The following is a 48,786-nucleotide window of genomic DNA, read 5'->3' as shown; positions in this document are numbered from 1 at the left end:
GGCCGAAAGGGTCGACAACGGGGCGCGAATCGGCCCTCGAATGACCCGAATCACGCCGCAGTTGCCGCCATCTGAAAACTCGCGCATCTGCACTCGTCGCAACGAGCGTTGTGCAGACCTTCCCTAGGCAACGGAGCACCAGACACCATGAACCACGACCATAACGAAGCCCATGTGCCTTCTTTCTGGCGGCGCCCGGCCGGCATGGCGCTGGCAACGGCTGCCTTGATCGCGGGCTTCTACCTGCTGCGAGAGCACTGGGGCCATGTTATGGGCTTCTGGCCCTATCTGTTGTTGCTGGCCTGCCCACTGATGCACCTGATGCATGGAAATGGTCATGGAGGACATGATCGGCACCCGCAGGCACCCGGTCGCGCACAGGACGACAAGCAGTAGGCCCATGGACATGAGCACACACCAGCACCACAGCAGCCACACCCCACCGACCGTGCCCGCGTCGCCCACCGACCTCAAGGACCCGGTGTGCGGCATGAAGGTCACGCCGCAGTCGGCACACACGCTGAAACACGAGGGGCGACCCTACTACTTCTGCAGTGCCAAGTGCCAGGGCAAGTTCGCGGCGAACCCGCTGCAGTACCTCGTGTCCACGGCACCAGCGGACTCTGCGCCAGCCACCGCCGGCACCGTCTACACCTGCCCGATGCACCCAGAGATTCGCCAGGACCATCCGGGCAACTGTCCCATATGCGGCATGACGCTGGAGCCCTTGCTGCCGGAAATCGAAGACGACGACAACCCGGAGTTGCGCGATTTTCAGCGCCGCTTCTGGTGGACGCTGCCACTGACCGCCGGGGTGTTTGTGCTCGCCATGTTTGGCCACCGCCTCCAGTGGATGGACATGTCCGCGCAGAGCTGGGTCGAGCTCCTCTTGTCCATTCCCATCGTGCTGTGGGCGGGTTGGCCGTTCTTTTCTCGTGGCTGGCAGTCGGTGATGCATCGCAGTCCCAACATGTGGACCTTGATCGGTCTTGGCACGGGGGCCGCGTTTGTCTACAGCGTGGTCGCGACGGTCGCGCCACAGGTGTTCCCGGATTCGTTCATTTCCATGGGCCGCGTCGCCGTGTACTTCGAGGCGGCCGCCGTGATCATTTCGCTCACGCTGTTGGGCCAGGTGCTCGAACTCAAGGCCCGGTCGCAGACCTCGACGGCCATCAAGTCGCTGCTCGGATTGGCTCCCAAGACGGCCCGCCGCATCCGCGCCGACGGCACCGAAGAGGACGTGCCGCTGAACCATGTGCATGTGGGTGACGTGCTGCGCGTGCGCCCCGGCGAAAAAGTGCCGGTGGACGGCGAGGTGACCGAAGGCGGCAGTGCGGTCGATGAATCCATGCTCACGGGCGAGCCGATGCCGGTGGCCAAACGGGTGGGCGACAAGGTGATTGGTGCCACGCTCAACACCAGCGGCGCGCTGGTGATGCGCAGTGAGCGCGTGGGCGCGGCCACCATGCTGTCGCAGATCGTGCAGATGGTGGCCCAGGCACAACGCTCCCGGGCACCGATGCAGCGCATGGCCGACGTGGTGGCGGGCTACTTCGTCGTCACGGTGGTGGGCATTGCCTTGCTGACATTCTTCGGCTGGGGGCTGTTCGGCCCCGAGCCGCGCTGGGTGTTCGGCCTGATCAACGCGGTGGCGGTGCTGATCATTGCCTGTCCCTGCGCCCTGGGTCTGGCCACTCCCATGTCCATCATGGTCGCGACCGGTCGGGGCGCCACGCATGGCGTGCTGTTCCGGGATGCCGCGGCGATCGAGAACATGCGCAAGATCGACACCCTGATCATCGACAAGACAGGCACATTGACCGAAGGTCGCCCGACGTTCGATCGCGCCATTCCCGCGACCGGTTTTGACGCCGACGAGGTGCTGCGCCTGGCCGCCAGCCTGGACCAGGGCAGCGAGCACCCGCTGGCCGAAACCATCGTGCGTGCCGCCCGCGAACGCGGCATGGTGCTGGACAAACCCGAGAACTTCGAGTCCGGCACGGGCATCGGCGTGCGTGGCCAGGTGGCTGGGCGCCAGCTGGCGCTGGGCAACACCGCGCTGATGGAGCAGATGGGTGTCTCGGTCGCGGCGATGGTGCCGCAGGCCGAGGCTCTGCGCGCAGAAGGTGCCAGCGTGATGCACTTGGCGATGGATGGCCAGTTGATGGGCCTGCTGGCGGTGTCCGATCCGGTCAAGGCGAGCACGCCCGAGGCCTTGGCAACCCTCAATGCATCGGGGCTGCGCATCGTGATGGCCACCGGTGACGGCCTGACCACGGCCCAGGCAGTGGCCACCCGCTTGGGCATTGACGAGGTGTATGGCGAGGTCAAGCCGGCCGACAAGCTGCTGCTGGTCGAGCGCTTGCAGAAGGAAGGTCGGGTGGTGGCGATGGCCGGTGACGGCATCAACGATGCGCCGGCACTGGCCAAGGCCGATGTGGGCGTGGCCATGGGAACCGGGACCGACGTGGCGATGAACAGCGCGCAGGTGACGCTGGTCAAGGGCGATCTGCGCGGGATCGCGATCGCGCGGGCGCTGTCCGAAGCGACCGTGGGCAACATGAAGCAGAACCTGGTGTTTGCCTTTTTGTACAACGCGCTGGGCATCCCGATTGCTGCTGGCGTGTTGTACCCGTTGACGGGTTGGCTGCTGTCGCCCTTGATTGCTGCGCTGGCCATGAGCCTGAGCTCGGTATCGGTGATCGGCAATGCGCTGCGGTTGCGTAACCGATAGCGGACGGACTCACTGCACAAGAGGGCATGCGTCATGGACATCCTTGCGCACGGACTGTGGGTGGGCCTGGGCGCCGCGGCCTGGCACCGGCACCGGCCGCTGGACCGCCGCACCGTCGGGCTGGCGGTGGGCCTGGCGGTGTTGCCCGATCTGGTCCAGCTTGCGCCGCTGGTCGCACTGACGCTGTCGTCGTCTGAGGGCTGGCGTGTGCTGCTGGCCTATGCCAATGCGCTGCCCGGGTACGAGCCCCCAATGTCGCCGCTGCTCGCCGGCCTGACCCACCACCTGCATTGCGTGATGCATAGCGCGCTGGTGGCGGGGGCCGTCACAGGGGTACTCTGGCTTTGGCTGGGCAGCTTCTGGTTGCCGCTGTTGGGTTGGTGGTCCCACGTGCTGATCGACGTGTTCACCCATTCGGCCGATTTTTATCCATCCCCGGTTTTCTATCCGGTGACCTACTGGGGGTTTGATGGCGTCGCGTGGAACAACACGTGGTTCATGGTGATGAACTATCTGGCCATGGTGATCGTTTTTGCATTGATCTTCCGTCGCAAGTAAAAAAGCCACCCAAGACAGGGTGGCCGTCTTCACGCGAGTGACGCCATCAGTTTTGATGACCCTTGCGCGCCAGGTAGTCGAGGCGAGCGACTTCGTTGCCCACCGTGCTGATCTTCTGACCATCCACCGATTGAACGACCTCTCCCTTGGCGAGGAATGAGGTCCGTCCGAACTGGTTGGCTTTGGCCATGTTCCCGTCTTTGAATACGTACAGCGTCTCACCATTGACCAGCGGGATGGTCTGCTTGACCTCGGATTGAGCCGCATCCATGGCAAAAGCCGGGAGGGTTGCGGCGAGTGAAAGGACGAGGACGTTGAACTTGCGAATCATGGTTGCTCCTGAAAGTTTCACGTTGATCGGGTGATGCAACGAGGTACCGTGTACAGGTGCAATGTAGTGACGGGCGGGTGACCGCAGGCTTGCCTTCCGATGACAGTTTTGATTGCTATTTGTCTGCGAACCTGCCGCCCCTGGTGATTGATGTGGCTGCTGAACTGGTCAGCGCGGCTGGAACGCAATGATCCCCATCCCCAACGCAGCCACTGCCGCACCGGTCACATCCCAGGCTGAAGGTCGGACACCATCGACTGCCCACAACCACGCGATGGCTGCACCGATGTACACCCCGCCGTAGGCCGCGTATACCCGCCCCGAGGCCGCATCGTGCAAGGTCAACAGCCACGCGAACAGCGCCAGACTGGCCGCCGCAGGGAGCAGCAGCCAGATTGAACCGCCCTGGCGAAGCCACAGCCAGGGCAGATAACAGCCCACGATCTCGGCCATGGCGGTGGCGACGTACAGCAAAAAAGGGGTATTCGTAAAAGCGGGTGGGCGCCAACAATGGGCTGATGTATGTCACGCCAGCCAGAAGTCGTAAAACAGTGTTGCAAACATTGTCGCTTCACTGTACAGTTACGCTATCGAAAATCGTAAAGTCTTGTTGTTCGGGAGGTGACTGTAATGACTTCTAGAGATGTTGAATCGGCACTCCTTGCCCGATGCTCTGCCGTCGCTCGGGAAGCCACGCAAGCGGCTCAAGATCAGCGAGAGGCTAACGTGTTTCAGTTGGCGGCAATGGTTGTTCAGTCGCAGTTTCCAGCCGAGTCGAAGTGCTTGACGCAAGCGAGCGAAAGGTACTTCGCTTCACATCCGAACGAGCGACTGGCCTCGGCTGAGGTCGTCAGGCGAGGTTGGGTGATGAGCTTGCCACGTTTGCGAGACATGCTTTCGCGTCAACTGCAATGGGGCTGAGGCGATGCCAGCAAGTCCTGTATTCCATACGCGAACCGCACTTGCCGAAGGACTGCGAGAGTTATTCAAGCAGCTTGAAGAGAGGCTCTCGCTCCGCAGCCCAGTGAATGTCTATTTGGCTGGGGGCATGGCCGTCCATCTCTATACGTCAGATCGTGTCACAACGGATGTTGATGCCGAGTTCGGTGCCCGTGTATTCATCCCTAACGATTTGATCGTCGATGTTACGTTGGAGGATGGGACTCGCGAGGCTGTCCATTTTGACACCAATTACAACTCGACCTTTGCTCTGATGCACGAGGACTATACCGACGATGCTATCCCCTTGGATATGGGGATAGAGCATATTCGGCTTTACGTCCTCTCCCCCCTTGATTTGGCTGTCAGCAAGATTGCCCGGTTTGCCGACAATGACAAGGATGATATTGCTGCTTTGGTTCGGCTCGGCCTGACGAGTGCCGACGAGATCGAGCAACGCGCCACAAGTGCTTTGGCAGGCTATATCGGCGGTCAGGCCATGCTGAAATTGAATCTGCGGGATGCTGTCGTATTGGCTCGCGAGGTCGAAAGCGAGCGGATCGCGGCCCTGCGATTGGCAGAACTGCCTCGTCTGGAAAAGCGTGCAGGAGCGGCACTCACCTTCTGGCAGTACGCCACCGAAGCCATCAAGACACATGGCCACGATGGCGTGAACTGGGCCGATGTCGAGCGAAAGGCCATCGTCGAAAGCATCGCGGAGCATGGGCAAGAACCTTCGGAAGTTGCGGACGTGATCTGCCAGCACAGTCCGGGTGCTGTGTCGAAGGCAAAGCAAGACGATGTGCGTGCCTTGGTTGACAGGTTTGCACCTGAACTCCAAGCGCAATATGCCAAGGCGCGAGGCGAGAAAGGGTGCGAGCCATGAAGTTCCCCGGAGCCAAACGCCGCCCTCCTTTCGTGACGTTGCCACGACACAAGCGCAGCCACGAGGTCATTCGCCTCAAGGGCAAGATGCGCCGCGATGCAGCCGAGTACGGTGGCCGGTTCACCAGCCGCCTCGTGCTGAATGAGCCGGGCCGCCCCGACCTGTACAACCAGTGGTTTGACTTCTACTTTCCGGGCACGGATCGGTTCACGATCTGGAACGCCAGTTTCGTGACCGCCCGCAAAGCATTCTGGGACAAGGCTCATGACCTCGCGCACACCCGCGTGGGCGCGATGCTGACACCGGAAGAGCGAGAAGAGAACTCCAATTGGGAGTTCGTACCAGCACAGCGCTCAAGCACCGGAAAAATCCTCACCTACAAACTGGCCGAGCGCGAAGAAATGCGCTTCGAGCAGTTTGGTGGTCTGACCTTTCATGAGCAGTGGCGCAAGCTGGAAGCAGAGATTGCGCGCAACGAGCCGCCCGTGATCCATGAATCCTTCAAACTCGACCGCAGCTACGTCTACGGCATCGGCTTGAAGATCGTGCTTGATGCGGATGCCATCAATCAGGCATCTATCGAGGCCGCCATTGATCGCTTCATCGAGCTTGGCGAAACCGATTGGGTATCGCCTGAACCCGTGCCTCGCGACCGTTTGCCTGTCGTGAGCGAGCACGAGGCATTGGCGACCGTCACCTTCCCAGCAGAGTAGATTGCAATGCCTGATATGAATAATTTGAATATGAATCTGAGCGCGGTAAGGCCACCCATCGCGTTTGCAGCGAAGAACGCACGCTTCGTCTCCAATTTCCCGCAAGGGTCGGATGAACTCTGGATGGCAGACTTGAAAGCGTGCCGCCACGATGTTCAGTGCGAGGTGTTCGAGGACATCCTATTTGTCGAGTCCAATGGCACGGCTTTCATCTATGGCATCGAATTCGAGGATGGATGCCCGAAGGGCTTGAAGCCGGAATTGGCGCTGAAACAGCAATCCTTCATTCAGTTTCTCCGTGACGAAACGCGCCGGGACAACGATGCCCTTGGGCTGGCCGCCCTGATTTTCACCGGCCATGAATACTCGACCGAAGGCAAGGCAACGGCTGCGTACATCGCTGCACGGAACACTTCGCTAGTAATGGGCGTCGGGTATCGCAACAACGACGGCAAATACGAGTTGATCGGGATTGATCCCGAAGAAGATAGCTGGCTTGAGTCAGCCCGTTCCATTCTCCCTTTTGACGAGCTTTGTCATCCGGGATAGGGCTAATGGGACTGTCCGTCGCGAAAGACGAGCTTTACTACATCTACGTCCTCCGGGTGGAGGGAAACGGCTGGTATGTAGGCTCGACACAGAGCTTCGAGCGCCGAATGCGCAGCCATTTCGGCAAGGGCGGTGCTGTGGCAACCAAAGAGCGCCGGGCGCTGGAGATTGAAGAGGTGTTTGAGCTTCGCGACTACCAGATTCGCACAGATTGCGCACACGAGCGGGCCGAGGTTCTGATCGCGCAACGCTATGCCCAGTTGTACGGCATGAATTCTGTGCGAGGCGCAAAGCATGGCAAAGGATGGAATGACCAGCCTTCGCCGGGCAACCTGCGCGACATTGAGCGTTACAACAAATTCGCGACCTCGATAGAGGGCGAACGTCTATTGGCCGCGTTGCGCCGCATAGACCCATTGACACTTCTGCCCGACAGGCTCAATGGAGCACTGACCGGCCTTGCTTCTACCCCTGCGCCCATTTCAACCACCTGACCCAATCATGCTCGGATACTGGATCGTCGTCTCAACGCAAACCCCCGAAGAACGGGACGCCATCATCGACCGCAAGAAGTCAGTGCTCGCGGAATGGGAAACCGGCGTTGGCGGCATTCGCTGGCTGGAAAAGCTGGTCGAGGAAGGCAAGGCCACCAAGCTGCGCGGTGACGGCTATCCGAACCGCTACACGTCCACGGCAAACATCGTGCTGCCGCTCATCACGGGTGACGCAATCAAGCCTGCTGACGACGGCATCTGGGTGTTCGGCATGGATGAGGGCGAAGAGTACACCCAGCCTCCCGGCTGGATGGGCAAGGTCAACCTGCGGCCCGAGCGCATCCGTACTTGCCCGACCGATGCGGCGCTGACCATTGACGCTTGGGATCAGTCGTAACTCCATTCAACAACCACAAGGGAAATTCATGAAGAAGAACATCGCCATCCTCGCCGCCCTCGGCACTGTTGCTCTGGCCGCCTGCGGCAGCAAGACCGACGCCAACGAAAAGAACTTCGGCGCGGCCATGAGCCAGTATTTCGACAAGAAGGGCGACCTGTGCCTGAACACCAAGCGCTGGCCGGTTGACCTGTCCGAGATGGACTTGCGCCTGCAAAAGACCATGCAAGCCGGGAGCGCCAACCAGATGGCCGCGCTCGAAGCCGCTGGCTTGGTCAAGGGCGAGGACACCGAGGTGGACATCATGGGGATCATGGGTAAGCCCACTGGAGCCAAGGCCAAGATAAAGCGCTACACCCTGACCGATGCGGCCAAGCCCTTCGCGCAAGAGAAGGAAGTCGCCTCCATCGGCCTAAACGGCAAGACCACCGAGAAGCAAACCGATCTGTGCTGGGGCAAGAAGGCACTGGACAAGATCGTGAAGTGGGAAGGCCCGATGAAGTTCGGCGACTATCAAGAGGCAGGCATCACCTACACCTACAAGGTCAACAACGTCGCCGACTGGGCCAAGAAGCCCGAGGTTCAAGCCGCTTTCCCGGTGGTGAAGAGCATCCTTGACGGTGCTGGCAGCAAGGAGTCCAAGCACGCAATCAAGCTGACCAGTCAAGGCTGGGAGGCAAAGGGGTTGGATTGAGATTCGGCCATGTTTGAAGGTCGTTTCGACTGTGACATACGTCTGCGTTCAGCCGCCGACTTTGGCGTGCTCTGCACTGCTGTGGCCGATGTCTTGGCCTTGTCGGCACCTGCACCAATTGAGGCTGAGACATTCTGGCTTCCGCGAGGCCAGAGTTGCAGCCGACAAGTGACATCGGCAGGGGTGCTTGCGGAGATCGAGTACGTCACAACGGATCGCATCCCTTGTGGCCGCGATCCAGTTCACGTCACCTTTACCGGCAAGCTGCATCGCGATGCGATAGATGCCTTTCTCGCCACCCTCGGAGCGGTCATAGAAGCCACAACTGGCGAGTTGAGGAACTATGAAACGGGCGACCCGGATGCAGAGTACGAATCCATCGTGTTCGGTGGCACGCCGGAGGGGCGTGAGGCGCTTCGGCTCGCGAAGGCTGTCGAAGCTGCCGAAAGTACCGCAGGCGTGGTGTTCAGTGACGACGAGCGGGCACGCATGTCTCGATTGATCCGAGACGCCCAACTCAGAACAAAGTCTCACTGATGAGGCGATAACTAATGCCCGCCAACATCCTGAACCTCCCGCAGTACCGCGTGCTGCGCGTGCAGGAAACCGACCACGACTACCATGTCACCGCCGAGCCGGTGGAAGTGACTGCTGCCTGCCCGCATTGCCAGTCCGACCGCCTGAACTCGTGGGGAACCCGCGAGCAGGTGTTCAAAGACCTGCCCATGCACGGCAAGCGCGTGGGCATTTACATCGACACCAAGCGGCTGCGTTGCCAAGCCTGCGGCAAGACCTTCTCGCAAGCACTGCCGCTGCTGGCCGAGAACCGGATGATGACCGACCGACTGGTGAAGTGGATCGGGCAGCAAGCACTGAAACGCACCTTCACCTCGCTGGCCGACGAAACCGGCGTGGTCGAAGGAACGATCCGCAACATCTTCCGCGACTACATCAACGAGCTTGAGCAGACCGTCCGCTTCGAGACGCCGAAATGGATGGGCATCGACGAAATCCACATCATCAACAAGCCGCGCTGCGTCGTCTCGAACATCCAGAACAACACCATCGTGGACATGCTCCACAACCGAAACAAGGACACGGTGGCGAAGTACCTGTTCAAGATGCCAAACCGGGACAAGGTGCAGTACGTGGCGATGGATATGTGGACGCCCTACCGCGATGCAGTGACTGCGGTGTTGCCGGACGCCACCATCGTCATCGACAAGTTTCACGTCGTCAGGATGGCGAACGACGCTATGGAGAAGGCCCGCAAAGGGCTGCGGGCTGAACTGACACTGAAACAGAAGCGCGGGCTGATGCACGACCGCTTTGTGCTCTTGAAGCGCGAGCGCGACCTGAACGACCAGGAACGGCTGCTCATGGACGGCTGGACAAAGAACTACCCAGCTTTGGGCGAAGCCTACCGGCTCAAAGAGGACTTCTACGGCATCTACGAGGCCGGGACGCCAGAGGAAGCCATGCGGCGCTACGAGGCGTGGTACAGGGCAATATCGACCGAGATCAGACCCTACTTCGCCGACCTGATCCGCGCCTTCACGAACTGGCAGCCCTTCATCCTCAACTACTTCGAGCACCCCGTCACCAATGCCTACACCGAGAGCCTGAACAGCCTGATCCGGGTGATGAACCGGCTGGGGCGCGGCTACTCGTTCGAGGCGCTACGGGCCAAGATTCTCTTCACAGAGGGCATCCATAGCCGAAAGCAGGCACGCCCCAAGTTCGAGAGAAAGCGTGCGTCGGAGCCTGTCGAGATGGGCAGAGCGTTGCCAGATGACGCGATGGGCTATGGACCGCCCGTGCTTGAGAAGGTGCGGGCAATGAAGCCTCCGAAGGAGGCTGACCAACACAAGGCACCACCGCCGCCCAAGAACTACGGAGCGGACATTTCAACACTCATCCGCATGATCGAGGCAGGAGAGCTTTGATCCCGTTTCAACCCACTTTTACGAATAGCCCAAAATATCTGATCGACAAACGCCTGAGGCCGAGGCATCTATTGTGGCCGCTCAGCAATATGCGCGTTTTAAAAGCTTGATGTTGTCAATAGCCGCTCTACTAAGGAAGGCGCAGCGTGATAACAGTTTTTCCTCTGAAGCTGATTATGCAATCCTTCAGAGGATTCTTAAAGATATAGGTCGTGATACAGCAGAGTTATTGCAGTCAAATGTACCTGCAGCTATTGTTGAAATAGCTGAGGTGATGAGTAAGCAGAGTGAAACCTCTCTTTTGAGTCAGTCAAGACGTTATTACGAATACGCCTTATCGTCTTTGTTCTATGATTTGGCCACTGTCGAGGTCGTGCTAGAGGGCTCTTCCTCAGGTTCTTTGCACGACCCTGGCATGCACAGACGCCTAGTGCTTCTTCGTTTGCTTCATGGGCTGTATTCGCTTGTCAAAGATATTGATGATTTGATTGTAGAGGCCAACTCCCATGAGAAGGTTATGGAAAGCCTCTCTGAGTTTGGTGTTAAGTTCCTGTTGCGAGCCTTGCAAGTTGCGCAAATTAATAGGGGTATATGGCTGGGCAATGACTTTCAGAATTTCCGAAGGGCAATTCTCGAGAATATTGATTTTGCTGGGTCGCTTGAATGCAAACCACTTGAAGTGGTTGATGAGCAATTTGGTGAAAATGGTGTTGGAGCAGGCGGTTTGTTCTTGGCGTTGCATGAATCTGGGCATGCGGAAAGCGTCTCCTATCTGATGCGTTTGCTCAAGAGGAAGGGGTACAACCCACTGTGTTTCATGGTTGGTGAGGAGGGGTGGAGAGATGCTGCCGAGTCGGCCTCTCGCGAATCTGTGCCAATTTTCTTTGTCAGTGACAGTGTCGAATCACGTATTCTCGAGGTTAAGAATTTTATTGATAAGAAAAGATCTGGTGATAAAGAAAAGAGTTGGACGAATGTTGTGATTGTTATTGATCAGGTCGATCAATTTTTAGCTGTTGCGTCAAATAAGTATCTGTCGATGGGTGATTCCTTTGATCTCTGGTGTGGCTTTTTCGCGATTAATCATTTTCTTGAGTCGTTGCGCAATGATAGGCGCGATTTGGAGGCTGTGAGAAGAGTTTCAAATGCAAAAATTGATAATGATGAGAATTTTAGATCAATTGAGCGTGCTGTAAATTATGCGAGAAGTTCTTTGCCCAAGTTTCAGGTCAAGAAAATGCCGGGAGGCGATCGTGGGGAGTTGGTCGTTGAGACCCTAAAAAAGGGGGGTATCAAGGCAGGCCTTGTTGTTGATGAGTCTGTCTCTTTGAAGTGTTGGTATTCGGCTTGCAATGATATCTTGTCGATATATTGTGGCGATGTTGAGGATGGGTTTTTGCGAACTCTTTGTGAGCGACTGTTGCATAAAGAATTTCGTCTTAACTCCTTTGAGAGGACTGTTGCAACACTGGCGGAACGCCCTCTCTTGGAGAGGCCTATCTATGACTATGCTCCCGTCGTGGGCGGTTTATATGATCAACCCATTGATTTTCATTTCAATGCGGATGTAAAGATTTTTGGTGTGGCTTATCTGGACTCAAGATTTGTTGTGAATAAGACTGGTTTGGTGGAGATGCTTGCAGCAAAGAATTCAGTGTATTCCTTGTTTTGAGGTTTTATCGAATTTGTCATCTAGTAGGGTGCAACCTTTGGTTGGTTCACCACGTCAGAATTGTTGTTGCCTCCATAGATTTGAAACAAACGTGGCAATGATGAGACGACGAGATGGCTCGGTACGGATAAGCTTTTAAAGAAAAGGTGCTGGCCAGGTTGCTGCCACCGAACACGGCCTCACTAGAGGAGGTTTCTTGCGAGGTGTGTGTGTGTCCATTGATACCCTGGAGCGCTAGAGGGCGCAGTCCCTGACCATGCCCGCTGGCCAGCGGGCATGGTCAGCGCCAGCTCGCCTCAATCCGTCGTCGCTGATTTAATCAAATGTGAGCGCCGACAAGGCTCTGGACTGAGCCGTTGAGTGTCCGATTGAGTAAGGTGTTGAATCACGGAAAAGCTGGGGGTGCGGCGTAATTCTTGGACTGGTTTCAGTTGATTAAGCCCAGACTTTCGCGGTACTCGATGGGGCTGAGGGAGCCCAGCGATATCTTGATCCGTTTTTCGTTGTACCAGAGGATGTACTCGTGTACCGCTCGGATGAACCCCTCGATGGTGGTCGACTTCCAATCCTGCGGGTAGAACATCTCATTCTTCAGGCGCCCAAAGAAGCCTTCGCAGGCCGCGTTGTCTGGTGAGCACCCCTTGCGCGACATCGACCGCGTCAGGTTCGCACTGTGCATCCGATCAAGCCAGCCCGGCCAGCGGTAATGGGCACCACGGTCGGAGTGAATGATCGGCTTGCTGTCGCACGATTGCACCGTGTCAATGGCCGCATCGAGCATTGTGTTCACCAACTCGGAGTCCGGTCGGGTACCAAGCGTCCAGCTCACCACCATGCCGTCGAAGCAGTCGATCACAGGCGAGAGGTAAACCTTTCCCGCCGGGATCTGGAACTCCGTAATGTCGGTGAGCCACTTCTCATTCGGTGTCGCCGCCTGGAAGTCACGATTGAGGAGGTTGTCTGGCGCAGGGCTGATCTCTCCGAGGTAGGACCCGTATCGACGCTTTTTGCGCGCGGGAACACTCAAGCCCTCCTGCTTCATCAGGCGCTGCACGACTTTTTCAGACAGGTGCAACTGGCGTCTGCCCAGCGCCGCACGCATGCGTCGGTAACCATAGCTGCGGTGGTTGCTCTGAAACACATCGGCAGCGGCAGCGCGGGCGTCAGCGTATTTGTCAGGCCTTCGCTGGCGGGCGCAGTGGTAGAAGTAGGAACTGCGAGCCAGGCCAAGTTCGCCAAGTAGCTCTGTGAGCGAGTAGGTGGGCTTCAGGGCGTCAACCAGCAGGGTCTTCTCCCGATTGCTCAGGAGCTGAGGGTTGACGCCCAAGCCTTTTTTTAACAGTTCATTGGCCTTCTTCAAGATGTCATGTTCGAGCTGAAGGCGGTGAATGCTCTGTTGAAGCGACTCGACTTGGCGCTGCAGTTCGGCAGCATCAGGTACTGGCGGTGAATTGTTTTGACGTTTCATGGATGCGGGTACCTCGCGGCCGAGCAACTGGTTTTTCCAGTTGTACAGCGTAGGCCGGCACACCTCCAGCTTCTGGGCAACTTCTTGTGCGCTGGTCTTGCGGGTGCAAAGCTCAATCACCGCTGCACTTTTAACCGCGTCGGGGTGCAGGATGTTCGGTGCCCGGCCCACCATACGGTAGCGAGCCTCGGGGTGCAGTTCATCAATCCACTTGGTCAGCAACGCCCGGGCGGGATATCCCAACGCCCGCATGGTCGAGGCAATGCAGCGATCGTGATCAAGGTAATGCTTCACCGCAGCTTGCTTCTGCTGATCGGAGTATTTCTGCCCTGATCGCGAGTACCCGACTCGCAGCTCTTGGCTTCGCTCGTACTCTCGGTAGTCGGCCTTGAAGAATCCCCGGAACCCGCATGAACACTGGTTTTCTGGGGTGTCTACCGATGGTCGTTTCTCCCAGTTTGATTTCCAATAGAGGCTGTTTTCTGGGAGTTCTGCCGTGATGTTTGCCTGCCCCGCCACCGACGATTTCTTTCGCTCGCGCATCGATCACATGATCGACCTGCGCCATCCGCTGGCGGTGCTGGCCTCACGCATGCCCTGGCAGGAGATCGAGGCACGCGTGGCTCAGGTGTTCTCCCGCAAAGGCCGCGCTGGCGCGGTCATGCCCGATCTGGATCTTTTCGGTGAGCAGGTTCAGCGTGTGTCCGTTGCCAGCAACGCCGGACGGCCTCGCGTGCCGCTGCGCACCATGATCGCGCTGCTGTACCTCAAGCACGCGTTCAACGAATCCGATGAGGGCGTGGTGGCCCGCTGGGCCGACACCCCGCGCTGGCAGTTCTTCTCGGGCTGCGCGTACTACGAAGACCGCCAGCCCTGCGACGCCACCACCCTGGTCAAGTTCCGTCAGTTGCTGGGCGAAGAAGGCGTGGAAGAGCTGCTGGCGCAGACCATCAACGTGGCCGTTGAACTCAAGCTGATCAAGCCGCAGGAGCTCTCTCGCGTGATCGTGGACAGCACGGTGCAGCACAAGGCCATTGCCCACCCCACCGACAGCCGCCTGCTGGAGACGGCCCGGATCAAACTGGTGGAGGCGGCCAAGGACGCCGGCATCCACTTGAAGCAGACCTTTGCCAAGGAGGGCAAAGAGCTGGGCCGCAAGGCTGGGCGCTACGCCCACGCCCGGCAGTTCAAGCGCATGCGCCGCGCCATCAAACGCCAGCGCACCATCGTCGGCCGCCTGCATCGTGAGATCGACCGCAAGGCCAGCGCCATCGGACAGGCCGTGCGCGAAGCGCTCGGCGAGACCTTGAACAAGGCCCGGCGCATCGTGGGCCAGAGTGGCCAGCGCAAGGCAGCCGACGGACAACCCAAGCTCTACGCCTGGCACGCGCCCGAGGTGGACTGCATCAGCAAAGGCAAGGCCAAGACGCCCTACGAGTTTGGCGTGAAGGTCGGCATTGCCAGCACGCTCAAAGGCAACCTGATCGTGGGGGCCCGGGCCTTCCATGGCAACCCGTACGACGGGCACACGCTGCGCGAACAGCTGGAGCAGGCCACGATCCTGATGCAGGACAGCGCAGGCAAACCAGTGACGGCGTTCGTGGATTTGGGTTACCGGGGTGTGGATGCAGAGAACCCGGATATGCACATCGTGCACCGGGGCAAGGCCAAACGGATCAGCGAGCAGGACCGAAGGCTGCTCAAACGGCGCCAGGCGATCGAACCCATCGGCCACCTCAAAGCCGATCACCGCATGGATCGCTGCCACCTCAAGGGCGAAACAGGCGACCGGCTGCACGCGGTGCTGTGCGCGGCTGGCTACAACATCAAGTGGCTGCTGCGCATGATCGCCAGGAAGGGGGTTACCTTCCTCACAACCATTTTGTTGTGCCTGCAGCAGGCCAGCACGCAGGGGCGTTCTTGGCTGGCCGCTGTGATGGGCATGCGCTCTTGGGCTGCTGATGGCCGATCAACCCTGGCCAACCGGCTGACCTTTGGTGCTGGCAGGCTCTCTCAGGCTTGAAATGAATATTTCAGGGCCGACTCGGTACCAGCCAATGAGGGAGTTCTTGGTCGGATAACCCAACTGGCAGATGGTGGCCCTGAGGCGCTTGCCAAGCTTGATGTAGAGCTTGACGGCTCGGATTCGGTCTTCGTAGGAATACATGAACTACCTCCAGGTAGTCCAAGTTTTTAGCCGCACCCCCACTGGCTCAGTTTTGCTCGTGATTCAACATGCCTGGGCGCATTGAGCAGCCGCCGTCACCGGCCAGGTAATCGTGATGGTGGCGCCGGTACGCTGCAGTTCGATACGAATGAACTCGCCCTCCGCGCCCGAGGCAGCCCCTGCCGTCTGAGCAACGCGAACATCGCTGACGCCCGTCGGAACAGGTAGGGCAACGAAGGCCGGCGGATGCTGCTTGACGTGTGTACCAGTCAAGCGCTCTTCGCGTAACCAGCGGTGCACCATGTTCGGGTGCAGGCCGTGACTCAAGGCTACACCGGCCACAGATGCACCCGGCCCACGGGTTTGAGCCAAAACCAGCGCCTTGAAATCAGCGCTGTACTCGCGCCGCAGCCGGCGCTGTCCATCGATCAATCGTTCCATCGTCCCCACGATCTCCTTCGTGGGGACGATCGTCGATTACCGTCATCGACTCAAGATGGGTTCACCGGACGCATACTGATGAATTTCCCGATGGGGATATTTTGGATCTTTACCCGTCACTAGAAAGAATAAATTTCCCTTTCGGGAAATGTCTCTTGCCAGGGGGCGGGTTGGTCACCATAATGACCCGATCAGGAAATTTTCATGGCATCCCGCATTCAAACCCCAGAATCCCTTGGCCAGGTCGTGCGTGCTGCACGCAAGCAACTGAAGCTCACCCAGCCTCAACTGGCGTTGGCGGCTGGCGTAGGTGTGCGTTTCATCGTGGACCTGGAAGCGGGCAAACCCACCGTCCGCCTGGAAAACGTGCTGCGCGTGCTGCAAGCCCTCGGTGGTGAGTTGCAGGTCGATGGCTTGCCCACGCCGGGCGAGGGTGCCTGACATGGTCCGCCAACTCGACGTCTGGTTGACAGGCACCCATCAGGCCTCCCCCATCGGCATCCTCACCCAGGCCGAAGGGCGCCTTGCGTTCCGTTATCGGCCCGAATGGCTGGCCAGCGAATGCGCCACGCCCCTGTCCCAATCGCTGCCGCTGCAGGCGGATGCGTTCGACGACAAGGCCACGCGCCCGTTCTTCGCCGGCTTGCTGCCCGAAGGCGACAAACGCCGGCTCGTGGCACAGGCTCTGGGCGTCTCCCGCCAGAACGACTTTGCCCTGCTGGACGGGATTGGCGGTGAGTGCGCGGGCGCTGTCACCCTGCTGGAGACCGGGCAGGTGCCTGCCGACGTCGCGACCCCTAACACCGTGCGCTGGCTGGATGATGCCGACCTGCTCAAGCTGCTGGCCGACATGCCCCGTCGACCCATGCTGGCGGGCGACGGGGATCTGCGCCTATCCCTGGCTGGCGCGCAAGACAAGCTGCCAGTGGTGGTGCAGGGCGGGCGCATCGGCCTGCCCCTGTTCGGTTCCCCAAGCACCCACATCCTCAAGCCCACCATCCAGGGCATCGAGGGCAGCGTCTACAACGAGGGCTTCTGCATGGCGCTCGCGCGGGCCATGGGGCTTGATGTCGCTACCACCGAGATCCGCGGCGTGCAGGGCCAGCCCTTTCTGCTCGTGCAGCGCTATGACCGCTTGCCTACCCAGCCGCCCAACGCCGCTGATTCGCCCGGCGTCACCCAGCGCCTGCACCAGGAAGACTTCTGCCAGGCCCTGGGCGTGCCGCCCGAACTGAAATACCAGAACGAGGGTGGTCCCGGCCTGGCGCAAGCCTTTTCCTTGGTGCGCAGCGCCACCCGCCCCAGTGCCCCCCAGCTCATCAAGCTGCTGGATTTCGTGCTGTTCAACGCCCTCATCGGCAACCACGACGCCCACGCCAAGAACTTTTCGCTGCTTTACACACCGCGCGGCGCGGTGCTCGCGCCTCTTTACGACGCGCTCTGTACCGCCGCCTACCCTGAGCTCTCCGATCGCATGGCCATGAAGGTTGGCAGCAAGTACCGCTTTGCCGATCTCTACCCCCGGCACTGGGCGCAGTTCGCCAGCGAAGCCGGGTTATCGCCCGCTCAGGTGAAAAAGGCCCTCAAGCGCACCGCCGAGCGTTTGCCCGAGCTGGCCCATCAGACCCAGGCCCAGCTGGCCGGCCAGGGTCACCAGCACGCTGTCATCACGCAGATCTGCAAGCTGATCGATGACCGCTGCGCCACCACCCTGCGCCGCTTGGCCATGCCCGATCCCGATGGGCCATGACGGCAGTGTCAAGACAAGCCCAACGGTCACTTCCACCGCGGCACGTCGCGGGTTCTTTGAGAGGTCACTTGTGACAAAGCGGCTTGAGTCGGGATCCATCGACAGTTGATGGTGTCATCAGGTGGCATGCGATGACAGTCTGGATCAAGATGCAAGTTGTTGATTCTCCTAGAGGTCTGTTGCGTTGATGCCGACCGGCAACGCTGGAGACCGATGCATGTCGCTGCGTATACGCAGCGAAATTCTTACCCTCATAACCCAGCCGCAAGGCGGGTTTTTTGTTTGTAGCCCACTTTTAGCCCATCCGTAGCCCATTTCTAGCCCACCGTAGACAGCGAAGTTTTCCGATGGCTGTTTGCGACCGTTGGGCAGGTGGTAATGCAGTCGCAGATTCGTGACCGTTGGGTAGCTTTTTGTGGGTGAGAGGCTATGGGCTATAGCCCAAGTCCACGGTTGCCGGTCGCGACCAGCTCTTCCGCCGGGTACTGCCGCATGAAGTCCATCGACTTTCCCGCTGGCGCCCTCAGCCACTCGTCGTATTGATCCTCACCCAGGATCACCACCATCCGCTTCTCGTCCTGCGGCTTGTGGAACTGGTTGAACAGCTCGTGCTCATCGGCATTGATGGTCAGCATGGTGAAGCTCAGCACCTCGTTGCCAGTGGCCTTGCGGTTGCTGGTCCACAAGCCGGCAATGCCCATGGGCTTGCCATCGGCCCGTTCTATTCGGGTGGGCACCGCCTTGCCCGATCGCCAGTCCGGTTCATAGATCGCCTCCACCGGCACGATGCAGTGCTGCCCATGGCGCCAGGCATCCCGGAAGCTCGGCTTCTCGGCCACGACCTCTGACCGGGCGTTGTAGGTCCGCCGGCCAAAGCTCATCTCACCGGCCCAGTGCGGGATCATCCCGAACACCCCGGCCAAGGCCTCCCGGGGTGGCAACGCGTCATCACCCACATCCGCATGGGGATGGCGCCGGATGAAGGGCGCCAGGTAGGTGGGCCAGACCTGAGGACGGATACCCGCTGGCGCGTCCACACCAAAGTACATCCGAAGCCGATCGGGGTGGGTTACCGGGGCGTAGTTCGAGCACATGGTCCGATTGTGGCGAGGAAAGTTGGACGCGGCCAGGCGGGAGGGTATGGTTTCATTTCATCGCCGCCTGGGGGCTTGGCTGCGGGCGCTCAGCGAATGTCGCTGAGGAAAGTCAGCACCTCGTGTGCCACTGTCCCGTCGTGCCCGAGCCATAGGTGCCCACCGTCGGGGAAGATCGTCAGCCGCGAGTTCGGCAGCTGGGCTGCAATGTCGCGGGCCGTCTGTGCCGTGCCGAATCGATCATCTTCGCTCGAGATGATGAGGGCCGGCATCGTGATCAGGCTGAAATCCATGTGTGCGGGGTGGCCGGCCTGTTGGCCGTCGTTGATCAGACCGCGCACACGTGCTGAAATGGGCAGCAGCTCTTGCAGCACCGTAAAGGCACGCTCCCGCTCTGCAGGTGTCACCCGATCGAGCAGCGCGGGATCGGTCGCGAGCAAGGTGCCGATCAGCATCCGCGGGAAGGCTTGCTCGGCCAACCAGAACAGGAGGTCGGAGCTCAGCAGTTGCCGTACCAGCCACGCCTGCAGCGGGGTGAACTCCACCGGGTCGCGGTCCCGCACATTGGCCGCTGGCACCAGCAGCACCAGGCCGGCGCAGCGCTCGGGATGGCGCAGCGCGAACTGGCTGGCGCTCAGTGCACCAGCCGAACCGCCGATCACCAAGATGCGCTCGATACCCAGGTCGTCGAGCAGGTAGGCCAGCGCATCGGCCTGTTCGGACAGCGAAGGATTGGCCGGAAAGTCGCTGCGCAGGTAGCCAAAGCGGGACGGTGCGATCACGCGCACTCCATGCGCGATCAGCGCATCGGCGAAGCGCAGTCCCTGATCGAAGCCGCCGCCAGTGCCGTGGATCATCATCACCGGGAAGCCGCCGGCGTCCCCGGCTACCGCGTATTCGAGCTGACCCCAGCGGGTCTGAAGCACCACGCTACGCCCGCTGACGCGCTCACGCGCGGCGTCCAGATCATGCAGGTACCTCAACCCAGCCCAGATGGCAGCGCTCAGCAGTGCGAGTCCCAGGCTGAGCAGCAAAGTGCGGTAGATCGCCGACGGTTGCATTCCATCATTCTGCGCTCGATGGGTCTCTGCCCATGTGCATCCGATTGCCTGCCGTTTGCGCGAAGCGCGCCACGCACGCGTCGCCGGGAATGGCATGTTCGCTGGCAGCCAGGGCCGGACCCCACGGGCTGGTTCAATTGGTGGCCCGGCGCGCTGAGGTGATTGGGGGAATCAATCGCGTGATGCTCAAACGCCAGCGCTCTGCCAACGACGAGCTGGACCAGCCTCAGCATTCCCGTGCCCAGACCTGCCCGATCAGGTCGTGACCAAAGCTGTGGTGGGGTTTTTCCTCGATCAGTTGAAATCCTGCTCTCTCGTAGAGACGACGAGCGTCGGCCAGCACGCTGTTGGTCCACAGCGTGATGCGCTGGTAGCCTGCTTGCCTGGCAAACGCCAGGCATTCGTCGACAAGCCGGCTGCCGATGCCATGTCCCCGCGCGGCCGCTTCCACGTAGAGCATGCGCAGCTTGGCCGTCCCCGGGGTGTCCGTCTTGACCAGAAAGACCGATCCGACGATCTGCCCGTCCATTTCGGCAATCCAGCCCCGCTCGCGCGCAGGGTCAAATTCGCGGATGAAGCGCGAGGCAATGTCGGCCGCCAGGGCTTCGAACTCGCCGTTCCAGCCGTACTCCTGTGTGTACAGCACGGTCTGCCGGGAGACCACCCAGCCCATGTCACCCGGCTGCACCGGTCGCAGTCGCCAGGTGCCGTGGGCCTTCAGTTCGGCCAGCCGCTGGGTGAAGGCCTCGGGCACCACGGCCACCCGCCGGGTCTCCCGGTCGATGAACACGATGCCGATCTTGCCCCTTGCCACCTCGCGACCGGTGTCGGCGCAATCCATTCGGTACACCAGATCGAAACCGTAACGGTTGAAGTCCTGCGGGAGCATGCGCACCCGCATCGTTTCGCCGTGAAAGCCCTCGGACTTGTACTGGGCCACCATGTCCCCGACCACGATGGGGTGCCCTGCCACATCGGACTCCCGGTAACCCAGGGATTTGAAGAACCGGACCCGCGCTTCCGAGACCAGGGTCAGCAGTTGCGCATTGTCCAGGTGCCCGCCCTGGTTGACATGGCTGATGTAAATCGGAATGTCGGTGGCGAAGGCGAACCGGTCGGGCAGGGAAAACTGGATGCGTGGCATGTTGGGCGTGGCGAAAGAGACCGGTCAGCGCCAAGGCATGACCGGCACGGTGGACAGGCTGTGGGCGGGGGCGCCTTCGATGATCTTGCGGCTGACCGCCAGGTAGACCAGGGTCTGTCGCGGTTCGTCCCAGAGGCGGACCACGCGGGTCTCCTTGAACAGCAGGGAGGTGTCTTCGCTGAACACCACTTCGTTCTTCGGGAGTTTGGCCGGGATCGTGATGGGACCCGTCTGCCGGCAAGAGAGCGAAAAGTGGCTCGGGTCCTCGGCCATGCCCAGGCTTCCGCTCACGCCCCCGGTTCTGGCCTGGCTGACGTGGCAGATCACCCCATCGACCTGGGGGTCGCGAAAGGCGTCCACGCACACCTTGTGGTTGGCACCCCAGAAGCGCCAGGCGGTGGTCACGCAGCCCACCTCGTCGGCCCTGGTGTGGCCGGCCGTGAGCGCCAGCAGCAAGCAGGTCAGGGTCGGCGCCAGGTGGCGCCAGGCAGGAAGGGAGTGGACTTGGGTCATGGGGGGCAGACGCTTGGTCAGGGAAGTGGCAGGACAGTGACAATGTTCCGACCAATGGCCAGATTGGGTGTTTCGATGTCAGACAAGGACGTCCATTAGACAGTAGTATGCGAGAGGTGCTCTGCCCGAACAGCGGGTGGTCGACCTGTTGCACACGCTCATCCTTCTCGTATGCCAATGAATTCCAACCCACGAGTTCCTTCCGCCGCGCTCACCAGGCGCGCTTTCCATGGCCTGGTGGCCGGTGCCGCGATGACGGCCGTGCCCGTGCTTCGTGCCCAGTCCGACAACCGCATCGTGCTGGGTCAGTCAGCGGCTTTCAGTGGGGCGGCTGCCCAGCTGGGCATCCAGTTCAATGCCGGTGCCAAGCTGCATTTCGACGCGATCAACGCCCAGGGTGGTGTCAACGGTCAGCGCGTGACCATTGCCCAGCTGGACGATGGCTATGAACCCGACCGCTGCGCCGAAAACACCAGCAAACTGATCAAGGACGACGTGTTTGCCTTGTTCGGCTATATCGGCACGCCGACCAGTCTGGCGGCCTTGCCGCTGGCCACCAAGGCAAGGGTCCCGTTTTTTGCCCCCTTCACCGGAGCCATGGGCCTGCGTGAACCCTTCAACCGCCTGGCCTTCCACCTGCGTGCGTCCTACAACGACGAGACAGAGGTCATCGTCCGTCAGCTGACCAACCTGGGGATGAACAAGGTGGCGGTCTTTCACCAGAACGACGCCTATGGCAAGGCCGGGCTGGATGGCGTAACCCTGGCGCTCGGATCACGCAATCTCAAACCGGTGGCGACCGGTACCGTGGAGCGCAATTCCGTCGATGTGGCCGCTGCGGTGGCCGCCATCGTGGCCGCCAAGCCCAATGCCGTGGTGCAGATCAGCGCCTACAAATCCTGTGCCGCCTTCATCCGCGAGGCGCGAAAGGCGGGCTATGGCGGCACCTTCTACAACGTGTCCTTTGTCGGCACGCAGGCCCTGGCCGATGAGTTGGGCAAGGACGGCGCCGGTGTCGTGGTCTCGCAGGTGGTTCCGTCGCCGTATAGCCCGTCGAAGCCGATCACCCGGGAGTTTCTGGACGCGATCGCCAAGGGCGGCAACAAGGTGCAGGCCAACTTCTCGAGCATGGAAGGCTACATGGCCGCGCGCCTGTTCAGCGAGGGCATTCGACGCGCTGGCGCCAGGCCCACGCGGGACACCCTGATCACCGGTCTGGAGTCGCTGACGGACTTCTCGCTGGGCGGCTTCAACGTGTCGTTCGGCCCGAACGACCACGTGGCGTCCAGCTTTGTCGAGGTGTCGATGCTGACCGGCGACGGTCGCGTGCGCACCTGACGGCGCCAACCGCCGACGTGCTCAGTCGGGCACGACGGCGGTCACCTCGATCTCGACCTTGGCGCGGGGTTCCACGAGCCGGCTGACCTCCACGCAGGTCATGGCTGGGAAGTGCTTGCCCATCACCTCCCGGTAGACGCCGCCCAGCTCGCGCAGACGCGCGTTGTACTCGTCGCGGTCGGTGATGTACCAGGTCATGCGCACCATGTGTTCGGGGCCGGCGCCGGCGCAGGCCATCACGGCGTGCACGTTCTGCAGCGCCTGTTTCGTCTGGGCGATGAAGTCGTCGCTTTCGAACTGCTGGTCGCCGTTCCAGCCGATCTGGCCGCCGACGAAGACGAGGGTGCCGCGGGCGGCCACGCCGTTGGCGTAGCCCTTGGGGGTGGCCCAGCCGGGCGGTTGCAGGAAATTCATGTCGTGGTCCCCTCCTGGGCCATCTTGCGCAGTGCGAAGCGTTGCAGTTTGCCGGTTTCGGTGCGCGGCAGGGCGGTCACGAAGCGCACTTCGCGCGGATACTTGTAGGGCGCCAGGCTGTGCTTGACGTGGTCCTGCAGGGCCTTCACCTGTGCGTCATCGGCCGTCTGGCCTGGTTTGAGCACCACGTAGGCCAGGATGATCATGCCGCGCTCATCGTCGGGTCTGCCGACCACACCGCATTCGGCCACCGCCGGGTGCTGCAGCAGGGCCGCTTCCACCTCGGGACCGGCCACGTTGTAGCCGGCCGTGATGATCATGTCGTCGGTGCGCGCCTGGTAGACGAAGTAGCCGTCCTCGTCCTGCACGAAGGCATCGCCGGGGTAATTCCATCCGTCCTGCACGTAGTTGGCCTGCCGGGTGTCGTCGAGGTACTTGCAGCCGGTGGGGCCTTTGACCGCGAGCCGGCCGACCTGGCCGCGGGGCAGCGCCTGCCCCTGCTCGTCGACGATCTTCGCCTGGTAGCCGGGAACCACCTTGCCAATGGCGCCGCGTTTGACGTCCTGCGGCGCGGCGGAAATGAAGATGTGGAACATCTCGGTGGCGCCGATGCCGTCGAGCATTTCGAGGCCGCTGGCTTCCTTCCACAGCTGGCGGGTGGCGTCGGGCAGACCTTCGCCGGCGCTGACGCTGATGCGCAAGCGGCCAACACCGTGCTGCCTGGCGAACGGCGCCATTTGCCGGTAGAAGGTCGGGGCGGTGTAGCAGATGGTGGCGCCCACCTGCCCGATGAGACGGACCATGGCCTCGGGGGTGTAGGGAATGCTGGGGAAATAGACCGAGGCACCAGCCCACATTGGGAACACCAGCAGGCCGCCCAGACCGAAGGTGAAGGCCAGTGGTGGCGAGCCCATGACGATGTCGTCAGCCGTGGCCCGCAGCACGTGGCGCGGCCAGGTCTCGCAGGCGGCGATCACATCGCGGTGGGTATGCACGGCGGCCTTGGGGCTGCCGGTGGTGCCGGAGGTGAAGGCCAGCAGCGCGATGTCGTCGGCGCTGGTGGGGCAGGGCGCCGCCTGGTCGCCCGCGTGCCGGGCCAGGGCTTCGAGCGAATGGTCGATCACGATGGCGGCGTCGCCGGTGTTGAACAGGCGCAGCGGTGTCGTGGCTGTCTCCGGGCTGAGGGCGAGCGCAGCCTTGAGTTCATCTTGCAGCTTCACGTCACACAGCGCGGCCGCCGGTCTGGCCTTGTCGATGATCGCCTTCAGCTCGGTGGCGCGCAGCAGCGGCATGGTGGCCACGGCGATCAGCCCGCTCTGCACCACGGCCAGCCAGGCCAGCGCCATGGCGATGGAGTTGCCACCGCGCAGCAGCACACGGTTGCCCGGTTGCAAGCCCATGCCGGTCAGTACCTGGGCGATGCGGTTGACCTCGGCGCGCGCCTGCGCATACGACAGAGTGCGTTCGTCGCTGCGCAGCAGCGGCCGATCGGCGTGGCCGGCGGCGAAGGCACGATCGAACAGCCACTGCACCGCATTGAGCTGGCCCGGCAAGACCTGCAGCTCAGGCAGGTCGTAGCGCAGATCAGGCCACTGTTCACGCGGCGGCAAGCGGTCGTGCACGAAGCGGTCGGTCTGTGCGGATGGGTGTTGGACCATGCGGTTCTCCGGTTCAGGCCTTCAGGGCGTGCTTGCCAAGGATGAGCAGTTGCACCTCGGTCGCTCCCTCGTAGATGCGCAGCGAGCGGATGTCGCGGTACAGGTGCTCTACCACGTTGCCCACCTGCACACCGCGGCCGCCGAACATCTGCAGGGCCATGTCGATGACCTTCTGCGCGTTCTCGGTGGCGGTCAGCTTGGCCGCTGCGGCGGCGGCCGTGTAGGCCGGGGTGCCGGCGCCATTGGCACTGCTGCAGTCGCGCATCCAGGCGGCCCGGTAGGTCAACATCGCAGCGGCATCGATGAGCGCGCTCATTTCGCCCAGCCGGGCCTGGGTGAGCTGGAAGTCGGCCAGGGTCTGGCCGAACATCTTGCGTTGCTTGGCGTGAGCCACCGCCTCGGCAAAGGCGCGCCGTGCCATGCCGAGTGCGGCGGCAGCGACCGATGCGCGGAAGATGTCCAGCGTCTGCATGGCGAGCTTGAACCCGCCATGCAGGGAACCTACCAACGCGTCCTGACCGAGGCTGCACCGATCAAAGTGCAAGGTCGCCAGCGGATGCGGCGCCATCACCGCAATGTGGTGACTGGTGTCCAGTCCTGGCGCATCGGCATCGACGATGAAGGCGCTGATGCCGCGGGCGCCTGCTTGAGGATCGGTCTTGGCGAAGACCACATAGAAGTCGGCCATGCCGCCGTTGCTGATCCAGGTCTTGCGGCCATCCAGTTGCCAGCCTTCGGTGGTCTGGAGCGCCCGGGTGGCCATGGAGGCGACGTCCGAGCCGGCTTCGGGTTCGCTCAGCGCAAAGGCGGCGATCTTGTGGCCGGTCGCCACCGCCGGCAGGTAGCGGGCCTGCTGGGCCGGGTTGCCCGCCAGGGTGATGGCGCCACTGCCCAGGCCCTGCATGGCAAACGCGAAATCCGCCAAGGGGGAGTGGTGTGCCAGGGTTTCCCGCAGGATGACCAAGGCCCGGGAATCGAGCGCGGGCAGGGCGCCGCCGTGGACCTGTGGCACGCAGTAGCGCAGCCAACCGGCATCGCCCAGGCGGCGCACCCATTCACGGCAGGCGATCCGGTCATCCGACTCGTCCACCTGCTGACTCTTGAGCCATTCGACCAGGCGGTGGGCCATGGCCCGATGGTGGTCGTCGAAGAAGGGCAGTTCCAGGTGCGCCGTGGGCGCCAGGGGCCCGTGCGGGTGAGGGTGTTCGAAGGCAACCATGTCAGTCCCCTTCAAACATGGGGCGTTGCTTGGCGGCAAACGCCTCGTAGGCGCGGCGGAAGTCCTGCGTTTGCATGCAGATGGCCTGTGCCTGGGCTTCGGCCTCGATGGCCTGGTCCAGCGTCATGGCCCACTCCTGATGCAGCATGGTCTTGGTCATGCCATGCGCGAAGGTCGGCCCTTGCGCCAGGCTGGCGGCCAGCTTGTGCGCGGCGGGCAGCAGGGCTTCGCTCTCGTGCAGCGCGTTGAAGAAACCCCAGGCGTGGCCCTCCTGCGCGTTCATGGCGCGGCCGGTGAACAGCAGTTCGCTGGCGCGGCCCTGGCCGATCATGCGCGGCAGCAGGGCGCAGGCGCCCATGTCGGCCCCCGCCAGTCCGACGCGCGTGAACAGAAAGGCCACGGTGGCCGAAGGTGTGCCCAGGCGCAGGTCCGACGCGAGGGCCATCATCGCGCCGGCGCCGGCGCAGACGCCATCCAGGGCCGCCACGATGGGCTGAGGGCAGGCGCGCATGGCGCTGACCAGCGCGCCAGTCATGCGGGTGAAGGCCAGCAGCTCGGGCATGGTCATTTTCGTGAGCGGGCCGATGATCTCGTGCACGTCACCGCCCGAACAAAAATTCCCGCCCGCGCCGGTGACCACCACCGCCTTGATGTCGGTGGCGCGCTGCAGGCTCAGGAACCAGTCGCGCAGCTCGGCGTAGGAGTCGAAGGTCAGCGGGTTCTTGCGTTCGGGCCGGTTGAGGGTGACAGTGGCCACGCCGTCCTGCACGCTGAGCGCGAAGTGCCGGGGCTGCTCGGCGGCGACGGCGCGGTACTGGCCGCGCATGGGGTTGTGGTCGGGGATGGGGTGCTTCATTCGAGGTCCAGTTGGTGCTGTTTCACCTTGCCCAGCAGCTTGTGCAGTTGGTCGAGTTCGCGTGGCGAGAGGCCTTCGAAGGCCTGAACGATCCATTGCTCGTGTTCGACGGCCATCCGTTCAAAGGTCCCGCGCCCTTCGGGGGTGAGTCGCACGAGGAAGGCCCGGCGGTCACCTTCAACGCCCATGCGTTCGACCAGGCCTTCGGCCACCAGCTGGTCGGTAATGCCGGTGACGTTGCCGCCGGTGACCATCAGCCGCTGTGACAGCTCCTTCATCTTCAGCCCCTCCGGGTGACGTTCGAGCTGGGCCATCAGGTCGAAGCGGGGCAACGTGGTGTCGAAGCGCTCGCGCAGCTGGGTGCGTACGCGCTTTTCGATCAGCTGGGAGCAGGCGAGCAGGCGCAGCCACAGGCGCAGCTCCTGCGCGTGTTCGCTGTGCGCACGGGCTTCGAGGTCGAGGGTGTCGGGGATGGTCATGAGCTTTCCGCAGGGTCCTGGGTGACGACGGTGTCTTGCAGCGCCTGCTGGCGGGCGATCTCGCGGTAGAGCTGGTCGCGGCCACTCAGGTAGGGCTGGGGCCACTCAATGGCGCGGGTCTGCAGCCTGGCGGCTTCGTGCAGCGTCCAGGCCGGATCGGCCAGATGCGGACGGGCCACGGCGCAAAGGTCGGCGCGGCCGGCGCCGATGATGCTGTTGGCGTGGTCGGCCTCGCTGATGGCACCGACCGCCATGGTGAGGATGTCGACCTCGTTGCGGATGCGGTCGGCAAACGGTGTCTGGTACATGCGGCCGTAGACTGGCTTGGCCTGCCGCGTGGTCTGGCCGGACGACACGTCGATCACGTCACAGCCGGCGGCCTTGAACAGACGCGAGATGGCGACCGCATCGTCGGGCGTGTTACCGCCCGGTGCCCAGTCGTGCGCCGAGATGCGAACGCTCATGGGCCGGTCGGCGGGCCACACCGCACGCATGGCCGCAAAGACTTCCAGCGGGTAGCGGCAGCGGTTCTCCAGCGAGCCCCCGTACTCGTCGCTGCGCTGGTTGGTCAGCGGGCAGATGAAGGCCGAGAGCAGGTAGCCATGGGCGCAGTGCAGCTCCAGCCAATCGAAGCCGGCGGCGGCCGCACGCTTGGTCGATTCGACAAAGGCATCGCGCAGCGCATCCATGTCGGCGCGGGTCATGGCCTTGGGCACCTGGTTCTGGTCGCCATAAGGCACCGCGCTGGCCGACAGCAGCGGCCAGTTGCCGTTGACCAGTGGCTCGTCTATGGCTTCCCAGCCCAGCTGGGTCGATCCTTTGGGGCCGCTGTGGCCGAGCTGGATGCCCACCTTTGCGCCGCCTTCGCGATGCGCGAAACCGACAATGCGGGCCAGCGCGGCCTGCTGGGTGTCGTTCCACAAGCCGGGGCAGCCGGGGGTGATGCGACCCTCGGGCGTCGGGCTGGTCATCTCGACCATCACCAGCGCCGCGCCGCCCACGGCGCGCGCGCCCAGGTGCATCAGGTGCCAGTCGCCGACGACGCCGTCCTGGGCCTTGTACTGCGCCATCGGCGAGACGACGATGCGGTTCTTGAGTTCAACGCCGCGCACTTTGAGTGGCAGCAGCATGGGGGGCGTGGGCTTGCCACCGACACTCCGGCCACCAGCACGGGACTGAAGCCACTCTTCGTAACCTTCCAGCCACTTCGCGTCGCGCAGCCTCAGGTTCTCGTGGCTGATGCGCTGGCTGCGGGTGAGCAGAGAGTAGGCAAACTGCTCGATCTCCATGCCGGTGTAGCGGTCCACGTGCTCGAACCACTCGGTGGAGTTGCGCGCCGCGTTCTGGATCTTGAGCACCTCGACGCTGCGGCGCGCCTCGTAGCCCTGCAACACGGTGGCCATGTCGGCCCCGGCGTTGTTCGTGAACTCATCGGCCAGGTCGATCGCATCTTCCAGCGCCAGTTTGGTGCCGCTGCCGATGGAGAAGTGTGCGGTATGCGCTGCGTCCCCCATCAGCACGATCGGGGTCTTCTTGCCGGCGATGTCCTGATGGTGCACCCAGGTGTGGCAGATCACGCGCGGAAACCGTATCCAGTTGGCCGAACCGCGCAGGTGCTTCGCGTTGCTGATCAGTTCGTTGCCATCCAGATACTTCGCGAACAGCTTTTCGCAGAACGCGATACCGTCTTCCTGGCTCATCTGGTCGATGCCGTGGGCCTTCCACACGTGCTCCGGCGTCTCGACGATGAAGGTCGAGGTGTCGGCGTCGAACTTGTAGGCATGGGCCTGGAACCAGCCGTGTTCGGTCTGTTCGAAGGCGAAGGTGAAGGCATCGAAAGTCTTCTTTGTGCCCAGCCAGACGAAGCGGCACTGGCGGGTGTCGATGTCGGGCTGGAAGGTGCTTTCGTAGCGGGTGCGGATGCGGCTGTTCAGGCCGTCGCTGGCGATGACCAGATCGGCGTTGTATTGCTGGGCGAGCGCCTGGTCATCGGTGACATCGGTCTCGAACACGAGCTTCACACCGAGTTCGTTGCAGCGCTCCTGCAAGATGTTGAGCAGGCGCTTGCGTCCGATGCCGATAAAGCCGTGGCCGCCCGAGCGCACGCTGCGGCCCTTGTAGAAGACCTCGATGTCGTCCCAGTGGTTGAAGGCGTCCTGCATGGCCTGCGCCGTCTCGGGGTCGGCCCTCCGCAGGTTGATCAGGGTCTGGTCGGAGAACACCACCCCCCAGCCGAAGGTGTCGTAGGGCCGATTGCGCTCGACCACGGTCACCTCCAGCGCCGGAAAGCGCCGCTTCATCAGCAGCCCGAAGTACAGACCCGCCGGGCCGCCACCGATGCACAGGATGCGCCGCAGCGCAGGAGTGGGTGTGTTCATGCCTGATTAGTTTAGGCTTGAACTAAATTCGGCCAACCGGGTTTTCCCGGATCGGTGCCAGAATGGTCATCAATCCGACGAAAGGTGAGAGACGATGGCGCTGTACCGATTCAAGTCCCGCGAGACGGGCGACCTGGTCATGTTGCAACCGCATGGGCAACGCATCCTGGAGATCCTGGGCAAGGACCCGCAGGCGCCCGGCATCATCCGGCCGGTGGAGATGGCGTCGGCGGTGCAGGCCTTGCGTGAAGCAGCCCAGGCCGAAGAGGCAGAGCACCAGAGGCGGGTTCAGGAGGCCGAAGCCCGGGGCGAAGTGCCTCCGGATTTCGACATCAGCCTGCGCCTTCGCAGCGCGCCCTTCATCGAGATGCTGCAGCGCTGCGAACGCGCCGAGGTGGACGTGGTGTGGGGCGTCTGAGCCTCAGTCCACCTTGGCCCCCGAGGCCTTGACCACCGGGGCCCACTTGGCGATTTCGCTGTCGATGAAGCGGCCGAACTCGGCCGGTGTGTTGCCGCTGGGGATGGCGCCCAGCGCATGCAACCGCTCCTTGATGGCCGGCAACTGCATGGCCTTGGCGGACTCCTGCTGCAGGCGGTTGGCGATGTCGGCTGGCGTGCCGGCCGGGGCCAGCAGGCCGAACCAGGAGCTGGCCTCGAAACCGGGCAGGTTGCCCGCTTCGGCCACCGTCGGCAGGTCGGGCAGGGTGGCCGAGCGTACGGCGCTGGTGACCGCAAAGGCCTTGAGCGCGCCCGACTGGATGTGCGGCATGGCCGATGGCAGGTTGTCGAACATGACGTCTGTCGCACCACCGATCAGGTCCTTGAGGGCCGGACCCGAGCCGCGGTAGGGGATGTGCGTCATGAAGATGCCGGTGCGCGCCTTGAACAGCTCGCCGGCCAGGTGGATGGAGGTGCCGTTACCGCTGGAGGCCATGTTGAGCTTGCCCGGGTTGGCCTTGGCGTAGCGGATGAAATCGGCCACCGACTGGATGCCCAGTTCCTGCGCGCGTCGGGCATTCATGACCATGACGTTGGGCACGCCGGCCACCAGCGTGACCGGCACGAAGTCCTTCTGGGGGTCGTAAGGCAGCTTGGCGTACAGCGCCTTGTTGATGCCATGCGTGCCCACCGTGCCCATCAGCAGGGTGTAGCCGTCACCCGGCGACTTGGCGACGATCTCGGCCCCGATGTTGCCGCCGGCGCCCCCCTTGTTGTCGATCACGAAGCTTTGCCCCAGGGCCTTGGTCAGTTCGGGCGCGAGGACCCGGGCCAGGATGTCGGTGGTGCCACCGGGTGCAAATGGCACGACGATGCGCACGGGCTTGGTGGGCCACGCCGCCTGGGCCCACAGCGTGGCGGGCAGGACGGCCGCGGCGGCGGCCAGACTCCCGCCGATCAGCAGGTGACGGCGGCCGTTGATGATGTGGTTCATGAAAGTCTCCTCGGATGCGGTGGATGGCTCCGCTGCTTTCGATCGGCGGCGGTGGCCACTTCAGTGTAGAGGGCAACAGTGCCCGCCGGCGCTGCCCGGGTGACAGGGTTATCCCGCGCCAGGCCATGAAAAAAGCCACCCTAAGGTGGCTTTCGATGGCTCCATGGTGGCTCAGTCTGCGAACTGGCCGGCAGCTTCGATCACGCCCTTGAGCTTGGTGATCTCGGCGGCCACGAACTCCTTGTGGCCGGCCTGGGTGACGCGCTTGTCGTTCACGACGATGGCACCCAGCGCTTCCTGCTTCTTGATGAACTCGGGGTCCTTCAGGGCCACCTGCAGTGCGTCGTTGAGCTTCTTCTGCACGTCGGCCGGCGTGCCCTTGGGGGCGTACATGGCGTGCCAGATGGTCAGGTTGAAGCCCTTGAGGCCCATCTCCTGCAGGGAAGGGTAGTCCTTGAGCAGCTTGTGGTTGGACAGGGGCTTGGCCGTGGTCACGGCGAAGGCCTTGACGCGGCCGGCTTCGATCTGCGCGGTGGTGTTGGTGGTCTGGTCGCACATCACGTCGACCTGGCCGCCGATCAGGTCGTTCATGGCCGGGCCGGTGCCGCGGTAGGCGATGGTGGTCATCGACTTGTCCAGCTTGACCGCGGATTGCCACATCAGGCCGCACAGGTGCGAGGCCGAGCCCAGGCCTGCATGGGCCAGGTTCAGCTTGCCGCCGTTGGCACGGATGTAGTTCTCGAAGTCCCGGTAGGTGTTGGCCGGCAGCTTGGGCGAGCCCAGCAGCGTCATGGGCACGTCGTTGATCATGCCCAGGTACTCGAAGTCTTCCAGGGGCTTGTACTGCAGCTTGCGGTACAGGCCGGCCGTGGCGGCCATGCCGATGTGCCAGACCAGCAGCGTGTGGCCATCGGGGGTGGCGCGGGCCACCTTGGTGGCGCCGATGGTGCCGCCGGCGCCAGCCGCGTTTTCCACCACCACGTTGGCACCGCCCAGGGGTTTGCGCAGGGCTTCCGCCAGCTGGCGGGCCACCAGGTCGGTCGGGCCGCCGGCAGCGAAGGGCACCACGAGGGTGATCGGCTTGCTGGGGAAGGTTTGGGCGAAGGCGGAAGAGGCCACCGCGGCGGTGAGCGCGAATGCAAAGATCTTCTTCATGCGGAATGCTCCTGGTTGGATGACCCCGGCATGGTAGCCCCCGACCGTCGGGGGGAAATCGCGGAAAGTACGTAGCAGGGGGGCGGGGTTTTCCCTGCCGCCGTATGCCCTGGACCCGGCAGTTACTGGTAGCTGCGGGCGTCCTCGATCACCTTGCCGTCGTTGGGCAGGCTGCCCGGGCGCACCACCTGCACATCGCCACGCAGCTTGGTCACGTCTCGGATGGCGCTTTCGATCTTCTCGCGCAGGCCATCGGCCACCTCGGTGGTCTCCACCTGCAGGCACATCTGGTCATTGGCCATTTCACCGCTGACAACCAGGCGGGCTTTCTTCACCTCGGGGAAGCGCCGCACGATCTCGGCCACCTGCGACGGATGGACGAACATGCCCTTGATCTTGGTGGTCTGGTCGGCCCGACCCATCCAGCCCTTGATGCGCGGTGCCGTGCGGCCGGTCGGGCAGGAGCCTGGCAGGATGGCCGACAGGTCGCCGGTACCGAAACGGATGAGCGGATAGGTCGGGTTCAACGTGGTGACGACCAGCTCCCCCACCTCGCCCTCGGGCACCGGGTCGCCGGTGCCCGGCCGCACGATTTCCACGATCACACCCTCTTCCAGCACCAGCCCCTGGCGGGCCGCCGTTTCATAGGCCACCAGGCCCAGGTCGGCGGTGGCGTAGGTTTGGTACACCGCCACACCCTGCTCGGCAAACCAGGCCGTCAGGCTGGGGGGACAGGCTTCGCCGCCGACCGAGGCCTTGGTCAGGCTGGCGATGTTCGTGCCGGTTTCCCTGGCCTTCTCCAGCAGGATGCGCAGGAAGCTGGGCGTGCCGGTGTAAGCGTCAGGACGCAGCTCGGCCATTGCCTGCAGCTGCTGCTCCGTCTGGCCGGTACCGGCCGGAAACACGGTGCAGCCCACCGCCAGGGCGCCCGCTTCCAGGATGAAGGCCCCGGGGGTCATGTGGTAGCTGAAGCTGTTGTGCACCAGATCGCCAGCCCGGAATCCCGCAGCGAAGAGGGCACGACCGGTGCGCCAGTAGTCGCGAGCGGTGCCCTCGGGTTCGTAGATCGGTCCCGGCGAGGCGAAGAGCCGCTGCATCTGCGGTCCACGCACCACGGCCGAGAAGCCGCCAAAGGCGTCACCGCCTGCTGCCCGGCTGGCCTTCTGCCGCTCCAGCAACTCGTGCTTGCGGGTGACCGGCAGACGGGCCAGCGCCTCTCGGGTATTGACGCTGGCCGGATCGATATCGCGCAGCAACTCGGCGTAGGCGGCGGTGCTGGCCTTGGCATGGGCCACCTGCGCCGGCAGCGCAGCTATCTGGGCCGCCTCGCGTTCGGCAGGCGATCGGGTTTCCAGGGCGTCGAAGAAGTCGTTCATGGCGGCAGCGACAAATGTTGGACAGAGGTGTCTGATTCAAGAGCGCGGTGGAACCGGCTTTGCCGGGCCACTCGCGCTGCCCTCTTGAGGGGGTGCCGCCGAAGGCGGCGCGGGGGTGGGTCAGGCAAGCCAGCGCTTGCGGCGCTTGTAGCTCTTGACGTCCTTGAACGATTTGCGTTCGCCACCACCCATGCCCAGGTAGAACTCCTTGACGTCCTCGTTGTTGCGCAGATCACTGGCGGCACCGTCCATCACGATGCGGCCGCTTTCCATGATGTAACCATAGTCGGCGTACTTCAGGGCCATGTTGGTGTTCTGCTCGGCAATCAGGAACGTCACCTTTTCCTTGGTGTTGAGGTCCTTCACGATCTCGAACACCTCCTCCACGATCTGGGGGGCCAGACCCATCGAGGGTTCGTCCAGCAGCACCACGCTCGGGTTGGTCATCAGGGCACGGCCGATGGCGCACATCTGCTGCTCGCCACCGGAGGTGTACGCCGCCTGGCTGGTGCGACGGGTCTTCAGGCGCGGGAAGTAGGTGTAGACCTTCTCCAGGTTGCGCGCGATCTCGGCCTTGTCCTTGCGGGTGTAGGAGCCGGTCATCAGGTTTTCTTCGATGGTCAGGTGGGCAAAGCAGTGGCGACCTTCCATCACCTGCACAACGCCGCGGTTGACCAGGTCGGCGGGCGAAAGGTTTTCGATGCGCTCGCCGCGCAACTCGATGCTGCCCTTGGTGACTTCGCCGCGCTCACCCTTGAGCAGGTTGGACACCGCGCGCAGGGTGGTGGTCTTGCCGGCCCCGTTGCCGCCCAGGATGGCCGCAATCTGGCCCTCGGCGACCTGAAGGGAGACGCCCTTGAGCACCAGGATCACATGGTTGTAGATGACCTCGATGCCGTTGACGTTGAGAACGATGTTGGGTGTGGTGCTCATGGTGTTTCCTCGTGGACCATTCGCCAGGCGCGGCACGCCGGCCTGGCGAATGGCGGCTGCCGAAGCAGCCGCGGGTTGACATCAGGACTGGCAGTCGGCGGGAGTGCGACGGGTCAGCTTCTTCTCGGCGGCGTACTTGTCGGCCGCTGCCTTGACCATCGGCTTGAGGATCTGGTCATCGGCCTGGTACCAGTCGCTGGTGAACTGCCACTTGCTGCCGTCCCAGGTGTGGATCCGGGCCCAGTTGGCGCCCACGTGGTCCTGGCAGCTGGTCGACACCGGACGCAGCACGCCCTTGAATCCCAGTGCATCCAGCTTCGCCTGGGTCAGGTTCAGGTTCTCGTAGCCCCAGCGCGCTTGCTCGCCGGTCACGACCTTGCCCTTGCCGAAGCGTTCCTGGGCGGCACGCACGCCTTCAACGGCGAACATGGCGCTGATCAGGCCGCGCATGTACAGCACCTCACCCACTTCTTCCTTGGGGCCCGTGCCCTTGCCCTTGTCGTGCAGCTTCGACAGGATTTCCTTGACGATGTCCGACCCCTTCTCGGTGCCGTGCTGCATGGTGATGGCGTTGTAGCCCTTGGCACCCTGGCCGATATCCCTCACATCGGGTTCGGCACCGGCCCACCAGACGCCGTAGATCTTCTCGCGCGGATAGCCGGTGGCCTGCGCCTCCTTGATCAGCGTCGAGTTCATCACGCCCCAGCCCCAGTTGATGACATAGTCGGGGCGCTGCTGGCGGATCTGCAGCCAGGTGGCCTTCTGCTCCACGCCGGGGTGGGTGACGGGCAGCATGGTCAGCTGGAAGCCATGCATGCTGGCGCGCTCCTGCAGGGGCGGAATCGCTTCCTTGCCGAAGGGGCTGTCGTGATAGACCAGCGCGATCTTCTTGCCCTTGAGGTTGGCCAGACCGCCTTCCTTCTTGCCGATGTGCTGGATGATGACGTCGGCGGCTTGCCAGTAGGTGCCGGCCAGCGGGAAATTCCATTTGAAGACGCCGCCGTCGGCGGACTCGCTGCGGCCGTAGCCGGCGGTGATCAGCGGAATCTTGTCGATCGGGGCCTTCTCGGTCAGCGCGAAGGTGATGCCGGTGGACAGGGGCTGGAACACGGTGGCGCCGCCGTTCTTGCCCTTGAGGCGCTCGTAGCACTCCACGCCACGGTCGGTGGCATAGCCGGTTTCACATTCTTCGTAGGACACCTTCACGCCGTTGATGCCACCGCGCTCGTTGACGAGCTTGAGGTAGTCGGCGTAGCCATTGGCGAAGGGCACGCCGTTCGGTGCGTACGCGCCGGTGCGGTACACCAGGGCCGGGAAGAACTGCTCCTTGGCCTGGGCGAAGGCGGCGGGAGCCACCAGTGCCGAGGACAGGGCAGCGCAGGCCACCGACACGGAAAGAGCGAGGTTGCGTAGCTTCATGCGTTTGTCTCCTAAGGAAAAGTAAGCCACCAGAAAACCGTTGGACCTGTCAGTAAATCCCGATGCGCGGTCTGATGCATCGGGCGTTTCACCTAAGGGCTTGCCCGGAAAATCGTCGTTCTGCCAACAATCAGGAAGGCGTCGTGCCTCAATGCGGGAAGGGCCACAGGCGCAGCTTCTGCTTGCCGATGCTCCAGAGCTTGGCCAGCCCGTGCGGCTCCACGATCAGGAACCACACGATCAGGGCGCCGAAGATCATGAATTCGGTGTGCGACACCGCGGCGGTCGAGATCTCCACGCCCACCAGGCCGCCGAGGGCGGGCAGGAACTGGTTCAGGAAGATGGGCAGCACCACGATGAAGGCCGCGCCGAAGAAGCTGCCCATGATCGAGCCCATGCCGCCGATGATCACCATGAACAGCAGCTGGAACGAGCGATCAATCGAGAAGGCCGCCGGTTCCCAGGAGCTCAGGTGCACGAAGCCCCACAGGCCGCCGGCCACGCCGATGATGAACGAGCTGACGGCAAACGCGGACAGCTTGGCGTACATCGGACGGATACCGATCACGGCGGCGGCCACGTCCATGTCGCGGATGGCCATCCACTCACGGCCGATGGCCGAGCGCACCAGGTTCTTGGCCAGCAGGCCGAAAACCACCACGAAGCCCAGGCAGAACAGGTACTTCTCGACCGGGGTGTCAATCGCCCAGCCCAGCACGCTCAGGTTGGACACCGACACCGAACCCGAGGCGTTGTTGCCGGTGAACCAGCCGATGCGAAGGAACATCCAGTCACAGAAGAACTGGGCCGCCAGTGTGGCCACGGCCAGGTACAGGCCCTTGACGCGCAGGCTGGGGATGCCGAAGAACATGCCCACCACCGTGGCAAAGAAGCCGCCGGACAGCAGGGCCACGATCAGGGGCATGCCTTCGATGCGCACATAGGTGTTGTAGGCCATGTAGGCGCCCACCGCCATGAAGGCGCCGGAGCCCAGCGAAATCTGGCCGCAGTAGCCCACCAGGATGTTCACCCCGATGGCCGCGAGCGACAGGATCAGGAACGGGATGAAGATGGCGCGGAACAGGTATTCGTCGGCCAGCAGGGGCACCCCGATGGCAGCGAAGGCGATGATGGCCAGGATGGCCCAGCGGTCCTGCGCGATCGGAAAGATCTGCTGGTCGGCGCGGTAGGAGGTCTTGAACTGACCGTTTTCGCGATAGAACATTTGTAGTCCTCAAACAATCTTTTAGCTACGACACGCTTCGCTTAACTTTGCTCTGCAAAGTTAGTCTTCGCTGAAAGATCATTGATGTGGGTGTTTCACACCCGATCAATGATCTTTTCGCCGAACAGACCCTGCGGACGGAACAGCAGGAACACCAGGGCCAGCACATAGGCAAACCAGATCTCGATGCCGCCGCCGACCATGGGGCCGAGGTAGACCTCGGAGAGCTTCTCGCCCACGCCGATGATCAGGCCGCCGATGATGGCGCCCGGCACCGAGGTCAGGCCGCCCAGGATGATCACGGGCAGGGCACGCAGGGCCACGGTGGTCAGCGAGAACTGCACGCCCAGCTTGGAGCCCCAGATGATGCCGGCCACGAGCGCGGTGATACCGGCCACGCACCAGACGATCACCCAGATGCGGTTGAGCGGGATGCCGATGGACTGCGCCGCCTGGTGGTCGTCGGCCACGGCGCGCAGCGCGCGCCCGGTGGAGGTCTTCTGGAAGAACAGCGACAGGGCCGCCACCAAGCCGGCGGCAATCACCGCGGCGATCACGTCTTCCTTGTTGATCAGGATGCCGCCTTCGAACATGCCTTCGAGGATGAAGATCGGGTCCTTGGGCATGCCGACATTGATCTGGTAGATGTCGCTGCCGAAGATGGTCTGGCCGAAGCCGTCGAGAAAGTAGGTGATACCCAGGGTGGCCATCAGCAGCGTCACGCCTTCCTGGTTGACCAGGTGCCGCAGCACCAGTCGCTCAACCAGCCAGGCCAGCGCGAACATGCACAGCGCGGCGATGATGAACGCCAGGATGTTGGCCAGCAGCAGGCTCTCCAGTCCCAGCCATTGCGGAATCCACTCCGAGAAGCGGGCCATGGCCAGGGCGGCAAACAGCACCATCGCGCCCTGCGCAAAGTTGAACACGCCCGAGGCCTTGAAGATGAGCACGAAGCCCAGCGCCACCAGCGAATACAGCATGCCTGCCATCAGGCCGCCAAAGAGGGTTTCGAGAAAGAATCCCATGGTGTCGTCTCCGTTCAGTGGCTCGTACCGAGGTACGCGCTGATGACTTCTTCGTTGCTGCGCACTTCTTCCGGTGTGCCGTCACCGATCTTCTTGCCGTAGTCCAGCACCACGACACGGTCGGAGATGTCCATCACCACGCCCATGTCGTGCTCGATGAGCACGATGGTGGTGCCGAACTCGTCGTTCACGTCCAGGATGAAGCGGCTCATGTCCTGCTTCTCTTCCAGGTTCATGCCGGCCATGGGCTCATCGAGCAGCAGCACCTGCGGCTCCATGGCCAGGGCGCGACCGAGGTCCACGCGCTTTTGCAGGCCGTAGGGCAGGGTGCCCACGGGCGTCTTGCGGAAGGCCTGGATCTCCAGGAAATCGATGATGTGCTCGACGAACTCGCGGTGCTGCTCCTCTTCCTTCTGGGCCGGGCCGATGCGCAGCGCCTGCAGGAACAGGTTGCTCTTCATGCGCAGGTTGCGGCCGGTCATGATGTTGTCGATCACGCTCATGCCCTTGAACAGCGCCAGGTTCTGGAACGTGCGCGCCACGCCCATCTCGGCCACCTGGCGGCTGTTCATGCCACGGAAAGTCTTGCCCCGGAAAGTGATCTTGCCTTCCTGCGGCTGGTAGACGCCGTTGATGCAGTTGAGCATGGAGCTCTTGCCGGCGCCGTTGGGGCCGATGATGGCGCGGATCTCGTGCTCCTTGACGTTGAACGAGATGTCGGTCAGCGCCTTGACGCCACCGAAGCGCAGGCTGATGTTCTGGACGTCGAGGATGACGTCACCGATCTTTTTCTTGCTCATGCTGCTGCCTTCACAGGTGCGAACGTCTTGGCGTCCATGATCTTGAGCGTGGCGCTGACGCTGCCGGTGCGCCCGTCCTCGAACTTGACCTGGGTCTCGATGTACTGCTCGCTCTTGCCGCCGTACAGTGCATCGACCAGGACCCCGTACTTCTCGCCGATGAAGCCGCGGCGGACCTTGTTGGTGCGGGTGAGTTCGCCGTCGTCGGCATCCAGCTCCTTGTGCAGCACCAGGAAGCGGCTGATCTGGCTGCCGGCCAGCAGGTCGTCGCGTGACAGGTCGGCGTTGACCTTTTCCACGCAGTCGCGGATGAGCTCGTAGACCTCGGGTTTCTGCGCCAGGTCGGTGTAGCCGGCGTAGGGCAGGTTGCGGCGCTCGGCCCAGTTGCCCACGGCCTCGAAGTCGATGTTGACCATCACGCAGACCTTCTCGCGCTGATCACCGAAGGCCACGGCCTCCTTGATGTGCGAGAAGAACTTGAGCTTGTTCTCGACGTACTTGGGCGCGAACATGGCGCCGTCATGGGCGCCACCCTTGATGCGGCCCACGTCCTTGACGCGGTCGATGATCTTCAGGTGGCCGCTGGCGTCGATGAAGCCGGCGTCGCTGGTGTGGTACCAGCCGTCGGCTGTCAGCACCTCTTCGGTGGCCTTGGGGTTCTTGTAGTACTCCTTGAGCAGGCCGGGCGACTTCACCAGGATCTCGCCGGTCTCCGAGAGCTTGATCTCCACGCCTTCGCAGGGCACGCCCACGGTGTCGGCCCGGGCTTCATGGTCGGGCTGCAGGCAGACGAACACGGCCGTTTCTGTCGAGCCGTAGAGCTGCTTGAGGTTGATGCCGATGCTGCGGTAGAAGCTGAACAGGTCGGGACCGATGGCTTCACCGGCGGTGTAGGCCACCCGCACGCGGCTCATGCCCAGGGTGTTGCGCAGCGGGCCGTAGACGAACAGATTGCCCAGCGCGTACTTGAGGTTGTCCATGAAGCCCACGGCCTTGCCATCCATCCTGGCCGGGCCCACGCGGCGGGCCACGTCCATGAAGGCGTGGAACATCTTGCGCTTGAGCGCGCCGGCGTCTTCCATGCGGATCATGACGCTGGTCAGCAGGCCCTCGAACACCCGCGGCGGCGCGAAGTAGTAGGTGGGACCGACTTCCTTGAGGTCGATCGTGACCGTGGCGCCCGACTCCGGGCAGTTGACCACGTAGCCAGCCACCAGCCATTGGGCGTAGCTGAAGATGTTCTGGCCGATCCAGGCCGGCGGCAGGTAGGCCAGCACCTCGTCCTGGTCCGTCAGCTTGTCGAACTTGCTGCCCACGGCGGCGCGGTCGATCAGCGTGCGGTGGGTGTGGACCACGCCCTTGGGATTGCCGGTGGTACCCGAGGTGAAGAACATGGCCGCCACGTCGTCGGGTTGGGCCTTGTCGATTTCTTCCTGGAACAGGTCGGGGTGGGCCTTGGCGTGGGCCTGCCCGGCACCGATCAGCTCGTCCAGTCCCGCCAGTCCTTGCTGGTCGTAGTTGCGCAGGCCGCGCGGATCGTCATAGAAGATGTGCTGCAGCTGCGGGCACTGGGGCTGGATCTCCAGCATCTTGTCGACCTGTTCCTGGTCTTCCACCACCGCAAAGCGCACCTCGGCGTTGTTGATCGGGAAGATGCATTCGGCGGCGACGGCGTCCTGGTACAGCGGCACCGGAATCGCGCCCAGCGACTGGGCGGCCAGCATGGTGGCGTAGAGCCGGGGCCGGTTGGCACCGATGACCACGAGGTGTTCACCGCGCTGCAGGCCGGCCTGGTGCAGTCCGCAGGCGATGGCCTGCACGAGATCGGCCATGTCGCGCCAGCTCAGGGTCTGCCAGATCCCGTATTCCTTTTCGCGCATGGCGGGGGCCTGCGGTCGCCGGGCGGCGTGTTCCAGCAGGAGCCGGGGGAACGTGGTCTGCATGCTTGTCTCCTTCGGCAAGGGGGACGGTGATGCCGGAAGGGCACACCGTTGCATTTCATTCTGGTGCGGATGGTAAGCAAGCATTTGACGTTAAGTTGTCAGTTCGACGACAATTGACGGGTCAACCCTGCTAGGACTTTCCCTAGGCACCGGAGGTATTCAATGACCCTCTTCATGCCCCACCGATCCGGCAGCATCCTGCGAGAAAGGGCGCGCGCGCCGTCGGCGACCGAGCTGGCCGAGATTCCATGGATGGCCGTGCTCAGCGACGGTGAACGTCTGCGGGCGCAGGACGCCCTGCTGGTGGGGGAGACACAGGCGGGGGACTACATCTGCCGGGTGGGGCGCCCCGTCACCTACTGGTTCGGCCTGCTCGACGGCCTGCTCAAGATGAGCAACGACGATTCGCACGGGCCGGTCATCACCTTCACCGGCGTGGCGCCGGGCGGCTGGTTCGGCGAGGGCACGGTGCTCAAGCGGGAGATCTACCGCTACAACATCCAGGCGCTGCGCAAGAGCCGCGTCGCCGGGTTGCCGGTGGAGACCTTCCACTGGCTGCTGGACCACTCGATCGGTTTCAACCGCTTCGTGATGAACCAGCTCAACGAGCGACTGGGCCAGTTCATCGCGGCGCGCGAGATCGACCGCATCAACAACCCGGACCTGCGCGTGGCGCGCAACCTGGCTGCGCTGTTCCATCCCTTGCTCTCGCCCAACGTGGGCGGAGTGCTGCGCATCACCCAGCAGGAGCTGGCGTATCTGGTGGGCCTGTCGCGCCAGCGGGTCAACGAGGCACTGACCACCCTGGCGGACAAGGGCTGGATCCAGGTGGAGTACGGAGGCCTGCGGGTGCTCAACCTCCAGGCCCTGCGCTCCGGTGAACTCTGAGGCGCTGGCCGGTGGTTTCTTGTGCGGTCGGGCGTGGGATGATCGACGCATGACCGATCAGCCCAAGAAAACCCTGAAACTCAAGCCCGGCGCCTCGGAGGCCGGGGCCAATCCGCTGCGCCGCCCTGTGCGTTCACAGGCGCCCGCACGTGCGCGCCCCCTGTCCGAAGTACAGGCCGAACGTGCTGCCCGCCAAGCCGCCTGGGAAGCGCGTGCGCCTTCGCTGCGCGAACCGGGTGCCGATGGCCGTGGAGGCCAGCCCGACCGGCCGCCCCGCGCCTCGCGGGCCGACCGCTCCGACCGTCCATTGCGGGATGATCGTCCAGCCCGGCCGCAGCGACCGGATCGCCCCGCTGGAGGACGGCCCTCGCAGGACGAGCGCCGTCCTCGTGCCGCCGCCGGTGCGCCTGCGGCGGGACGACCGCAGACCGCGCGCCCTGCGCCGCGCAGCGATGGCCTGATCCGGCTGAACAAGCGTCTGGCTGACCTGGGTCTGTGTTCGCGCCGTGAGGCCGACGAATGGATCGAGCGTGGCTGGGTGCTGGTCAACGGACAGACCGCCGCCATGGGGCTGGCGGTCAGCGAGACCGACCAGGTCGAGGTGCTGCAGGCCGCCCATCGACGGCAGGACAGCCGGGTCACCATCCTGCTGCACAAGCCGGTGGGCTATGTCAGCGGTCAGCCCGAGGACGGCCACGAGAGTGCCGCGGTGCTGATTCAGGCGAAGCACCAGTGGCGCAGCGATCCCCACCTCCGCCACAGCCCTGGCTGGCAACCCCAGCACGCACGCGGCCTGGCGCCGGCCGGGCGACTGGACATCGACTCCACCGGACTGCTGGTGCTGACCCAGGACGGGCGCATTGCCCGCCAGCTGATCGGTGAGGACTCGGAGATCGAGAAGGAATATCTGGTCCGGGTGCAATGGGCACCCGAGGGTCCGAAGGGGCCTGGCGTGGTGGCCCAGGATGTGCAGTCGGTGGTGCCACCGGGCGTGATCGAGCGACTGCGCCACGGGCTGAGCCTGGATGGACAGCCGCTCAAGCCCGCCCAGGTCGACTGGCAGAACCCCGAGCAGCTGCGCTTCGTGCTCAAGGAAGGCAAGAAGCGCCAGATCCGCCGCATGTGCGAGCAGGTGGGCCTGCACGTGGTGGGCCTCAAGCGCATCCGGATGGGCCGCATCGTGCTGGGCAACCTGCCGGTGGGCCAGTGGCGCTATCTGCGCGCGGACGAAGGCTTTTGAGCGGCAGCCCGACACCGCCCCGGCAGGTCCTGCGGCATGTGCGTCCGTCGGATCTGAAGGCGCTGGCCCAGCTGGTGGCCCAGGCCACGCATGGTGTGATCGACATCACCGAGGGCGTGCACCAGGCCGTGCACGGACGGCTGGGGCTGCCCGGTGCGGCGTCGGGACAGCGCACTGGCGGGCTGACAGGCCGGATCTATCAGGCCGTTCGGGGCGTGACCCGTCTGGTGGGGGCTGGCACCGATGCCGTGCTGACCGCTTTGCTGCCCCTGCTGGACGATCCGGCCACTCACCCGGAGGCTTCACCTCAGCGGGAGGCCATCCTGGCGGCCCTCAACGGCGTGCTCGGGGATGCGTTGCAGGCCATGGGCAACCCGCTGGCCATGGCCATGGATGCTCGCGTGGGGGGCGTGCCACTGGCGTTGACGGCCAATGCCCTGAAAGTCCAGGTGCCGGATGCCCGTGCGCACCTGCTGCTGCTCGTTCACGGCCTGTGCATGAACGATGCGCAGTGGCAACGGGCAGGCCATGACCATGGCCTTCACCTGGCGCAGGCCTTGGGCGCGACGCCGGTCTACCTGCGCTACAACACCGGTCTGCACACCTCGGTCAATGGACGCGAGCTTGCCGTCCTGCTCGATCAACTGGCGGCCGCCTGGCCCGTGCCTCTGGAGCGCATCAGCATCATCGGGCACAGCATGGGCGGTCTGGTGGCGCGATCGGCGCTGGAGGTCGCCCGCCAGGCGGGTATGGATTGGCCCGGCAGCTTGCGTGACCTGGTGTTTCTGGGCACGCCGCACCACGGCGCGCCGCTGGAGCGGGCGGGTCACGGCGCGGACCTGCTGCTGGCCTCCAACCCGTTCACGGCCCCATTTTCTCGCCTGGGAAAGATACGCAGTGCCGGCATCACCGACCTGCGGCATGGCCATGTGCTCGATGCCGACTGGCAGGGGCGTGACCGGTTCGAATCCGGTGCTGACCACCGTGTGCCTTTGCCCCTGCCCGAGGGGGTGAGCTGTTTCGCGGTGGGCGCCACGCTGGCGGCGCGCCGCAGCCGGCTGGCCGAGCGCTTGACCGGCGATGGTCTGGTGCCGCTGGACAGTGCGCTCGGGCGTCATGACGAACCGACGCGCTGCCTGGCGTTTCCGCCCGAGCACCAGCTTACGGTGTTTCGTACCGGGCACCTGGATCTGCTGTCCAGCCGGGCGGTGGCGCAACAGATGCTTCAATGGCTGCGGCCGGCCTGAGTCCGGAACGGGCCGGGTTCCTCATGCTGCGAGCAGAAATCGTCACCCGGCCCACTCCGGACTCAGTCCCTCACGGCGCCCGACGCCCTTGGCCCTTGAAATTCCGACGGGCATCCCCAATTGCCGCGCGAGGCGCTTTGCGCCGCGATCCCACATTCATTTCACCGCGATCCATCCATGAGCAAACAGACCCTGAATTTCCAGGCCGAAGTGGCCCAGCTGCTGCATCTGGTCACCCACTCGCTCTACTCCAACAAGGAAATCTTCCTGCGCGAACTGGTGTCCAACGCCTCGGACGCCTGCGACAAGCTGCGCTTCGAGGCGCTGGACAAGGCGGAGCTGTACGAGGATGCGCCCAACCTGGAGGTGCGTGTCGCTTTCGACAAGGAAGCCCGCACGATCACCATCACCGACAACGGCATCGGCATGAGCCAGGCCGAAGCGGTGGAGCACCTGGGCACGATCGCCAAGAGCGGCACCAAGGACTTCATGGGCCGACTCAGTGGCGACCAGAAGAAGGACGCCCAGCTGATCGGCCAGTTCGGCGTCGGCTTCTATTCGGGCTTCATCGTGGCCGACCGCATCGTGGTCGAGAGCCGCCGTGCCGGTCTGCCGGCCGCCGAAGGCGTGCGCTGGGCCAGCGGTGGCACTGGCGACTTCGAGGTGGAAACGATCGAGCGCGCCGCGCGCGGCACCAGCGTGATCCTGCACCTGCGCGAGGACGCCACCGAGTACCTGAGCCACTGGAAGCTCAAGCAGATCATCGGCAAGTACTCCGACCACATCAGCCTGCCCATCCTGATGCAGAAGGAAGAGTGGGACAGCGAAAAGAGCGAGTACGTGCAGAAGGACGAGTGGGAGGCGGTCAACTCTGCGTCGGCCCTGTGGACCCGGCCCAAGAAGGACATCAGCGACGAGCAGTACGCCGATTTCTACAAGGCCATCAGCTACGACAGCGAGGCCCCGCTGGCCTGGAGCCATAACCGTGTCGAGGGCAGCACCGAATACACGCAACTGCTCTACATCCCGGCCAAGGCGCCGCACGACCTGTGGAACCGCGACAAGAAGGCGGGCATCAAGCTCTACGTCAAGCGTGTCTTCATCATGGACGAGGCCGAGGCGCTGATGCCCTCGTACCTGCGCTGGGTCAAGGGCGTGGTCGATTCGGCCGATCTGCCGCTGAACGTCAGCCGCGAGCTGCTGCAGGAAAGCCGCGATGTGAAGGCCATCCGCGAGGGCAACACCCGCCGCGTGTTGGCCATGCTGGAAGACCTGGCGAAGAAAGACAAAGCGCCCGAGGCCGCCGAGGGCCAGGACGGCGTGACCGATGTGGTCAGCGAAGAGGACAAAGCCCAGGCCGGCAAGTACAGCGCCTTCTACGCCGAGTTCGGCGCGGTGCTCAAGGAAGGCCTGGGCGAGGACTTCGCCAACCGCGAGAAGATCGCCAAACTGCTGCGCTTTGCTTCGACCCAGAGCGACAGCGTCAGTGTCGGCTTCGCCGACTACAAGGCCCGTATGAAAGAAGGCCAGGAGGCCATCTACTACATCACCGCCGACAGCCTGGCCGCGGCCAGGAACAGCCCCCAGCTGGAGGTGTTCCGCAAGAAGGGCATCGAAGTGCTGCTCATGACCGACCGGGTCGACGAGTGGGCCCTGTCCTTCCTGCATGAGTTTGACGGCACCCTGCTGCAGAGCGTGGCCAAGGGCGCGGTGGACCTGGGCAAGCTGCAGGACGAGGAAGAGAAGAAAGCGGCCGAGCAGGCGGCCGAGGCCTTCAAGCCGGTGCTGGACAGGCTCAAGGACAGCCTCAAGGACAAGGCCAAGGACGTGCGGGTGACCACGCGCCTGGTCGATTCACCGGCCTGTCTGGTGGTGGAGGACGGCGAGTATTCGACCCAACTGGCCCGGCTGCTCAAGTCGGCCGGGCAGAAAGCGCCCGAGGTCAAGCCGATCCTGGAGGTCAACGCCGAGCATGCGCTGGTCAGGAAGCTCGATGGTTCGGATCATTTCGATGATCTGGCGCACATCCTGTTCGATCAGGCCCTGCTGGCCGAGGGCGGTCTGCCGGACGATCCGGCCGCCTACGTCCGGCGAGTCAACGCCTTGCTGGTCTGACGGCAGTCACCTGAAAAAGGGGGCGCCATATGCCGCCCCCTTTTTCGTTCGTGACCGACTGTCGTGCGGTTCAGGCCAGCGTCACGCTCACGTCGATGTTGCCGCGCGTAGCGTTGGAGTAGGGGCAGACCTGGTGGGCCACATCGACCAGTTGCTGGGCCTGGGCTCGGTCCATGCCGGGCAGGTGCACCACCAGGCGGGCGGCAATGCCGTAGGCCTGGCCGACCGGGCCCAGGTCCACCTCGGCGTCGACCGCCACGTCGGCGGGCACGGCGATCTTCATCTTGCCGGCCACGGCCTTGATTGCGCCGATGAAGCAGGCGGAATAGCCAGCGGCGAACAGCTGCTCGGGGTTGGTGCCGTTGCCAGGCGCGCCGGGCGGCGTGTGCTTGACGTCCAGGCGTCCGTCGTCGGAGCGCGAGGCGCCGTCGCGGCCACCGGTGGTGTGGGTGCGGGCGGTGTAGAGGACTTTGTCGAGGGATGCCATGGTGATGTGCGTCTTTCTGAGTGGAAGTCTGCCGAAGGCAGGGGAGGGTGAACGGAATTGGGTCGGGAACCAGCCGGTCAGGGCCGGTTCAGCAAGCGGTTGCGCAGCGCCTGCACCTGGTTTGTCAGGGCCTGAACCTCCTGCGGATCGCACCGGGCCGCCTGCAGCAGGCATTCCGGCACCTGCCGCGCCCGTGTCTTCAGGCGGCGGCCTTCGGCGGTCAGGTGAATCAGCACCCGCCGTTCATCGGCGGCGTCGCGCTGGCGTTCGATCCAGCCGGCGCTCTCCATCCGCTTGAGCAGAGGAGTCAGCGTGCCCGAGTCGAGGTACAGGCGCTCGCCAAGCCCGGACACGGTCTGCCCGTCCTGTTCCCACAGGGCCAGCAAGACCAGGTACTGCGGATAGGTCAGTCCCAGCTGGTCCAGCAAAGGCTTGTACACCTTGGTCATGGCCAGCGAAGCGGAGTACAGGGCGAAGCACAGCTGCTGGTCCAGCGTCTGGATGTCGGGGAGGGGGCTGCGCGATGTCATGATTGAATTGTTACGTGCAATTAAATTGTGAGCAATTTAATTGTCAGATACCCTTGACATCCAAAGGGTCATCAGGCCACCAGCGGCGCTGCCTGCATGGCTTCGATCTGCTCGATGAGCATGTCCACCTGGCCCTGCCAGTAGTCGCGGGTACCGAACCACGGGAAGCTGATCGGGAAGGCGGGATCGTCCCACCGCCGCGCCAGCCAGGCGCTGTAGTGGATCAGGCGCAGGGTGCGCAGGGGCTCGATTAGCGACAGCTCCTGCCGGTCAAATGGACGGAACTGTTCGTAGCCGTCCAGCAGGGCCGACAGCTGCAGGGTCTGCTGCCGCCGGTCGCCCGACAGCAGCATCCACAGGTCCTGCACCGCCGGGCCGCTGCGGGCATCGTCCAGGTCGACAAAGTGCGGGCCACCACCCGGCAGGTCGGTGGGGGTCCACAGGATGTTGCCCGGGTGGCAGTCGCCATGCAGGCGCAACGACGACGGTGCTTCTCCGTTGAGCGCCTGGTGCGCGGCCACCATGGCCAGCGCCTCGTCGCAGGCCGCCAGCCACGCGCCTTCGACCTCCGGAGCGATGGCGCCCTGCGACAGCAGCCAGTCGCGCGAGTCCCGCCCGAAGCTGGACAGATCGAGCGCCGGTCGCTGGCGGAAGGCCTGGCGCTCGCCAACGGCGTGAATGCGGGCCAGGAAGCGGCCGATCCACTCGAGCACGTCCAGGTCGTCGAGCTCGGGGCGCCGGCCGCCGCGGCGCGGACTGACCGAAAACGCGAACCCTTCGTGATGGTGCAGGGTCCGGCCGTCGATGACCAGGGGTGCCACCACAGGCACTTCGTCACCCTGCAGCTCGGCGGCGAAGGCGTGCTCTTCCAGGATCTGGGCTTCTGACCAACGGCCCGGCCGGTAGAACTTGAGCACCACCTGACCATGGCCATCCACAGGTGCATCCAGCCCCGCCTGGTACACGCGATTCTCGAAGCTGTTGAGGGCGGACAGCCTCCCGTCGCCCCACAGGCCAATGGCGGACAGCGCGTCCTGGACCCGGTCTGGGGTCAGGCAGGAAAACGGGTGGAGATCGT

At 63.4% G+C, this 48,786-nt stretch carries 47 protein-coding genes and 1 pseudogene (1 of these 48 cut by a window edge); 21 read left to right on the top strand and 27 right to left on the bottom strand.

The window, feature by feature from the left end; all coding sequences use genetic code 11:
* Positions 1–147: 147 nt before the first annotated feature.
* The 3 genes from ACFQNJ_RS16055 to ACFQNJ_RS16045 are packed head-to-tail and all read left to right on the top strand — an operon-like array spanning position 148 to position 3,292.
* Entirely contained in the window at positions 148–396 is a 249-nt protein-coding gene (locus ACFQNJ_RS16055) for a DUF2933 domain-containing protein (protein ID WP_374522561.1), read from the top strand.
* A 4-nt stretch (positions 397–400) separates the two neighbouring features.
* Positions 401–2,734 carry a heavy metal translocating P-type ATPase gene (locus ACFQNJ_RS16050; RefSeq protein ID WP_382259371.1) on the top strand — a complete coding sequence of 778 codons (2,334 nt, stop codon included), beginning with the start codon at positions 401–403 and terminating at the stop codon, positions 2,732–2,734.
* 33 nt (positions 2,735–2,767) lie between these two features.
* Positions 2,768–3,292 (top strand): hypothetical protein, encoded by a 525-nt coding sequence (locus ACFQNJ_RS16045; protein ID WP_382259369.1) that lies wholly within the window; start codon positions 2,768–2,770, stop codon positions 3,290–3,292.
* A gap of 46 nt (positions 3,293–3,338) precedes the next feature.
* On the opposite strand, the gene ACFQNJ_RS16040 is transcribed toward ACFQNJ_RS16045, so the two are convergent.
* Both ACFQNJ_RS16040 and ACFQNJ_RS16035 read right to left on the bottom strand, forming a co-directional pair.
* Positions 3,339–3,623: a CopK family periplasmic copper-binding protein gene (locus ACFQNJ_RS16040; protein WP_382259367.1), complete on the bottom strand. Its 285-nt coding sequence runs from the start codon at positions 3,621–3,623 to the stop codon at positions 3,339–3,341.
* Positions 3,624–3,791: 168 nt separating this feature from the next.
* On the bottom strand, positions 3,792–4,097 hold the full coding sequence (locus ACFQNJ_RS16035) for a YnfA family protein (protein WP_382259365.1): 306 nt from the start codon (positions 4,095–4,097) through the stop codon (positions 3,792–3,794).
* 451 nt (positions 4,098–4,548) lie between these two features.
* On the opposite strand from ACFQNJ_RS16035, the gene ACFQNJ_RS16030 reads away from it, so the two are divergent.
* The 9 genes from ACFQNJ_RS16030 to ACFQNJ_RS15990 all read left to right on the top strand — a co-directional run bounded on the left by ACFQNJ_RS16030 (position 4,549) and on the right by ACFQNJ_RS15990 (position 11,913).
* On the top strand, positions 4,549–5,448 hold the full coding sequence (locus tag ACFQNJ_RS16030) for a DUF6036 family nucleotidyltransferase (RefSeq protein WP_222935263.1): 900 nt from the start codon (positions 4,549–4,551) through the stop codon (positions 5,446–5,448).
* Entirely contained in the window at positions 5,445–6,161 is a 717-nt protein-coding gene (locus tag ACFQNJ_RS16025) for a hypothetical protein (RefSeq protein ID WP_382259363.1), read from the top strand. The genes ACFQNJ_RS16030 and ACFQNJ_RS16025 overlap by 4 nt, the downstream gene beginning before the upstream one ends.
* A 30-nt stretch (positions 6,162–6,191) precedes the next feature.
* A complete protein-coding gene (locus ACFQNJ_RS16020; protein ID WP_079437262.1) occupies positions 6,192–6,710 on the top strand; it encodes a hypothetical protein in 519 nt (172 codons plus the stop codon).
* 5 nt (positions 6,711–6,715) lie between these two features.
* Positions 6,716–7,204: a GIY-YIG nuclease family protein gene (locus tag ACFQNJ_RS16015; RefSeq protein ID WP_074585524.1), complete on the top strand. Its 489-nt coding sequence runs from the start codon at positions 6,716–6,718 to the stop codon at positions 7,202–7,204.
* 7 nt (positions 7,205–7,211) lie between these two features.
* On the top strand, positions 7,212–7,601 hold the full coding sequence (locus ACFQNJ_RS16010; protein WP_074585525.1) for a hypothetical protein: 390 nt from the start codon (positions 7,212–7,214) through the stop codon (positions 7,599–7,601).
* Positions 7,602–7,629: 28 nt separating this feature from the next.
* Positions 7,630–8,295 carry a hypothetical protein gene (locus ACFQNJ_RS16005; RefSeq protein ID WP_074585526.1) on the top strand — a complete coding sequence of 222 codons (666 nt, stop codon included), beginning with the start codon at positions 7,630–7,632 and terminating at the stop codon, positions 8,293–8,295.
* Positions 8,296–8,304: 9 nt separating this feature from the next.
* The gene (locus tag ACFQNJ_RS16000) at positions 8,305–8,832 is read left to right on the top strand and encodes a hypothetical protein (RefSeq protein WP_143008605.1); all 528 of its coding nucleotides are present in this window, start codon (positions 8,305–8,307) and stop codon (positions 8,830–8,832) included.
* A gap of 50 nt (positions 8,833–8,882) precedes the next feature.
* A complete protein-coding gene (locus tag ACFQNJ_RS15995) occupies positions 8,883–10,241 on the top strand; it encodes an ISL3 family transposase (protein WP_382259360.1) in 1,359 nt (452 codons plus the stop codon).
* Positions 10,242–10,314: 73 nt separating this feature from the next.
* Positions 10,315–11,913, top strand: a complete 1,599-nt coding sequence (locus ACFQNJ_RS15990; protein ID WP_382259358.1) for a hypothetical protein — start codon at positions 10,315–10,317, stop codon at positions 11,911–11,913.
* A 427-nt stretch (positions 11,914–12,340) separates the two neighbouring features.
* Here the strand turns inward: ACFQNJ_RS15990 and ACFQNJ_RS15985 are convergent, their stop codons facing one another.
* Positions 12,341–13,924: an IS3 family transposase gene (locus ACFQNJ_RS15985; protein ID WP_382259356.1), complete on the bottom strand. Its 1,584-nt coding sequence runs from the start codon at positions 13,922–13,924 to the stop codon at positions 12,341–12,343.
* Here ACFQNJ_RS15985 and ACFQNJ_RS15980 point away from each other — a divergent pair.
* Positions 13,881–15,404 carry an IS5 family transposase gene (locus ACFQNJ_RS15980; RefSeq protein ID WP_382259354.1) on the top strand — a complete coding sequence of 508 codons (1,524 nt, stop codon included), beginning with the start codon at positions 13,881–13,883 and terminating at the stop codon, positions 15,402–15,404. The genes ACFQNJ_RS15985 and ACFQNJ_RS15980 overlap by 44 nt on opposite strands.
* Before the next feature lie 207 nt (positions 15,405–15,611).
* On the opposite strand, the gene ACFQNJ_RS15975 is transcribed toward ACFQNJ_RS15980, so the two are convergent.
* Positions 15,612–15,989: a transposase gene (locus ACFQNJ_RS15975; protein ID WP_382259352.1), complete on the bottom strand. Its 378-nt coding sequence runs from the start codon at positions 15,987–15,989 to the stop codon at positions 15,612–15,614.
* Positions 15,990–16,193: 204 nt separating this feature from the next.
* Between ACFQNJ_RS15975 and ACFQNJ_RS15970 the strand changes: the two genes are divergently transcribed.
* Positions 16,194–16,430, top strand: a complete 237-nt coding sequence (locus tag ACFQNJ_RS15970; RefSeq protein ID WP_382259350.1) for a helix-turn-helix transcriptional regulator — start codon at positions 16,194–16,196, stop codon at positions 16,428–16,430.
* A gap of 1 nt (position 16,431) precedes the next feature.
* Entirely contained in the window at positions 16,432–17,739 is a 1,308-nt protein-coding gene (locus tag ACFQNJ_RS15965; protein ID WP_382259348.1) for a type II toxin-antitoxin system HipA family toxin, read from the top strand.
* A gap of 434 nt (positions 17,740–18,173) precedes the next feature.
* Here the strand turns inward: ACFQNJ_RS15965 and ACFQNJ_RS15960 are convergent, their stop codons facing one another.
* From ACFQNJ_RS15960 to ACFQNJ_RS15940, 5 genes and pseudogenes are all read right to left on the bottom strand, one after another.
* Positions 18,174–18,833, bottom strand: coding sequence for an SOS response-associated peptidase (locus ACFQNJ_RS15960; RefSeq protein WP_382259346.1), 660 nt, complete (start codon positions 18,831–18,833; stop codon positions 18,174–18,176).
* An 89-nt stretch (positions 18,834–18,922) separates the two neighbouring features.
* On the bottom strand, positions 18,923–19,894 hold the full coding sequence (locus ACFQNJ_RS15955; protein ID WP_382259344.1) for an alpha/beta fold hydrolase: 972 nt from the start codon (positions 19,892–19,894) through the stop codon (positions 18,923–18,925).
* A gap of 226 nt (positions 19,895–20,120) precedes the next feature.
* Positions 20,121–20,582, bottom strand: a complete 462-nt coding sequence (locus tag ACFQNJ_RS15950; protein ID WP_382259377.1) for a GNAT family N-acetyltransferase — start codon at positions 20,580–20,582, stop codon at positions 20,121–20,123.
* Positions 20,583–20,621: 39 nt separating this feature from the next.
* Positions 20,622–21,038 (bottom strand): annotated as a pseudogene (locus ACFQNJ_RS15945) (acyl-CoA thioesterase); the annotation flags it as partial.
* A gap of 24 nt (positions 21,039–21,062) precedes the next feature.
* Complete coding sequence (locus ACFQNJ_RS15940; RefSeq protein WP_382259342.1) at positions 21,063–21,551, bottom strand: CreA family protein; 489 nt, start codon at positions 21,549–21,551, stop codon at positions 21,063–21,065.
* A gap of 177 nt (positions 21,552–21,728) precedes the next feature.
* On the opposite strand from ACFQNJ_RS15940, the gene ACFQNJ_RS15935 reads away from it, so the two are divergent.
* Positions 21,729–22,889, top strand: coding sequence for an ABC transporter substrate-binding protein (locus ACFQNJ_RS15935; RefSeq protein WP_374639590.1), 1,161 nt, complete (start codon positions 21,729–21,731; stop codon positions 22,887–22,889).
* A gap of 21 nt (positions 22,890–22,910) precedes the next feature.
* Here ACFQNJ_RS15935 and ACFQNJ_RS15930 read toward each other — a convergent pair whose 3' ends face one another.
* Genes ACFQNJ_RS15930 through ACFQNJ_RS15905 form a run of 6 tightly spaced genes read right to left on the bottom strand, consistent with a single transcriptional unit; the run spans position 22,911 to position 29,893 of the window.
* Positions 22,911–23,303, bottom strand: coding sequence for a RidA family protein (locus tag ACFQNJ_RS15930; RefSeq protein WP_382259340.1), 393 nt, complete (start codon positions 23,301–23,303; stop codon positions 22,911–22,913).
* Positions 23,300–24,961, bottom strand: a complete 1,662-nt coding sequence (locus ACFQNJ_RS15925) for a benzoate-CoA ligase family protein (RefSeq protein WP_382259338.1) — start codon at positions 24,959–24,961, stop codon at positions 23,300–23,302. The genes ACFQNJ_RS15930 and ACFQNJ_RS15925 overlap by 4 nt, the downstream gene beginning before the upstream one ends.
* A gap of 13 nt (positions 24,962–24,974) precedes the next feature.
* On the bottom strand, positions 24,975–26,180 hold the full coding sequence (locus tag ACFQNJ_RS15920; RefSeq protein WP_382259336.1) for an acyl-CoA dehydrogenase family protein: 1,206 nt from the start codon (positions 26,178–26,180) through the stop codon (positions 24,975–24,977).
* A 1-nt stretch (position 26,181) separates the two neighbouring features.
* Positions 26,182–27,036 carry an enoyl-CoA hydratase family protein gene (locus tag ACFQNJ_RS15915; RefSeq protein ID WP_382259334.1) on the bottom strand — a complete coding sequence of 285 codons (855 nt, stop codon included), beginning with the start codon at positions 27,034–27,036 and terminating at the stop codon, positions 26,182–26,184.
* On the bottom strand, positions 27,033–27,515 hold the full coding sequence (locus ACFQNJ_RS15910) for a MarR family winged helix-turn-helix transcriptional regulator (protein WP_382259332.1): 483 nt from the start codon (positions 27,513–27,515) through the stop codon (positions 27,033–27,035). The genes ACFQNJ_RS15915 and ACFQNJ_RS15910 overlap by 4 nt, the downstream gene beginning before the upstream one ends.
* A complete protein-coding gene (locus ACFQNJ_RS15905) occupies positions 27,512–29,893 on the bottom strand; it encodes a bifunctional salicylyl-CoA 5-hydroxylase/oxidoreductase (RefSeq protein ID WP_382259331.1) in 2,382 nt (793 codons plus the stop codon). Before ACFQNJ_RS15905 ends, ACFQNJ_RS15910 begins: the two co-directional genes overlap by 4 nt.
* 94 nt (positions 29,894–29,987) lie before the next feature.
* Between ACFQNJ_RS15905 and ACFQNJ_RS15900 the strand changes: the two genes are divergently transcribed.
* On the top strand, positions 29,988–30,311 hold the full coding sequence (locus ACFQNJ_RS15900; RefSeq protein ID WP_382259329.1) for a DUF1840 domain-containing protein: 324 nt from the start codon (positions 29,988–29,990) through the stop codon (positions 30,309–30,311).
* A 3-nt stretch (positions 30,312–30,314) separates the two neighbouring features.
* Here ACFQNJ_RS15900 and ACFQNJ_RS15895 read toward each other — a convergent pair whose 3' ends face one another.
* The 9 genes from ACFQNJ_RS15895 to ACFQNJ_RS15855 all read right to left on the bottom strand — a co-directional run bounded on the left by ACFQNJ_RS15895 (position 30,315) and on the right by ACFQNJ_RS15855 (position 41,201).
* On the bottom strand, positions 30,315–31,325 hold the full coding sequence (locus ACFQNJ_RS15895) for a Bug family tripartite tricarboxylate transporter substrate binding protein (protein WP_382259327.1): 1,011 nt from the start codon (positions 31,323–31,325) through the stop codon (positions 30,315–30,317).
* 171 nt (positions 31,326–31,496) lie between these two features.
* A complete protein-coding gene (locus tag ACFQNJ_RS15890) occupies positions 31,497–32,480 on the bottom strand; it encodes a tripartite tricarboxylate transporter substrate-binding protein (RefSeq protein ID WP_382259325.1) in 984 nt (327 codons plus the stop codon).
* A gap of 122 nt (positions 32,481–32,602) precedes the next feature.
* On the bottom strand, positions 32,603–33,856 hold the full coding sequence (locus tag ACFQNJ_RS15885; protein ID WP_382259323.1) for a phenylacetate--CoA ligase family protein: 1,254 nt from the start codon (positions 33,854–33,856) through the stop codon (positions 32,603–32,605).
* A 120-nt stretch (positions 33,857–33,976) separates the two neighbouring features.
* Positions 33,977–34,789 (bottom strand): ABC transporter ATP-binding protein, encoded by an 813-nt coding sequence (locus tag ACFQNJ_RS15880; RefSeq protein WP_374639525.1) that lies wholly within the window; start codon positions 34,787–34,789, stop codon positions 33,977–33,979.
* 81 nt (positions 34,790–34,870) lie between these two features.
* A complete protein-coding gene (locus tag ACFQNJ_RS15875; protein ID WP_382259321.1) occupies positions 34,871–36,208 on the bottom strand; it encodes an ABC transporter substrate-binding protein in 1,338 nt (445 codons plus the stop codon).
* Between the two features lie 148 nt (positions 36,209–36,356).
* On the bottom strand, positions 36,357–37,433 hold the full coding sequence (locus tag ACFQNJ_RS15870; RefSeq protein ID WP_382259319.1) for a branched-chain amino acid ABC transporter permease: 1,077 nt from the start codon (positions 37,431–37,433) through the stop codon (positions 36,357–36,359).
* Positions 37,434–37,528: 95 nt separating this feature from the next.
* On the bottom strand, positions 37,529–38,458 hold the full coding sequence (locus tag ACFQNJ_RS15865) for a branched-chain amino acid ABC transporter permease (RefSeq protein WP_374639528.1): 930 nt from the start codon (positions 38,456–38,458) through the stop codon (positions 37,529–37,531).
* Positions 38,459–38,472: 14 nt separating this feature from the next.
* Positions 38,473–39,258 (bottom strand): ABC transporter ATP-binding protein, encoded by a 786-nt coding sequence (locus ACFQNJ_RS15860; protein ID WP_374639529.1) that lies wholly within the window; start codon positions 39,256–39,258, stop codon positions 38,473–38,475.
* Positions 39,255–41,201, bottom strand: coding sequence for an AMP-dependent synthetase/ligase (locus ACFQNJ_RS15855; protein ID WP_374639530.1), 1,947 nt, complete (start codon positions 41,199–41,201; stop codon positions 39,255–39,257). Before ACFQNJ_RS15855 ends, ACFQNJ_RS15860 begins: the two co-directional genes overlap by 4 nt.
* Before the next feature lie 174 nt (positions 41,202–41,375).
* On the opposite strand from ACFQNJ_RS15855, the gene ACFQNJ_RS15850 reads away from it, so the two are divergent.
* From ACFQNJ_RS15850 to htpG, 4 genes are all read left to right on the top strand, one after another.
* On the top strand, positions 41,376–42,089 hold the full coding sequence (locus ACFQNJ_RS15850; protein WP_374639531.1) for a Crp/Fnr family transcriptional regulator: 714 nt from the start codon (positions 41,376–41,378) through the stop codon (positions 42,087–42,089).
* A 49-nt stretch (positions 42,090–42,138) separates the two neighbouring features.
* Entirely contained in the window at positions 42,139–43,329 is a 1,191-nt protein-coding gene (locus tag ACFQNJ_RS15845; protein WP_382259315.1) for a pseudouridine synthase, read from the top strand.
* A complete protein-coding gene (locus ACFQNJ_RS15840; RefSeq protein ID WP_382259313.1) occupies positions 43,326–44,576 on the top strand; it encodes an esterase/lipase family protein in 1,251 nt (416 codons plus the stop codon). The genes ACFQNJ_RS15845 and ACFQNJ_RS15840 overlap by 4 nt, the downstream gene beginning before the upstream one ends.
* 177 nt (positions 44,577–44,753) lie before the next feature.
* Complete coding sequence (htpG, locus tag ACFQNJ_RS15835; RefSeq protein WP_382259311.1) at positions 44,754–46,691, top strand: molecular chaperone HtpG; 1,938 nt, start codon at positions 44,754–44,756, stop codon at positions 46,689–46,691.
* 70 nt (positions 46,692–46,761) lie between these two features.
* Here htpG and ACFQNJ_RS15830 read toward each other — a convergent pair whose 3' ends face one another.
* The 3 genes from ACFQNJ_RS15830 to ACFQNJ_RS15820 form a co-directional block, all read right to left on the bottom strand.
* Positions 46,762–47,178 (bottom strand): organic hydroperoxide resistance protein, encoded by a 417-nt coding sequence (locus tag ACFQNJ_RS15830; RefSeq protein ID WP_382259309.1) that lies wholly within the window; start codon positions 47,176–47,178, stop codon positions 46,762–46,764.
* Positions 47,179–47,255: 77 nt separating this feature from the next.
* On the bottom strand, positions 47,256–47,708 hold the full coding sequence (locus tag ACFQNJ_RS15825; protein WP_382259307.1) for a MarR family winged helix-turn-helix transcriptional regulator: 453 nt from the start codon (positions 47,706–47,708) through the stop codon (positions 47,256–47,258).
* A 71-nt stretch (positions 47,709–47,779) separates the two neighbouring features.
* A protein-coding gene (locus ACFQNJ_RS15820) for a serine/threonine protein kinase (protein ID WP_382259305.1) crosses the window boundary here: on the bottom strand, positions 47,780–48,786 show its 3' portion. 16 nt of this gene lie beyond the right edge of the window; 1,007 of the gene's 1,023 nt are visible here — the last part of the coding sequence; its start codon lies off the right edge, out of view — the gene reads right to left on this strand; its stop codon occupies positions 47,780–47,782.

Origin of the sequence: Hydrogenophaga bisanensis (assembly GCF_042665135.1) — a bacterium.
GTDB classification, from domain to species: Bacteria; Pseudomonadota; Gammaproteobacteria; order Burkholderiales; family Burkholderiaceae_C; genus Hydrogenophaga; species Hydrogenophaga bisanensis.
Note: the sequence above shows the minus strand (reverse complement) of the source record. Positions and strands in the feature narration are given on the sequence as shown.

Excerpts from the sequence above, each read along its gene's own strand:
- htpG (WP_382259311.1), top strand. The coding sequence starts at position 44,754 with ATGAGCAAACAGACCCTGAATTTCCAGGCCGAAGTGGCCCAGCTGCTG.
- ACFQNJ_RS15975 (WP_382259352.1), bottom strand. The coding sequence starts at position 15,989 with ATGGAACGATTGATCGATGGACAGCGCCGGCTGCGGCGCGAGTACAGC.
- ACFQNJ_RS15875 (WP_382259321.1), bottom strand. The coding sequence starts at position 36,208 with ATGAAGCTACGCAACCTCGCTCTTTCCGTGTCGGTGGCCTGCGCTGCC.
- ACFQNJ_RS16010 (WP_074585525.1), top strand. The coding sequence starts at position 7,212 with ATGCTCGGATACTGGATCGTCGTCTCAACGCAAACCCCCGAAGAACGG.
- ACFQNJ_RS15860 (WP_374639529.1), bottom strand. The coding sequence starts at position 39,258 with ATGAGCAAGAAAAAGATCGGTGACGTCATCCTCGACGTCCAGAACATC.
- ACFQNJ_RS15885 (WP_382259323.1), bottom strand. The coding sequence starts at position 33,856 with ATGAACGACTTCTTCGACGCCCTGGAAACCCGATCGCCTGCCGAACGC.
- ACFQNJ_RS16030 (WP_222935263.1), top strand. The coding sequence starts at position 4,549 with ATGCCAGCAAGTCCTGTATTCCATACGCGAACCGCACTTGCCGAAGGA.
- ACFQNJ_RS16005 (WP_074585526.1), top strand. The coding sequence starts at position 7,630 with ATGAAGAAGAACATCGCCATCCTCGCCGCCCTCGGCACTGTTGCTCTG.
- ACFQNJ_RS16045 (WP_382259369.1), top strand. The coding sequence starts at position 2,768 with ATGGACATCCTTGCGCACGGACTGTGGGTGGGCCTGGGCGCCGCGGCC.
- ACFQNJ_RS16050 (WP_382259371.1), top strand. The coding sequence starts at position 401 with ATGGACATGAGCACACACCAGCACCACAGCAGCCACACCCCACCGACC.
- ACFQNJ_RS15925 (WP_382259338.1), bottom strand. The coding sequence starts at position 24,961 with ATGGTCCAACACCCATCCGCACAGACCGACCGCTTCGTGCACGACCGC.
- ACFQNJ_RS15935 (WP_374639590.1), top strand. The coding sequence starts at position 21,729 with ATGAATTCCAACCCACGAGTTCCTTCCGCCGCGCTCACCAGGCGCGCT.
- ACFQNJ_RS16015 (WP_074585524.1), top strand. The coding sequence starts at position 6,716 with ATGGGACTGTCCGTCGCGAAAGACGAGCTTTACTACATCTACGTCCTC.
- ACFQNJ_RS15965 (WP_382259348.1), top strand. The coding sequence starts at position 16,432 with ATGGTCCGCCAACTCGACGTCTGGTTGACAGGCACCCATCAGGCCTCC.
- ACFQNJ_RS15825 (WP_382259307.1), bottom strand. The coding sequence starts at position 47,708 with ATGACATCGCGCAGCCCCCTCCCCGACATCCAGACGCTGGACCAGCAG.
- ACFQNJ_RS15955 (WP_382259344.1), bottom strand. The coding sequence starts at position 19,894 with ATGCAACCGTCGGCGATCTACCGCACTTTGCTGCTCAGCCTGGGACTC.
- ACFQNJ_RS15870 (WP_382259319.1), bottom strand. The coding sequence starts at position 37,433 with ATGTTCTATCGCGAAAACGGTCAGTTCAAGACCTCCTACCGCGCCGAC.
- ACFQNJ_RS15960 (WP_382259346.1), bottom strand. The coding sequence starts at position 18,833 with ATGTGCTCGAACTACGCCCCGGTAACCCACCCCGATCGGCTTCGGATG.
- ACFQNJ_RS15900 (WP_382259329.1), top strand. The coding sequence starts at position 29,988 with ATGGCGCTGTACCGATTCAAGTCCCGCGAGACGGGCGACCTGGTCATG.
- ACFQNJ_RS15920 (WP_382259336.1), bottom strand. The coding sequence starts at position 26,180 with ATGGTTGCCTTCGAACACCCTCACCCGCACGGGCCCCTGGCGCCCACG.
- ACFQNJ_RS15940 (WP_382259342.1), bottom strand. The coding sequence starts at position 21,551 with ATGACCCAAGTCCACTCCCTTCCTGCCTGGCGCCACCTGGCGCCGACC.
- ACFQNJ_RS15985 (WP_382259356.1), bottom strand. The coding sequence starts at position 13,924 with ATGCGCGAGCGAAAGAAATCGTCGGTGGCGGGGCAGGCAAACATCACG.
- ACFQNJ_RS15845 (WP_382259315.1), top strand. The coding sequence starts at position 42,139 with ATGACCGATCAGCCCAAGAAAACCCTGAAACTCAAGCCCGGCGCCTCG.
- ACFQNJ_RS15855 (WP_374639530.1), bottom strand. The coding sequence starts at position 41,201 with ATGCAGACCACGTTCCCCCGGCTCCTGCTGGAACACGCCGCCCGGCGA.
- ACFQNJ_RS15980 (WP_382259354.1), top strand. The coding sequence starts at position 13,881 with ATGTTTGCCTGCCCCGCCACCGACGATTTCTTTCGCTCGCGCATCGAT.
- ACFQNJ_RS16055 (WP_374522561.1), top strand. The coding sequence starts at position 148 with ATGAACCACGACCATAACGAAGCCCATGTGCCTTCTTTCTGGCGGCGC.
- ACFQNJ_RS15905 (WP_382259331.1), bottom strand. The coding sequence starts at position 29,893 with ATGAACACACCCACTCCTGCGCTGCGGCGCATCCTGTGCATCGGTGGC.
- ACFQNJ_RS15850 (WP_374639531.1), top strand. The coding sequence starts at position 41,376 with ATGCCCCACCGATCCGGCAGCATCCTGCGAGAAAGGGCGCGCGCGCCG.
- ACFQNJ_RS15910 (WP_382259332.1), bottom strand. The coding sequence starts at position 27,515 with ATGACCATCCCCGACACCCTCGACCTCGAAGCCCGTGCGCACAGCGAA.
- ACFQNJ_RS15865 (WP_374639528.1), bottom strand. The coding sequence starts at position 38,458 with ATGGGATTCTTTCTCGAAACCCTCTTTGGCGGCCTGATGGCAGGCATG.
- ACFQNJ_RS15890 (WP_382259325.1), bottom strand. The coding sequence starts at position 32,480 with ATGAAGAAGATCTTTGCATTCGCGCTCACCGCCGCGGTGGCCTCTTCC.
- ACFQNJ_RS15970 (WP_382259350.1), top strand. The coding sequence starts at position 16,194 with ATGGCATCCCGCATTCAAACCCCAGAATCCCTTGGCCAGGTCGTGCGT.
- ACFQNJ_RS15915 (WP_382259334.1), bottom strand. The coding sequence starts at position 27,036 with ATGAAGCACCCCATCCCCGACCACAACCCCATGCGCGGCCAGTACCGC.
- ACFQNJ_RS16040 (WP_382259367.1), bottom strand. The coding sequence starts at position 3,623 with ATGATTCGCAAGTTCAACGTCCTCGTCCTTTCACTCGCCGCAACCCTC.
- ACFQNJ_RS15895 (WP_382259327.1), bottom strand. The coding sequence starts at position 31,325 with ATGAACCACATCATCAACGGCCGCCGTCACCTGCTGATCGGCGGGAGT.
- ACFQNJ_RS15880 (WP_374639525.1), bottom strand. The coding sequence starts at position 34,789 with ATGAGCACCACACCCAACATCGTTCTCAACGTCAACGGCATCGAGGTC.
- ACFQNJ_RS16000 (WP_143008605.1), top strand. The coding sequence starts at position 8,305 with ATGTTTGAAGGTCGTTTCGACTGTGACATACGTCTGCGTTCAGCCGCC.
- ACFQNJ_RS15830 (WP_382259309.1), bottom strand. The coding sequence starts at position 47,178 with ATGGCATCCCTCGACAAAGTCCTCTACACCGCCCGCACCCACACCACC.
- ACFQNJ_RS16025 (WP_382259363.1), top strand. The coding sequence starts at position 5,445 with ATGAAGTTCCCCGGAGCCAAACGCCGCCCTCCTTTCGTGACGTTGCCA.
- ACFQNJ_RS15930 (WP_382259340.1), bottom strand. The coding sequence starts at position 23,303 with ATGAATTTCCTGCAACCGCCCGGCTGGGCCACCCCCAAGGGCTACGCC.
- ACFQNJ_RS16020 (WP_079437262.1), top strand. The coding sequence starts at position 6,192 with ATGAATCTGAGCGCGGTAAGGCCACCCATCGCGTTTGCAGCGAAGAAC.